Source organism: Streptomyces seoulensis, assembly GCF_022846655.1.
Classification (GTDB): domain Bacteria; phylum Actinomycetota; class Actinomycetes; order Streptomycetales; family Streptomycetaceae; genus Streptomyces.
In genome coordinates this window covers 4,529,051-4,586,562 of record NZ_AP025667.1, presented here as the reverse complement: position 1 = coordinate 4,586,562, position 57,512 = coordinate 4,529,051, and the positions used below count along the sequence as shown (strand labels likewise).

Sequence of the window (57,512 nt, the reverse complement as noted above, 5' to 3'; positions counted from 1 at the left end):
AATGCCGGGGCACACGCACCCCGTCCCTCTCGACCATGTCGAGGACGACAAGCGTGGGAGGTAGGCACGTGAGCACGCTCTTCCGTACGAAGAACGTCGAGCAGTCCATCCGGGACACCGAGGAACCGGAGCATTCGCTCAAGAAGTCCCTCTCCGCCCTCGACCTGACCGTCTTCGGTGTCGGTGTCGTCATCGGCACCGGCATCTTCGTGCTGACCGGCCAGGTGGCCAAGAACACCGCCGGTCCCGCGGTGGCCATCTCCTTCGCCGTCGCCGGTGTGGTCTGCGGTCTCGCCGCACTCTGCTACGCCGAGTTCGCCTCGACGGTCCCGGTGGCCGGATCGGCGTACACCTTCTCCTACGCCTCGCTCGGTGAGCTGCCCGCCTGGACCATCGGGTGGGACCTGGTGCTGGAGTTCGCGCTCGGCACGGCGGTGGTGGCGGTCGGCTGGTCCGGGTACATCCGCTCGCTGTTCGACAGTTGGGGCTGGCACCTGCCGGAGTACCTGTCCGGCCGGGACGGCGCCACCGGGTTCGGCTTCGACATCCTCGCCGCCGCGCTGGTGCTGCTGCTGACCTGTGTGCTGGTGGTCGGCATGAAGCTGTCCGCGCGGATCACGTCGGCCGTGGTCGCCATCAAGGTCGTCGTCGTCCTCATCGTGATCGTGGCGGGCGCCTTCTTCGTGACCGGCGACAACTACAAGCCGTTCGTCCCGCCGGCCCAGCCGCAGGATGCGGGCGGGGACCTCGCGGCGCCGCTCATCCAGCTCATGTTCGGCTGGGCACCGGCCAACTTCGGCGTGATGGGCATCTTCACCGCCGCCTCGGTCGTGTTCTTCGCGTTCATCGGCTTCGACATCGTCGCCACCGCCGCCGAGGAGACCCGCAACCCGCAGCGGGACATGCCGCGCGGCATCCTCGGCTCGCTCCTGATCTGCACGGTGCTCTACGTGGCGGTGTCCCTGGTCGTCACCGGCATGCAGAAGTACACCGAGCTGTCGGTGGAGGCACCGCTGGCGGACGCCTTCAAGTCGCTCGGGCATCCCTGGTACGCGGGCATCATCAGCTTCGGCGCCGCCATCGGCCTGACCACGGTGTGCATGATCCTGCTGCTCGGCCAGACGCGCGTGTTCTTCGCCATGAGCCGCGACGGACTGCTGCCCCGCTTCTTCTCGCGCGTCCACCCGCGCTTCCGCACCCCGCACCGGCCGACCATCCTGCTCGGCGTGATCATCGCCGTCATCGCGGGCTTCACCAGCCTCAGCGAGCTGGCCGAACTGGTCAACATCGGCACCCTGTTCGCGTTCATCGTGGTCGCGATCAGCGTGATCATCCTGCGCCGCACCCGCCCCGACCTGCCCCGCGCCTTCCGTACCCCGTGGGTCCCGGTGCTGCCGATCCTGTCGGTGTGCGCCTCGCTGTGGCTGATGCTGAATCTGCCCACCGAGACCTGGCTGCGGTTCGCCATCTGGATGGCGATCGGCTTCGTCGTCTACTTCCTCTACGGCCGCACGCACAGCCGGCTCGCCCACAAGGAGCAGCCGTCCGAGGCCCCGAAGGCCCCCTGAGCCGGGCGCCGGTCCGCCGCCGGGCGGCGCCTCAGCCGAGGGCCGTACGCGGACCGGCGACGTCGGCGCCCAGTGCGCCGACCCGGCGCCGCAGTTCGCGGTCGGCGGTCACCACCAGCCGGTCCCGGTCGTCGGACCCGGCGACCAGCTCCACGATCCAGTCGTCCCCGCTGCCCGGCGCGGACTCCACCCGCACCCCCGGCACGGACTCCACCCCGCGCGCCGCACCCTCCACCACCAGCACGATCTCCGTGGGGTCCGTCCGGCCGGGCAGCCCGTCGCTGGCCAGCCGGTCCCGCAGCCGCTCGGCGGCCCCCTTGCGGTCCTTCCACCAGCCGTCCGGGCGCGAGCCCATCACATTGGCGCAGTCCACGATCGCCAGCAGGGGATCGTCCTGATCCGGAACACCGTGTACGTCGTCCATGGGCCCAGGGTCCCACGCCTGTCCCCAGGGGGCGCGGGACAGCTCCCTGACCGGGCCGTTTATGGTGATTCCGTGAACGGCGACTGGCTCATACGCGGCCGCGACGGCCGGCTCGGTGTCTACCGGCTCTCGAAGGACGCCGTCCTGTGCCGGGCGGAACGCGGACCCGGCGGCGTCTGGAGCGCACCGCGCAAGGTGGGCGGCGAACAGCGACTGCATCCCGTCCTGGCCCTCGGCCAGGGCGCCGACGGCTATGCCCATCTCGTCTCCTGGCGCCCCACGGCGCAGGGCGAGGCCGGCCTGGTGCACTCGACCCACTTCCGCGCCCATCTCGCCCCGCTCGACTGGACCCCCATCGGCCACCCGGACAAGAAGGGCCCGCGCACCGGCACCCCCGCCGTCGCCGTGGACCCCCAGGGTCGCGCCCATGTCTTCGTCCGCAACGACAGCGGCGGGGTGAGCATGGCCGTCCAGAAGGAGAAGGGCGGCTGGGAGCCCTGGAAGGACCTCAAGGGCCACGACGTCCAGGACGGTATGGCGGCGGTGACGGGGGAGTCCGGCCGGATCGAGCTGTACGCGGCGGTGCCCGGCGGCATCCTGCACTGGCGCCAGGAGAAGGCGGGCGGCGAACCGGTCCTGAAGGAGGCCCTGGAGACCGCGGTCCGCCCCGGCACCCTGTCCGCGCTGGCCACGTCCCCGCAGTACACGACCCTCTTCTACGCGGACGACTCCGGCACCCTGTGCGCCTGGCGCCCCGGCGCCGAGCCGACGGCGCTGCTGCCCGCCGCCGGTCCCGGGCCGGTGGCCGCCGTCCGCTGCACCCTCGACGGCCACGACTGCACCCTGCTCGCCCAGCGCACCGCGAACTCCCGGGTGGCGTTCGCCGCGTACCCCTCGGAGTCCGAGTCGGCCGGTGCCTGGTGGACCGAGTCGGGCCCGCGGCTGGCCGAAGACGCGGTGGTGTCGCTCGCGACGGACGAGCACGGCCGTACGGTCGCGGCCGCGCTGTCCCCGGCCGACGGGAGACTGCTGCTGACCCGCCGCAAGGACGAGCCGGGTCTCGCGCTGGAAGCCTGGCGCGAGGTCTGAGCGGGCCGGGGCCGTGTGAAGGACCGCGCCTTCACACGGCCCGCCGGGATCAGGGGGTGTCGCCGCCCCGCGCCGGGGACTTCTTGGCCGAGTCGGGAATGGTCCCGTCGGTGCGCAGCGCCTTCCACAGCTCCTTGGCCTGCGGTTCGGCGGCCACGACCCGGTTGGGGTCCTGGGGGTCGTAGCGCACCGGCAGCATGATCGTCTCCATGGTGGCGGGGTCGAGGCCGTTCATGCTGCGGCTGAACTCCGCCAGCTTGGTGAGGGAGTCGAGCCCGGAGTCGGCGGTGAGCGACGCCGTGAGCTTGTCGGCGACCGTGTACGCCTTCGTGGGGCTGCCCAGCAGGTCCTGCTTCTTGATCTCGGAGAGGAGGGAGATCAGGAACTTCTGCTGGAGTCCGATGCGCCCGAGGTCGCTGCCGTCGCCGATGCCGTGCCGGGTGCGGACGAACTGGAGGGCCTGCTCGCCGGTCAGCCGGGTGGTGCCCGCCTTCAGGTCGAGCCCGCTGGAGGAGTCGTGGATGTCGCGGTCCACGGTGACGGGCACGCCGCCCATCGCGTCCACCAGCCCCTGGAAGCCGGCGAAGTCGATCTCCACGAAGTGGTCGAGACGCACGCCCGACATCTGCTCGACCGTCTTGACGACACAGGCCGGACCGGCCACCGAGTAGACCGAGTTGAACATGACGCGCCCGGCGGAGGGCAACTGCTTGCCGCTCCGGCTCGTGCACTCGGGCCGGGTCACGAGGGTGTCGCGCGGGATGCTGATCGCGACGGCCTTCTTCCGGCCCTCGGGTATGTGGATCACCAGCGCGGTGTCGGAGCGGGCTCCGGAGACGCTGCCGGTGTGCAGGGCCGCGTTGGCGCCGGAGCGCGAGTCGGAGCCGAGGACGAGCAGGTTCTGCCCGGAGGTCGGGAGCTTCTCCGGCCGGTCGTCACCGATGGCCCGGTCGAGGTCGACGCCCTTGATGTTGGAGTCGAGGCTGTCGTACATCCAGTAGCCCGTGCCGCCCGCGGCGACCAGGACGACGGCGAGGGCGATGAGGATCTTCCGGCCGGTGCGGCGTTTGCGCTTCGGGGCCTCTTTGGTACCGGGTCCGGCGGGCGTGCCGGGTGCACTGTGCTGGGGCGTCGAGACGTGACTCATCCTGCTTCGAGTTCCTCGTGGGTCATGCCCCGCAGGGCGTGGAAGTGGCGTGGGGACGCGGAAGATTGACTGATCCTGTAGGAAAAGTGAGGCATCTGTAAACATCCGGTGGTCGATGCGCCCACTGTGCTAGCGCCCTTGATCGCAAATGATCAGTACGAGAGGTGATCAATGCGTCGCGCAATGTCGTGCGAGGTGCGAGCGGGTGAGTGCCGTGCCGTGTTCAAAGCTGCCACTCGCGGCATCAACCCCCTTGTCGGACTTGGGTTCTGAGTCCCCGGTGCGCCCGTTCGGCGCCGGGTTACGCAGACATGAGCGCCGAAGTCGGCAGAAGGTTGTACGGAAGGGCTGTGATCAACCTCGCCGTGCATGGAGGGTGATCACGCGTCGAGATTTAGTTGAACGGTTGTTAAAGTTCACCATCTCATGTGGCGGTTCTGTGAAACCGCAGGTACGTACATGGGAAACCCCGTCGCAGCTCTTCGCGCCACGGGAGAACTATGTCCATTCCGGTGCGTATCTGAGGGGTTATGGCCGAGCTGTCGCTGCGGGCGGTACAGAAGCTGACCTGTAAGAAGCGCGATGCCTGGTGGACCGTGTTCCTGGTCGACCCGATGGCCACGCGCCTGCTGATGGTGGTGGCCCGCTTCCGGTTCATCACCCCCGACGGGGTCACCTGGGCCGCCCTCTTCGTCGGACTCGCCTCGGCGGGCTTCTTCCTGAAGGGCGACACCACCTCCCTCGTCATCGGCGCGCTGCTCTACCACTTCAGCTTCGTCCTCGACTGCATCGACGGAAAGCTGGCCCGCCTCAAGGGCAACGGCTCGGTCTTCGGCGGCTGGCTCGACTACGTCTTCGACCGCATCCGCGTGCTGGCCTGCGCCCTCGCGCTGATGGGCGGTCAGTATCTGCGCACCGACGACCCGCGCTTCCTGCTGGCCGCGATCGGCGTCGTCTTCCTCGACATGCTGCGCTACCTGGACGCCCTGCAGATCTACAAGATGCGCCAGTCCATGCGCGCCAAGCTCGAACGGACCGCGGCGGAGCGGGCCGCGGCCGAGCGCGCCGAGCGTGACGCCCGCGGCGAGGGCCGGCTGGTCTTCATGGAGGACCTGCTGCGCGACAACCCGGCCACCTCCGTGGAGACACTCCGCGCGGAGGCCGAGGCCCCGGTCGTCGACCTGCACGAGCAGTTCCGGGACCAGTTCCCCTGGTACACCCGCGTCCGCCGGGCCATGCTGCGCACCCGGATACGTCCGCACCTGTTCAGCGGCATCGAGTTCCAGATGTTCGTGTTCATCGTCGGCCCGCTGCTCGGCCGCATCCTGTGGACCACCGCCGCCTCGGCCGCCTTGCTGCTGGCCTTCGAGCTGTTCATCATGTACAAGTTCTGGCTCTCCACGCGGGACTTCAACCGGGTCGTACGGGACATGGCGACCACGCCGTCCGCCGCCGCCCCGGACCCCGCGGCCGCCTGGACCGGGCCCGCCTCCGTCCCCGCCTGGACCACGCCCGACGTCCCGCTCGCCGCGGGCATCCCCGGCCAGGCGCAGCACGGGGTGGAGGACCGCTTCCCGTCCCGCGAGGAACGCCTCGGCTTCCCGCACCACGAGCAGTACCAGCAGTACGAGTCCTACGAGCAGTACCAGCCGCACCACGAGCACCACGAGCAGTACCAGGACCACACGTCGTACGAGCCGTATCAGCAGCCCTCCGAGCCGGCCCACGCCTCCTGGTTCGAGCCCTACGGCGATCCCCACCCCGACCCGTACGCCCAGCACCCGTCCCCGCAGTACCCCGAGTACCCGACCCGGCCCCACGCCCAGCCTCAGCCCTGGGCGGACGGGGGATTCGCGCGATGAACGAACCGAACGCAGCCACCGCACCCGCCACGCTTCCGGAGCCCCCCGCGCGGGGGGCTCTCGCCACCGTGGACACGCTCACCTACACCGACGCCTCCGCGTACACCGTCACGGTCGTGGTCGCCGCCTACAACGCGAGCGCCACCCTCGACCGGGCCCTGCGGTCCGCGCTGAGCCAGACCCACCGCAACCTGGAGGTGCTGGTCCTGGACGACGCGTCCACCGACGGCACCCTCGCGGTCGCCCACCGGTACGCGGAGAAGGACCCCCGGGTCCAGGTCGTGGTCCGTACCCGCAACAGCGGCGGCGTGGGCTCCCCGCGCAACCACGGCATCGAGATCGCCACCGGCCAGTACCTGATGTTCCTCGACGCCGACGACGAACTGCCGCACCGGGCCTGCGAGACGCTGCTCGCCTCCGCGCTGGCCACCGGCGCCGACATCACCGCCGGACGGGCGATCCGCGTCAACCTCGACAAGGGCGAGAACACCGTCTGGCAGCCGCAGCTCTACGGCGCCGACCGCACCGTGGAGGGCGGCCTCACGGCCATGCCCGAGCTGTTCGAGGACCCCATCGCGGCGGCCAAGCTGTACCGCACGGAGTTCCTGCACGAGCACGGCATCCGCTTCCCGCAGGGCGTCCACTTCGAGGACACCTACTTCTCCACCCTCGCCTCCTACTTCGCCGGTACCATCAGCCTGCTCACCACCCCGGTCTACCGGTGGATCTGGGAGCGCGAGTCGGACACCCCGTCGCTGACCAACCGGCGCGGCGAACTGCGCAGCATCCGCGACCGGGTCCTCGTGCACCAGTGGACCGACGACTTCCTCGCCCGGCAGGGCGCCGACGAGCTGATCGCCCGCAAGGCGGCCAAGTTCCTCTCCCACGACCTCGGGCTGTACATGGGCCCCCTGCGCGCGGGCGACGACGCCTACCGCGAGGGCTTCCTGCGCGCCACGGGGCCCTATCTGCGCACGCTTCCCGACGACTGCTGGGACCTGTGCGGACCGCTGGAGCGGGTGCGTGGCTTCGCGCTCATGCAGGGCCGGCCGGACCTGGCGCTGACCGCCGCCGACTTCACCCAGCGGCGCCCGGTGCTCAGCTCCGACCTGGTGGAGCGCGACGGCAAGGTCTTCTGGTCCGGCTCGCTGCTCGGCCGCCCGGACGCCGAGCGCTTCCTCGACGTCACCGACCTGGACCTGACCGGCGGCCGGCTCTCGGACGCCCGGCTGTTCAACCAGGCCACCCGGCTGGAGATCACCGGCGGCGAACTCCACCTCACGGGCTTCATCCGCAACCAGTTCGGCCGGATCGGCGCCAAGGACAAGCTCGAACTCGTCGCCGTGCTGCGCTGCCGGGGCCCGAAGACCGACCACACCTTCCCGGTCACCGGCATCGAGGTGGACGAGGAGCACATCCGCTACCACGCCACGATCTCCCTGGACACGACCCTCGGCGCCTCCGAGCGCGCGGCGGTGTGGAACCTGCTCGTCCAGGTGCGGCACGCGGGGGAGCGCGCGACCACGGCGGTCTGCGTGCGCGGCGTCGACATCGAGGCGGAGCGCTTCACCGGCGGCGCGGGCACGTACGAGATGTACGAGACCGTCAGCGGCAACCTCGCCCTGCGCCCGGAGACCAGGGAGCAGCAGTCCCGGACCGACCGGCGCGGCACGCCCTGGACCTGGTGGACCGGACAGCGGCTGCCGGAGCCGTTCGCCCGCCGTGAGCGCTTCGGTGCCGCCGTGGTCGTCCACTGCCACAACGACGAGTACAACCTGCCCGAGTTCCTCGGCTCGCTCGACACCCAGCGCGACTTCGCGGGCACCCAGGTGGTGCTGGTGGACGACGGCTCCACCGATGCCACCGCCCACCAGATCGAGGAGTTCGCGGCGCGCTGGCCGAACGTCACGGTCGTCTCCCAGATCGCCATGGGGATGCGCGCCGCGTTCGACCACGGGCTGCGCCACGTGACCGCGCCGTACGTCATGTTCGCCCGCGCCCGCGACATCCTCGGCCAGGACAGCGTGCACCGGCTGCTGCACGCCGCCCGCGCCGCCAAGGCGGACGTGGTGGTGGGCCGCAGCGACAACTTCCCCGAGCCGAGCCGGGCCGACGGCGAGGCGTGGGCGCGCTACTTCGGGCCGACGCCCGCCGAGGTGGAGCGGCTCCGCGACGCGCCGTACCTGGTGTTCTCCACCAGTCTGAGCGCCAAGCTGCTGCGCACCAGCCTGGTCCGCGAGGAGCGGCTGCGCTGCGGGCAGGGCCCCGGCTTCGAGGACGCCTGGCTGGCCGTGCCCGCCCTGCTGCACGCCCGCCGGGTGACCATCGCGCCGGACGTCACCTGTTACGAGCGCGACGGCGAGCAGCACGACTCGCTCTTCGACCTGCCGTGGAACGACCCGGTCAAGACGCAGGAGCTGATCCGGCTGTGCCGGTACGTCCTCAGGCGGGCCGCGGGCCTCGACCCGCGCACCCTGCGTCTGGCCCAGCGGTTCGTGGTGCGCACCTTCCAGCCGTATCTGCGCAACCTGCACCGCATCATGAGCCGCGCCGAACTCGCCACCGTCTTCCCGGCGTTGTGCCAGGTCTACGCGGACATCCCGGACGACCTGGTCCTGCAGTACGCCACGGCGGGGCTCGCGCGCACCCAGCACCACGCGGTGCGCACGGCGAACCTCGACCTGTTCTGCGACCCGTACACCGCGCCCGACTTCCGGCCCCACCTCCATCTGGACGAGCAGGGCCTGTTCCGCAGGCTCGACGTGGACCGGGCGGACACCGCGCTGCTGCGTGTGGACCGGCACCGGTTCGTGCTGGAGACCTGCCACGTCGAGGCGGAGCAGATCGTCTTCGAGGGCCTGATGGTCCTCTCGGGCGTCGACATCTCCCATCTCTTCGACAACCGGCTCGAACTCGTCCTCTCCGACGGCAGCACCGAGAAGGCCGTGCCCGTCGGCCAGGTGTACCGGCGCGACCGCTGGCGCACGCGCAAGGAGCAGGACTGGTACAGCGGCTGGCGTGCCGTCGTGCGGCCCGAGGACTTCGGCTCGCTGGACAACCGCGACCTCACGCTCACCCTGCGCGTGCACGACGGCGACCGGCACCTGGACGCCCCGGTGGACTCGCGTCAGATGCTGCACCGCTTCAAGGGCGTGCACCGCGCGGGCCGGGCCACCGTGATCCTGGACATCGACGCCGACGAACAGATCACGCTGCGCCGGGTCGCCGGTGCGGGCAAGCGGCTCACCCATAAGACGAAACGTTTCTTTACCGCGTTCCGCATGGCCCTGCCCGGCCGCCCCGGCTGGCGCACCCGGATGCTCTACTGGCTCTTCCATCCCTGGCTGCGCGGCAAGGACATCTGGATCATCGGTGAGCGCGAGGACACCGCGCAGGACAACTCGTACCACCTGTTCAAGTGGATCCGGACCAACGAGCGCCGGCGCAGGGTGTACTACGCCATCAACGGCACCGCCGCCGACCGCGCCAAGGTGGCCCCCATGGGCCGGGTGATCGACCGCCTGTCCTGGAGGTACCGGGTCTACCTGCTGCACGCGAGTAGGCTGATCAACGCCTACGACCTGGAGGCCTACCTCGGCTTCCCCGGCCTGTCCAAGCGCGCCTTCCTCACCGGCTACGGCGATCTGCTGCGCTACAAGCGGGTCTTCCTCCAGCACGGCGTGGTCTACAACGACGTGGCACCCTCCATCCATGCCCAGGTCACCAACGTCGACATGGTGCTGACCACCGGACGCAGCGAACGCGCCTACTACGCCGAGCACTGCGGCTACGGCTACGACCGCGTCGCCGCCACCGGCCTGCCGCGCTTCGACGCGCTGGAGCCGGTGCGCGGACCGCGCCGCGTCCTGGTCATGCCCACCTGGCGGCGCGACATCGTGGCGCCCTCGTACAACAAGGCGGCCAAGCCGGAGATCCCGTTCGCGGCCTCCGAGTACTACCGCTTCTTCTCGGCGCTGCTGCGCGACGAGCGGCTGCTCGCGGCGCTCCAACGGCACGACGTGCAGCTTGAGTTCATGCCGCACTACGAGATCCGGCCGTATCTGAAGCACTTCCGTATCGACCATCCGTCGATCACGGTCTCCACCACCGGGCGCGACGTCCAGCTCGCGATGCGCGAGTGCTCGATGCTCGTCACCGACTATTCGTCGGTGTTCTTCGACGTGGCCTACATGGGCAAGCCGATCGTCTACACCAACTTCGACGACGAGAGCTTCTACAGCAAGCACTACAAGCGCGGCTACTTCGACCTGGGCCGGGACGGCTTCGGTCCCGCCTGCGCCACCGTGGACCAGGCGGTCGAGGAGATCATCGGCTCCATCGAGCGCGGCTTCGAGGTCGAGCCGCAGTACCGGCGCCGTGCGGAGGAGTTCTTCGTCCTGCGCGACACCAACAACTGCCGCCGCGCCTATGACGTGATCGCCAGCATGGACGCCGCCATGGCGGGCGACACCGGGCAGCCCTCCGCGCCGCTCGTCATGGGCCGCCCGGAACCACAGCAGGTGGGGAGGTGAGGGGATGACGGCGCCCAGGATCTTCCTCGCGGGCGACTCCGGGACGGCCGCCCGCCGGCGCGACGAGGCCCCGCTGGCGGGCTGGGGGCAGGCACTGCCGCTGTTCCTCACGGGGGCCGAGGTGACCGACGCGGCGCGCCCCGGCGCGAGTTCGCGCACCTTCGTGGAGTCCGGCGCGCTGGCGGCGGTCCTCGACGGGATCGCCCCCGGTGACCTGCTGCTCGTCAGCTTCGGACTCAACGACGTCCACACCGACGACCCGCGCGGCACCGAGCCCTTCGACGACTACCAGCGCTCCCTGCGCGCGCACGTCCACGGTGCCCGCGACCGGGGCGCCCACCCCGTGCTGGTCACCGCCTACGAGCGCCGTCTCTTCGACGACCAGGGCAACCTGCTCCGGCCGCTCGGGATGTACCACGCCGCCGTGCGCGAACTGGGCGCGAGCCTGTGCGTACCCGTGATCGACCTGGGGGAGTGGAGCGCCGTCCAGTGGCGCCGCGCGGGCGACCTGGGCAGCCGCGCCTTCTTCGCCCACCTCGAACCCGGCGAGCACCCGGCCCACCCCGACGGCCTGCGGGACAACACCCACCTCAGGGAGCGGGGGGCCGTCGAGTGCGCCCGCTTCGTGGCGGCCGAGCTGAACCGGCAGGGGCTGCTCGCCCCGGAGCACCTGCGCGGCCTCGACGCCCCGGTGCCGCTGGAGTCGGTGCCCTACAAGGAGAACCCGGCGGCGGACCACCTGGAACTCCGATGAACGACCTCCATCCCCTGGCCCTCGCGCACGTCACCCACCCCGGCGCCCCGGAGTCCCTCGGCACCCTGCGCCTCGTCGCGGACGCGGACCCGGCCCTGCCCGTCACCCCGGGCCAGGAGATCACCCTCTCCCTGACCCTCAGCCCGGCCGAGGGCGCCTACCGCACCTACGGCTACCTCATCGACGACTCCCTCACCCCGGCCGCCGCGATGCTCCGCCACCCCGGCCTGAGCCTGCTGGCGAACGGGCGGTACGCCACCTACGTCAGCGCGGGGGACGAGTCGCGCACCGTGAGCTGCGTGGTCCGCGTCGACCCCGAGGCGCCCGACGGTGCCACGGTGCTGCCCCGGATCGTCGTCGGCGTGATGGCCGCGGAGGGGGACCGGCTGGTCTCCTCGGCCGCGGTCTCGGACACCGGCTTCCGGGTGCGCCGCCACTGGCTGCCCGGCCAGTGCGTCACCCTGCGACCGGGCGGCCGCGCCCTGCTGCCCGCCGGGCACACGCCGGTCCCCGGCCTGCGCCTGATCGCCGTCGGCCGCGCCCGGCACGGCCTTTTGACCTACGCGCCGGACGGCGGCGTCGGCTACCAGGCACACCCCGAACACCTCGGCTACGACCGCTTCGAGCTGGCCTTCGAGGGCGAGGACGGGCACCGGGTGTGGTCCGAGGTGACCGTGCACGTCGGCGACCTGGGCGCCTCGCCGGGCGCGCTGGCCGTCCATGGCTAGCGTCCGCCGCCCGTGGGCCACGGGCGGCGTCGTCGCGCTCGCGCTGACCCTGGCCGGCTGCACGACACCGGCCGCCGTCTCCCCGGCGCGGTCGGCCCCGGCGTCCTCGGCGGCTTCCGGCTCGGAGACCCCCGGCCCTGCCGGACCCGGTCCGGCCCCCTCCGCTCTCCCGGCGGGCTTCGGCTTCCGGCAGCTCACGCGGAGCCTCGGGCCGGGGGCGCCCGTGCGGCTGACCGTGCTCAGCATCGCGCCCGACGCCCACGTGCGCGTCACCGGCGTGCACGGCGCCGACCTGACCCGTGCCGACACCGTGCGCACCCTGGCCGACCGGTCCGGCGCGCTCGCCGCGATCAACGGCACCTATTTCGACATCCGCACCGGTCACCATCACTCCGGCTACGAGGGCGACCCCATCGGGCTGTACGCGGAACACGGCCGCGTGCTCAGCGAGGCGGTCGACGGCCGCCCCGCCCTCCTCCTCGGCCACACCGGCGGGCGCCCCGAAGCCCGCGTGGCCGAGGTGTCCACCAGGGGACGGCTGCGCGCGGCGGACGGCGCGGTCCGGGAACTCGACGGTGTCAACCGGGTACCCGGCCGCATCCTCGGCTGCGGAGGAACCGGCGGGGACCGCCTCGCCACCACGGGGCGCCCGCAGGAGAAGCCGTTCGAGGGGTTGTGCACCGACCCGGACGAGGTGGTCTCCTTCGCCCCCGAGTGGGGCGGCGACACCCCGCCCGGCACCGCGGGCAGCACGGAGGCGCTACTCGCCGCCGACCGGACCGTGCTCCGCCTGCGCACCCCGGCGGGCGGCCCGCTGCCCGAGGGCGGCAGCGCGCTCTACGGCATCGGCACGGGCGCCGCGTGGCTGCGCGCGCACGCGGTGCCGGGCACGCGGATGGCCGTCTCGGAGCGGATCACCGACCCGGCGGGCCTTCCCCTGCCCGGACCCGTGGACACCGCGGTGGGCGGCAGCGCCCGGCTGCTGCGCGCCGGCGCGTTCGACCCGGCTGCCGCCACGCTGCTCGGGCCGCGCCGGGAACCGCGCACCGTGGCGGCCGTCACGGCCGACGGCACGCTGCTGCTGATCGCCGTCGACGGGCGCGCCCGCCACGAGAGCGTGGGCGCGACCCCGGCCGAGACGGCCCGGCTCGCGCTGTCCCTCGGCGCGGTGGACGCGGTCAACCTGGACGGCGGCGGCTCCACCTCGGCGGTGCTCCGGGGCCGGCTGCGCAACAGCCCCCGCGACACCGAGGACGGCCCGGTGCGCGAACGCCCGGTCGCGGACGGACTCGTCGTTCTGCCGGGCGGTCCCGCGGGGTGACGTACCGCCCGGCCGTCCACATGTGACGTGACGTCAGATCGTGATCGACCCGGCCGACGCGGAGAACAGCGCCCCGCCCGTACTCATCGAGATGTACATCTCGTACTCACCGGCCGCCGCCTCCGGCAGTGTGACGCCCTTGTACCCCGAGGTCGCGAAGTAGCCGTAGTCGTAGGTGCCGAAGTCTCCGCGCCGCACGTGCGGGCGGACGGCGGCGGGGCGGTGGGACTTGCCGAGCCGGAAGGAGTGCGTGGACTTCGCCCCGCGCAGCACCAGGTAGTACATGGCGTGCTGGTGGGAGTCAGCCTCCACGCCGTGCACGAAGAACACACCCTCCACGTGCAGCATGCGCTCCTCCAGCCAGCTCTTCTCCAGCGAGAAGACGGCCTCCTGGGAGAAGTGGCCGATCACGGCCCGGCGCATGACCCGCACCCGCTTCTCGTCACCGGTGAGCACGATCTCCAGGCCGCCGTACGGCCGCCGGATGTCGAAGGGGCGCCTGGCCACCAGCGGGGTGCGGCGGTCGATGCCCTCCGAGGGGCTGGTGACGCGCACCGAGAGGTCGTAGACCCCGCTCGGGACGCCCCGCAGCGGGATGCCGGAGGGCGCCTCGGGCTCGAAGCCGCCGTCCGCGTAGTCCCGTGCGAAGCCGTCGAACCAGCGGCTGTAGGTGTACTTCGCCTCGGTGGTCGCCAGCGGGAACTCCCAGTGCCTGCCGTCGTTCTCGAGGACCAGGGTCTTGGTCTCACGGAACTCGCCGTAGGGCGACTGGCCCGGTATGAACGCCTCGCCGCTCAGCAGCAGGTTGCTGCCGCGCACCTCCTGCTTGGTGAGGACGGCGGTCAGGGCGTCGGAGGTGCGCGAGTCGGCCAGATGGCGCCGCCGCTCCTCCTCGTCCACGTGCGCGTCGCCGTTCTCCACGAGTCCCAGGCGCGGTTCGGCGCCCTCGGCCAGCGCGGCCAGGACTCCCAGCAGGAGCTGGAGGTTGTAGGCGGACACCTCGCCGTGCTGGCGGACCAGTCCGGAACGGGTCCTGATCAGGTTGAAGTTGTCGCACGCCCAGAAGTGGTCGAGATGGGGAGCGATCTCCGTCTCGTACTGCTCGTCGGCCTCGGAGGTGAAGAGATAGACGTTGTGCCCCTGGCCGCCGCTCACCCGCAGCAGCCCCGGGATCGCGTCGTCCAGGGTGTCGACGTGCTCCTGCGGCATGTCCTCGCCGAGCATGTACCGTCCGGTCACCGCGCGGTCGCGCACGTAACTGCCCACCAGGAACTGGGGGACGACGGTCACGATGTTGCGATAGCCGTACTTCAGCCCGTAGTAGAGGGCCGCGCTGCCGCCCTTGGAGACGCCCAGCAGGCTGACCTGATCGCGGGTGAGGCCGAGCCGGGCCCTGGTGGACTCGATGAGCCGGTGGACGGAGTCCTCGATGCCGAAGTCCATCGAGCGGCACATGTAGTAGCTGTAGTGCCCGTCGAAATCGTCCTTGATCCACAGGACGTCGGAGCGCAGCGCGTTCAGCGAACGGCCCGCGAAGTGGTAGCCGTTGGGCGCGCCGAGGCCGGAGAAGACCACGACAAGATGGCGGACGTCGGCGTCGGCGGCACGGAAGCGGTACTCGACCGGAACGGCGCCCCAGGTGTCGGTCTCCGTGACGACCTTCCGCCGGTCCACGGTGGCCAGATTCGGCGAAAGTTCCGGAAGTGCCGCGTCCATGAAGTGCCTTGCTCGCTTCTGTGTGAGATGTGCCGACTTCCTTAACGGAAGCTTGCGAGATTCTAACCGGCCGGAACGGCAAGGTGAAAAACCGGTGTTGAAGGTGAGGGATGTGTGAACAGGCTTGAGTTCGCGGGCAACGAGGAGGGCCCCCGCGCCGTGGCGCGGGGGCCCTCCTGTGTACGGCCGGGTTACGCGGGCACGCTCGCGACGCCCTGCGCCAGGAACCGCTTGCCGTTCACCCGCTCGGAGACACCCTCACGGTCCAGGTACGGCGTGATGCCGCCCAGGTGGAAGGGCCAGCCGGCGCCGGTGATCAGGCAGAGGTCGATGTCCTGGGCCTCGGCGACGACGCCCTCGTCCAGCATGAGGCCGATCTCCTGGGCCACCGCGTCCAGGACGCGGGTGCGGACCTGCTCCTCGGTCAGGACGGAGTCGCCCTGCTTGAGCAGCGCGGCGACCTCGGGGTCCAGCTCCGGCTTGCCGCTGTCGTAGACGTAGAAGCCGCGCTTGCCGGCCTCGACGACCGCCTTGAGGTTCGGGGAGACCGTGAAGCGGTCCGGGTAGGCCCGGTTGAGGGTCTCCGAGACGTGCAGACCGATGGCCGGGCCGACCAGCTCCAGCAGCACCAGCGGGGACATCGGCAGGCCGAGCGGCTCGATGGCCTTCTCCGCGACCTCGACCGGGGTGCCCTCGTCGATGACGTTCTGGATCTCGCCCATGAAGCGGGTCAGGATGCGGTTGACGACGAACGCCGGGGCGTCCTTCGTCAGCACCGCGGTCTTCTTCAGCTTCTTGGCCACGCCGAACGCCGTCGCCAGCGAGGCGTCGTCGGTCTGCTCGCCGCGCACGATCTCCAGCAGCGGCAGGATCGCGACGGGGTTGAAGAAGTGGAAGCCGACGACCCGCTCGGGGTGCTTCAGCTTCGACGCCATCTCCGACACCGACAGCGAGGAGGTGTTGGTGGCGAGGATCGCGTGCGCCGGGGCGACCGCCTCGACCTCCGCGAACACCTTCTGCTTGACGCCCATCTCCTCGAAGACGGCCTCGATGATGAAGTCGGCGTCGGCGAAGCCCTCGGCCTTGTCCAGGACACCGGTCACCAGCGCCTTGAGGCGGTTGGCCTTGTCCTGGTTGAGCCGGCCCTTGCCGAGCAGCTTGTCGATCTCGGCGTGGACGTAGCCCACACCCTTGTCGACGCGCTCCTGGTCGATGTCGGTCAGCACGACCGGCACCTCCAGGCGGCGCAGGAAGAGCAGCGCGAGCTGGGAGGCCATCAGACCGGCGCCGACGACGCCGACCTTGGTGACCGGACGCGCCAGCGACTTGTCGGGGGCGCCCGCGGGACGCTTGCCGCGCTTCTGCACCAGGTTGAACGCGTAGATGCCGGAGCGCAGTTCGCCACCCATGATCAGGTCGGCGAGGGCCTGGTCCTCGGCGTCGAAGCCCTTCTGCAGGTCGCCGTCCTTGGCGCCCTCGATGATCTCCAGCGCGCGGTAGGCGGCCGGGGCCGCGCCGTGCACCTTGGAGTCCGCGACGAAGCGGCCCTTGGCGACGGCCTGGTCCCACGCCTCGCCCCGGTCGATCGCCGGACGCTCGATAGCGAGGTCGCCCTTGAGGACCTGCGCGGTCCACAGCAGCGACTGCTCCAGGAAGTCGGCACCCTCGAACAGCGCGTCGGCGATGCCGAGTTCGAAGACCTGCTTGCCCTTGAGCTGGCGGTTCTGGTTGAGGCTGTTCTCGATGATGACCTGGACGGCCTTTTCGGCGCCGATCAGGTTCGGCAGCAGCGCGCAGCCGCCCCAGCCGGGCACCAGGCCGAGGAAGACCTCGGGCAGCGAGAACGCCGGGATCGCCTTGGAGACGGTCCGGTAGGAGCAGTGCAGGCCGACCTCGACGCCGCCGCCCATCGCCGCGCCGTTGTAGTAGGCGAAGGTGGGGACCGCGAGGCCGGAGAGGCGCTTGAAGACCTCGTGGCCGCCCTTGCCGATGGCGAGCGCGTCCTCGTGCCGCTTCAGCAGCTCGACGCCCTTGAGGTCGGCGCCGACCGCGAAGATGAACGGCTTGCCGGTGATGCCGACGCCGACGATGTCACCGTCCGCGGCCTCCTTCTCGACCTGGTCGATGGCGGCGTCCAGGTTCGCCAGCGAGGCCGGGCCGAAGGTGGTCGGCTTGGTGTGGTCGAAGCCGTTGTCCAGCGTGATCAGCGCGAACTTGCCCGTGTTGAAGGGCAGTTCGAAGTGCCGTACGTGAGCCTGGGTGACGACCTCGCCGGGGAACAGCTCGGCGGCACCCTTCAGAAGCTCGGTGGTGTTGCTCACTTGTCCCCCTCGAAGTTCGGGTTCTCCCAGATGACCGTCGCGCCCATGCCGAAGCCGACGCACATGGTGGTCAGGCCGTAGCGGACGTCCGGGTTCTCCTCGAACTGGCGGGCGAGCTGAGTCATCAGCCGCACGCCGGAGGAGGCCAGCGGGTGGCCGAACGCGATGGCGCCGCCGTACTGGTTGACGCGGCTGTCGTCGTCGGCGATGCCGTAGTGCTCCAGGAAGGCGAGGACCTGGACGGCGAACGCCTCGTTGACCTCGAACAGGCCGATGTCGGAGATCGACAGGCCGGCCTGGGCGAGGGCCTTCTCGGTGGCCGGGATCGGGCCGTAGCCCATCACCTCGGGCTCCACGCCGGCGAAGGCGTAGGAGACCAGGCGCATCTTGACCGGCAGGCCGTTCTCGCGGGCGAAGTCCTCGGACGCGATGATCGACGCGGTGGCACCGTCGTTCAGACCGGCCGCGTTGCCCGCGGTGACCCGGCCGTGCACGCGGAACGGCGTCTTGAGACCGCTCAGGTTCTCCAGCGTGGTGCCGGGGCGCATCGGCTCGTCGGCGGTGACCAGGCCCCAGCCCGTCTCACCGGCCGCCTCGTTGGTGCGGCGCACCGAGATCGGCACCAGGTCCTGCTGGATCTTGCCGTCGGCGTACGCCTTGGCGGCCTTCTCCTGCGAGCGGACCGCGTACTCGTCGGCGCGCTGCTTGGTGATGGTCGGGTAGCGGTCGTGCAGGTTCTCGGCGGTCATGCCCATGAACAGCGCCGACTCGTCGACCAGCTTCTCGGAGACGAAGCGCGGGTTGGGGTCCACGCCCTCGCCCATGGGGTGGCGGCCCATGTGCTCGACACCGCCCGCGATGGCCACGTCGTACGCGCCGAAGGCGACCGAGCCGGAGACCGCGGTCACGGCGGTCAGGGCGCCCGCGCACATGCGGTCGATGGAGTAGCCGGGCACCGACTGCGGCAGGCCCGCGAGGATGCCCGCGGTGCGGCCGAGGGTCAGGCCCTGGTCGCCGATCTGCGTGGTCGCGGCGATGGCGACCTCGTCGATCTTCTTCGGGTCCAGACCGGGGTTGCGGCGCAGCAGCTCCCGGATCGCCTTCACGACGAGGTCGTCGGCGCGGGTCTCGTTATAGATGCCCTTCGGGCCCGCCTTGCCGAACGGGGTGCGGACGCCGTCGACGAAGACGACGTCCTTGACGGTACGAGGCACGATGGCTCTCCTCCAGGGTGCGGGACGCTGAGCGCTTGCTTAAGCCCCATGCTACTTATGAGTAACGTAGCTGCACAGTCCCACCCCGGCTAGCGGTGAACGTCACACCGTGACCCGGCCGGACGGATGCCCGCGCGATTCCCGCCGCACCCGCCCGACCCGCCCGGTGTCACTCCGGCTTGGCCGACAGCACCGCGACCAGGACCGGGGTCACCTGCTCCACCTGCCACGCCCGCGCGCCGAACCCGGCGAGCGCGGCGGCCACCGTCCGCTCGTCGGCCGGAGCCGGCGGCTCCCAGCAGATCCGGCGCACGGTGTCGGGGGACACGAGGTTCTCCTGGGGCATCTCGAGCCGCTCGGCCAGCGCCGAGACACCGGCGCGGGCGGCCGACAGCCGGGCCGCGGCCGCCGGGTCCTTGTCGGACCAGGCACGGGGCGGCGGCGGGCCGGTCACCTGCTGTCCCTGCTGCGGCAGCCGCGACTCCGGCAGCGCCTTCGCCCGGTCCACGGCCGCCTGCCACTGTTCGAGCTGACGGCGGCCCACACGATGGCCGAAACCGTTCAGTGCGGCCAGCGCCTGGACGTCGGCCGGCACCGCGAGCGCCGCCTCCACGATCGCCGCGTCGCTGAGCACCTTGCCGGGCGAGACGTCCCGGCGCTGCGCGATCCGGTCCCGCGTCTCCCACAGCTCCTTCACCACGGCGAGCTGCCGGCGGCGGCGCACCTTGTGCATCCCGGAGGTGCGGCGCCACGGGTCCTTGCGGGGCTCGGCGGGCGGCGCGGCCGCGATCGCGGCGAACTCCTCCAGCGCCCACTCCAGCTTGCCCTGCCGCTCGAGCTCCTTCTCCAGGGCGTCGCGCAGGTCGACCAGCAGCTCCACGTCGAGAGCCGCGTACCGCAGCCACGGCTCGGGCAGCGGGCGGGTGGACCAGTCGACGGCGGAGTGGCCCTTCTCCAGCACGAAGCCGAGCACGTTCTCCACCATCGCGCCGAGTCCGACGCGGGGGAATCCGGCGAGCCGCCCGGCCAGCTCGGTGTCGAACAGGCTGGTGGGCACCATGCCTATCTCGCGCAGGCACGGCAGGTCCTGGGTGGCGGCGTGCAGCACCCACTCGACGCCGGACAGCGCCTCGCCGAGACCGGAGAGGTCGGGGCAGGCGACGGGGTCGATCAGCGCGGAGCCGGCGCCCTCGCGGCGCAACTGCACCAGATAGGCCCGCTGGCCGTACCGGTAGCCGGAAGCGCGTTCGGCGTCCACGGCGACGGGGCCGGTGCCGGCGGCGAACGCGGCGACGACCTCGGCGAGCGCGGCGGCGTCCGCGACGACCGGCGGAATCCCCTCGCGGGGTTCGAGCAGGGGGGTCGGCGCCGCCGCCTCAGCAGGTCCCGAGTCCGGGGGTGTGCCCCCGGTGATGCGCCGGGAACTGTCTGCTGCGGTCTCTTGGGCGTCCGTCACATGCCAAGGGTATCCGCATGCCCGCGCCCCTGGCCTGCACGTTCGATCCAGATCCCCGCTGACCGGCCAAAACACGCCGCGCGCGGGCGCACACCGCGTGGCGTACGGCGCACACGCCGGTGCCCGTCGACGGAACGTTCCGCCGACGGGCACCGGGAGGAGGAGGGAGGAGAGGCAGGAGGGGGAGGAGGCCGTGGGTCAGATCGGCGAGGGGGCGGGGGTCAGTGGATGATGCCGGTGCGCAGGGCGACCGCGACCATGCCGGCGCGGTCACCCGTGCCGAGCTTGCGGGCGATACGGGCCAGGTGGCTCTTGACGGTCAGGGCGGACAGGCCCATGGAGACGCCGATCGCCTTGTTCGACTGGCCCTCCGCGACGAGGCGGAGCACCTCGACCTCGCGGCCGGACAGTTCGCGGTAGCCGCCGGGGTGGCTCGGGGCACCCGGCGGACGACGGTGCCCCATACGGGCCGCGGCGGAGCCGATGGGAGCGGCGCCGGGGCGGGTGGGCAGGCCGATGTTGGTTCGGGTACCGGTGACGACGTAGCCCTTCACGCCCCCGGCGAGGGCGTTGCGGACGGCGCCGATGTCATCGGCGGCGGACAGGGCCAGCCCGTTGGGCCAGCCCGCGGCGCGGGTCTCGGACAGCAGGGTGAGCCCGGAGCCGTCGGGCAGGTGGACATCCGCGACGCAGATGTCCCGGGGGTTGCCGATGCGGGGACGAGCCTCCGCGACGGACGAGGCCTCGATCACGTCGCGCACACCGAGCGCCCACAGATGGCGGGTGACGGTGGAACGGACGCGGGGGTCGGCCACGACCACCATGGCGGTCGGCTTGTTCGGGCGGTAGGCGACCAGGCTTGCGGGCTGCTCGAGGAGAACGGACACCAGGCCTCCTGGGTGGGGGGACGGGGCCGGCTTGTGGGGAAGAAGCCGGGAGGAACCGTGCTTTCAAGGTCACAGTCGTCTTCGGCAGCAAACCCGTCCGCCTTTAGAGAATGATCACGATCTAGTGAGTCACAATCCGTGCAATTCGGACACGCGATCGATCATCCGAAGATCGAATCGGCTCCGGGGTGATGCGATTCGAGTACGGGAAGTGGCCGTATCGACAAAGTGATCCTGCGGGAAGTGATCAAAAAGCAGCGCCCCGCCGGATCGGCGGGGCGCTGAACTGACGATGTGACCGCTGGCTACCGCGACTGCGGCCCCCTGCGCTGAGGCAGGGTCACCACGGAGCCGTCGCCCGGCTGGGCCGGGGGCAGCCCGGCGACCTGGGCGAGCAGATCGCACCACGAGGCGAGGTGCGCCGCGGTGTCCGGGACGCCCCCGAGTCCCTCCAGCGGCGTCCAGGAGGCGCGGATCTCGATCTGCGAGGCGGGCGGCCGCTCCGACAGCCCGCCGAAGTAGTGGGAACTGGCGCGGGTGACCGTGCCGCTCGGCTCCCCGTAGGTGAGCCCGCGGGACTGGAGCGCCCCGGTCAGCCAGGACCAGCACACCTCGGGCAGCAGCGGATCGGCGGCCATCTCGGCCTCCAGCTCCGCCCGCACCAGCGTCACCAGCCGGAACGTCCCGCGCCAGGCGTCGTGCCCGGCCGGGTCGTGCAGCAGCACCAGCCGGCCGTCGGCGAGCTCCTGCTCGCCGTCGGCCACCACCGCCTCCAGCGCGTGCGCGTACGGTGCCAGCCGCTGCGGGGCGGGTGTCGGCTCCACCTCCACCTGCGGCCGCAGCCGCGCGTTGCGCAGCGCCTCCACCGCGCTGCTGAAGGCAGGGGGCGCCCCTGGCACCCCGGCCCCCTCTCTGTTCTCCGCCTGCGTGTCCTTCACGTCGTCCATTCCGCCGGCGCCGTTTGACGATCGTCCCTGAGCCGCAGCCATGCGGGGAAGAGTAAGGGGAAGCGGGCCTTCGCGCAGGGCATGACACCCCCCGAGGGCGGCGGCACTTCTCTCCGGCGGGCCGTGCGAGACTTGCCGACGTGAGTGCCAACGCGATCCCCTCGGGCCAGCAGCCCACAGCGACGTACGACAGCGCCTTCCTCAAGGCGTGCAGGCGTGAGCCCGTGCCGCACACCCCGGTGTGGTTCATGCGCCAGGCCGGCCGCTCCCTGCCGGAGTACCGCAAGGTGCGCGAGGGCATCCCGATGCTGGAGTCCTGCACGCGGCCCGAGCTGGTCACCGAGATCACGCTCCAGCCGGTGCGCCGCCACGACGTGGACGCGGCGATCTTCTTCAGCGACATCGTGGTCCCGCTCAAGGCGATCGGCATCGACCTCGACATCAAGCCCGGCGTCGGCCCGGTCGTCGCCGAGCCCGTGCGCACCCGCGCCGACCTCGCCCGGCTGCGCGACCTCACCCCCGAGGACGTGTCCTACGTCACCGAGGCGATCGGCATGCTCACCCGTGAGCTGGGTTCCACCCCGCTGATCGGCTTCGCGGGCGCCCCCTTCACCCTCGCCAGCTACCTGGTCGAGGGCGGCCCCTCGCGCACGTACGAGAACGCCAAGGCGATGATGTACGGCGACCCCGAGCTGTGGGCCGACCTGCTCGACCGCCTCGCGGACATCACGGCCGGCTTCCTGAAGGTGCAGATCGAGGCCGGTGCCTCGGCGGTGCAGCTCTTCGACTCCTGGGCGGGCGCGCTGGCCCCCGCCGACTACCGCGCCTCGGTGATGCCCGCCTCCGCGAAGGTCTTCGAGGCCGTCGCGGGCTACGGCGTCCCGCGCATCCACTTCGGCGTCGGCACCGGCGAACTGCTCAAGCTCATGGGCGACGCGGGTGCGGACGTCGTCGGCGTCGACTGGCGGGTCCCGCTGGACGAGGCCGTGCACCGTGTCGGCCCCGGCAAGGCGCTCCAGGGCAACCTCGACCCCACGGTCCTCTTCACCGACCGGAAGACGATCGAGGCCAAGGCGCAGGAGGTGCTGGACGCGGCCGCCGGTCTGGAGGGCCACGTCTTCAACCTCGGCCACGGCGTCATGCCCAGCACCGACCCGGACGCCCTGACCCACCTGGTCGACTACGTCCACACCAGCAGCACCCGCTGACCGGGGCCGCTCACCACGCCTGACGGTGCCGCGCCCGCCTGCCGAACAGCAGGCGGCCCGGCTCCGGCGGGGGCGGGGTGCCCGGCTTCAGGGGCCAGGCCAGCAGCATCCCGGCCACGAAGCCGACGACGTGCGCCGCGTAGGCCACCGTCCCGGTGCCGGCCTCGACGCCCCGGCCGGAGGAGTACACGGCCTGGAGGCCGAACCAGAAGCCCAGCACCACCCAGGCGGGCAGCCGCAGCGGCAGGAAGACCAGGAACGGGACCAGCACCCACACCCTGGCCTTCGGATACAGCACCAGATAGGCGCCCAACACCCCCGCGATCGCCCCCGAGGCGCCGATCAGCGGATCGCCCGAGCCGGCGTTCAGCAGGGCGAAGCCGTAGCTCGCCGCGTAGCCGCAGACGACGTAGAAGAGCGCGAAGCGGACGTGGCCCATGCGGTCCTCGACGTTGTTGCCGAAGATCAGCAGGAACAGCAGGTTGCCCAGCAGATGCAGCCAGCCGCCGTGCAGGAACATCGACGTGAACACCGACAGCACCGGCGACTTGTCGTAACCCGGCGGCCCCATCACGCACCCCGGCCCGCCCGGCCCCGTCCCCACGTCCCCGGTCGGCACCAGCCGGGGCAGCGAGTCGTGGATCATCTCCTTCGGGATCGCCGCGTACTGATCCATGAAGGCGTGCAGATGGCAGAGCTGCGCCAGATGACTCTCCCCGACCGCGCCGGCCGCGCCGGGCGTGATCAGGAAGGCGAGCACGTTGGCGGCGATGAGCGCGTACGTCACATACGGGGTGCGGCGCGCGGGATTGACGTCATGGACGGGTATGACCACACAGGAACAGTGCCCGCGTTCGCGCCCGCCAGTCCCGCGCTGGGCCGCCGCTACCGGCTCGCGCGCACCTTCGTCACCGCCTTGCGCGCCGCCACCAGGACCGGGTCCCAGACCGGGGAGAACGGCGGGGCGTAGCCGAGGTCCAGGGCGGTCATCTGTTCCACCGTCATGCCGGCCGTCAGGGCCACGGCCGCGATGTCGACCCGCTTGCCCGCGCCCTCGCCGCCCACGATCTGGACGCCGAGGAGCCGGCCGGTGTTGCGTTCGGCGATCATCTTGACCGTCATCGGGGAGGCGCCGGGGTAGTAGCCGGCCCGGCTGGTCGACTCGATGACGACCGACTCGTACTGGAGGCCGGCCCGGCGGGCGTCCTTCTCGCGCAGTCCGGTGCGGGCGATCTCCAGGTCACAGACCTTGCTGACCGCCGTGCCGACGACACCGGGGAAGGTGGCGTAACCGCCGCCCACGTCGGTGCCGATCACCTGGCCGTGCTTGTTGGCGTGGGTGCCGAGCGGGATGTACTGCTCCTGCCCGGAGACCAGGTTCAGCACCTCCACGCAGTCACCGCCCGCCCAGATGTCCTCGTACCCGCGCACCCGCATGGCGAGGTCGGTGAGGAGTCCGCCCCGGGTGCCCAGCGGCAGGCCCGCCGCGCGGGCGAGGCCGGTGACGGGCTCCACGCCGATGCCCATGACGACCACGTCGGCCGGGTACTCCGCGTCCCGCGTGGTCACCGCGCGGACCCGGCCGTCCTCACCGGTCCGCAGGCCGGTCACCTCGGCGTCGCCCACCATGGTGATGCCCATGCCCTCCATGGCCCGGCGCACCAGCCGGCCCATGTCCGGATCGAGCGTCGCCATGGGTTCCGCGCCCCGGTTGACCACCGTCACCTCGAAGCCCCGGCGGATCAGCGCCTCCGCCATCTCCACGCCGATGTACCCCGCGCCGACGACCACCGCGCGCCGGCCCTCCGTGCGGGCCAGCGTGTCGATCAGCGCCTGGCCGTCGTCCAGGGTCTGCACCCCGTGCACCCCCGCCGCGTCCGCCCCCGGCATCTCCGGCCGGATCGGCCGCGCCCCCGTGGCGATGACCAGCTTGTCGTACGAAGTCCAGTACGTGTCGCCCGACTCCACGTCACGGGCCCGCACCCGGCGCCCCGCCACGTCGATCTCCGTCACCTCGGTGCGCAGCCGGAGGTCGATGTCCCGTTCCCGGTGCTCCTCGGGGGTACGCGCGATCAACTGATCGCGGTCGTCGACGTCGCCGCCGACCCAGTAGGGGATCCCGCACGCCGAGTACGAGGTGAAGTGGCCGCGCTCGAACGCCACGATCTCCAGCTCGTCCGGCTTGCGCAGCCGGCGCGCCTGCGACGCCGCGGACATCCCCGCGGCGTCGCCCCCGATCACGACCAGCCGTTCCGTCCCGCCCCGTGCCTCACGCTTGTCCATGCGAACACGCTACGGGGCGCATCACACTGACGCTGCGTCAGCTCTCGTCGCCGGAGACCGGCGCGCCGCTCTCGGACACCGGACGCGCCTGCGGCAGCGAACCGGAGGGCGCCGTCGGTGCCGGGCGCGGGTCGCGCGCGAACCGGGGGCGGACCACCCGGCGCCACAGGAACACCAGCAGCGCGAGCAGCACCGCGAACGGCAGCACCGCGCCCACGGCCAGCGCGATCCAGCGCAGCATCGTCCAGAACGCGTGCCAGCCGCCCGACAGCGCGTCCAGGAGGCCGGGCGTGTCGTCGCCGGCGTCCGCGTGCGCGCCCTTCCCGGACAGCGACAGGGTGATGGTCGCGAGGCCGGTGCGGTCCTTCAGCGACGCCTGCCGGGCCAGCAGCGCCTCCAGGTCGGCCTCGCGGCCGCTCAGCTCGCCCTCCAGCGCGACGACGTCGGTCAGCTTCTCCGCCCGGTCCATCAGCTCCCGGACCCGGGCGACGCTGGCCCGCTGCGACTTGATCCGGCTGTCCACGTCCACCACCTGGTCGGTGACGTCCTGGGCCCGCGCGGTGCGCCGCAGCAGCTTGCCGGTGCCCTGGAGCGAGCCGAGGACCTCCTCGTACCGCTCCGCCGGAACCCGCAGGACGACACGGGTCCGCTCGCCGGAGTCGTCGTCCCGCTCGGTGCTCTCCTCGCCGACGTAACCGCCCGCGTCCTCGGTGACCCGGCGGGCCTTCGCCAGCGCGCCGGGCACGTCCCGCACCTCGACCTCCAGCGAGGCGGTGCGGATGACGCTCGGCGCGAGCCGGGGCGAGCGGCGGGCCGACCCCGCGTCCTCGGCCGCGGAGCCGCCCGCGCCCGGAGCGGCCGTCGGGGCGTCGGCGCTCGACGCCTTGGAATCGCCGCCGCCCGGTGCACCGCACCCGGCGAGCGCGAGCGAGGCGGCGAGCAGGACCCCCGCCAGAACTCGGAACTGACGCGTCGTACGCATGACCGTTACCCCCGATGAGTCGCGATGCCGTCGCTCCTTAGACGCCCCGGCCTGCGGATACGGCCGCGGTTTCCGGTCCCGATGCGGTCACGGTCAGGTGACGTACCGGGCACCGGGACGCCCCGTCCGGTCTGAGAGAGTGGAGGCATGAGCGCAACGGGTACGGGCACGGGCCATGTCGTCGTCATCGGAGCCGGTGTCGCCGGACTGGCCGCCGCCCACCGGGCGCTGGCACGCGGCGCGCGGGTGACGGTGCTGGAGGCCACCGACCGGGTCGGCGGCAAGCTGCTGCCCGGCGAGATCGCGGGCGTCCGGGTCGACCTCGGCGCCGAGTCCATGCTCGCCCGCCGCCCCGAGGCGGTGGGCCTGGCCCGCGAGGTGGGCCTCGGCGACCGCCTCCAGCCCCCGGCCACCGCGACCGCCTCGATCTGGACCCGCGACGCCCTGCGCCCCATGCCCAAGGGCCATGTCATGGGCGTACCCGGCACCGCCGAGGCCCTGTCCGGGCTGCTCACCGCCGAGGGCCTGGCCCGCATCGAGCGGGACGCCGAACTGCCGCCCACCGAGGTAGGCGACGACGTGGCGGTGGGCGAGTACGTCGCCGCCCGCATGGGCCGCGAGGTCGTCGACCGGCTGGTGGAACCCCTGCTCGGCGGGGTGTACGCGGGCGACGCCTACCGCCTCTCGCTGCGCTCGGCCGTCCCCCAGCTCTACCAGGCCGCCCGCACCCACGACACACTCACCGCCGCCGTCCGGGCCCTCCAGGCCAAGGCCGCCGAGGCCGGGCAGACCGGCCCGGTCTTCCTCGGCATCGAGGGGGGCGTCGGCACGCTCCCGCTCGCCGTGGCCGAGTCGGTACGGGCGCGCGGCGGCGAGATCCTCACCGGCACGCCGGTCGGCGAGCTGCGCCGGGACGGCACCGGGTGGCGCGTCACGGCCGGGGACCGCGTGCTGCACGCCGACGCCGTCGTGGTCGCCGTACCCGCGCCCGCCGCGGCCGGTCTGCTGCGCGCCGAGGCCCCGGCGGCCGCCGCCGAGCTGGCCGCCGTGGAGTACGCCTCCATGGCCCTGATCACCCTCGCCTTCCGCCGCGCCGACGCCGCCCTGCCCGAGGGCAGCGGCTTCCTGGTGCCGCCGGTGGACGGCCGCACCATCAAGGCAGCGACCTTCGCCTCGCAGAAGTGGGGCTGGATCGGCGGCGAGGACCCGGACCTCCTGGTGGTGCGCACCTCGGTCGGCCGCCACCACGAGACCGAGATCCTCCAGCGCGACGACGCCGACCTCGTCCAGGTCGCCCGGCACGATCTGCGCGCCGCGACCGGCCTGGACGCCCAGCCCGTCGCCACCCGCGTCACCCGCTGGACCGACGGCCTGCCCCAGTACCCGGTCGGCCACCACGCGCGCGTGGCCCGCGTCCGCGAGCACATCGCCAAGCTCCCCGGACTCGCCGTGTGCGGCGCCCAGTACGACGGCGTGGGCATCCCGGCCTGCATCGCCAGCGCCCACGCGGCCGTCGACCAGCTCGGCGGCGACCTCGCCGGTGTGCGCGAGCTGACGGCCAACCCGGTGCAGAGCCTGCACGGCGGAGCGGGAGAATAGGGGGCATGAGTGACGACGCCCCCACCACCGAGCCCGGCCGCATCCCGAACAAGGGCAAGCTGGCCAAGGACCTCAACGAGGTCATCCGCTACACCCTGTGGTCCGTCTTCAAGCTGAAGGACGTGCTGCCGGAGGACCGCGCGGGCTACGCCGACGAGGTCCAGGAGCTGTTCGACCAGCTCGCCGCGAAGGACGTCACGGTCCGCGGCACCTACGACGTCTCCGGCCTGCGCGCCGACGCCGACGTCATGATCTGGTGGCACGCCGAGACCGCCGACCAGCTCCAGGAGGCGTACAACCTCTTCCGCCGCACCCGGCTCGGGCGCGCGCTGGAGCCGGTGTGGTCGAACATGGCGCTGCACCGCCCGGCCGAGTTCAACCGCTCGCACATCCCGGCGTTCCTCGCCGACGAGACGCCCCGCAACTACGTGAGCGTCTACCCCTTCGTGCGCTCCTACGACTGGTACCTGCTGCCCGACGAGGACCGCCGCCGCATGCTCGCCGACCACGGCAAGATGGCCCGCGGCTACCCGGACGTGCGTGCCAACACGGTCGCCTCCTTCTCGCTGGGCGACTACGAGTGGCTGCTCGCCTTCGAGGCCGACGAGCTGTACCGCATCGTCGACCTCATGCGTCACCTGCGCGCCTCCGAGGCCCGCATGCACGTCCGCGAAGAGGTGCCGTTCTACACCGGCCGCCGCAAGTCGGTGGCCGAACTGGTCGCCGGGCTCGCCTAGGCGCCCTTGCCCTTGAGTGCGTCCCGCTCCGGGGTGCCGCGTCCGGCCGGCTCGGTGGGGCGCGGCTCCGGGCGCGGGGCGCACGCGGCGCGGCGGCCCGGCAGGCGGCCTTCGAGCAGGTAGGCGTCCAGGTGGGCGTTGACGCAGGCGTTGGGGCCGCCGCCGATGCCGTGCGTGCCGGCGTCCCGCTCCGTGACCAGCGTGGAGCCGGCCAGCCGCCGGTTCAGCTCCAGCGCCCCGTCGTACGGGGTGGCGGCGTCCCGCTCGGCGGCGAGGATCAGCACCGGCGGGGTCTCACCGGGACCGGTGCGCACGTCCAGCGGACGCTGCCTGGGCGCGGACCAGTAGGCACACGGCAGGTTCATCCAGGCGTTGTCCCAGGTCTCGAAGGGCGCGGTGCGGGCGAGGCGGGTGTTGTCGCGGTCCCACACCCGGAAGTCGGTCGGCCAGGGGGCGTCGTTGCACTCGACGGCCGCGTACACCGCGCTGCCGTTCTCCGCCTCGGCGGCCGTCTCCGGGCTGGGCGCGGCCAGCCGGACCAAAGGCTTGGCGTCGCCCTTCAGATAGGCGGCGAGGGCGGCGGCCCGGCTCGGCCAGTAGTCGTCGTAGTACCCGGCCATCAGGAACGTGTTCTGGAGCTGGCCCGGACCCACCCTGCCGTCCGCGGGCCGGTCCTCCAGCCTGTCGCTCGCGGTGTCGTAGGAGCGCTGGACGGCGGCCGCCGTGGTGCCGAGGCCGTACGTGTCGTCGTGGCGGGCGACCCAGTCGCGGAAGTCCGCCCAGCGGTACTCGAAGGCCGCCGACTGGTCCAGGTTGGCGCGGTACCAGACCTTCGCCGGGTCCGGGTCCACCGCCGAGTCCAGCACCATCCGCCGCACATGGCCGGGGAAGAGGGTGGCGTACAGGGCGCCGACGTAGGTGCCGTACGAGGCGCCCATGAAGGTCAGCCGGGACTCGCCGAGCGCGGCCCGCAGGACGTCCAGGTCGCGGGCGTTGTTGAGGGAGTTGTAGAACTCCAGCCCGCCGCCCGACCGTTCGGCGCAGCCGCGCGCGTACGCCTTCGCCCGCGCGATCCGCTCCCGCTTGTACGCCTCCGTCGGGTGGACCGGGGCGAGTGAGGGCGCCTTGAAGAACTCCTCCGGCTTCTCGCAGGACAGCGGGCCCGAGGGCGCCACTCCGCGCGGGGCGTACCCGACGAGGTCGTAGGCGGACGCGATCCGCTTCCACTCGGGGACCACGCCGATCACCGGGAAGTTCAGGCTGGAGGCGCCGGGACCGCCGGGGTTGTAGACGAGGGCGCCCTGCCGGGGCACCTTCCGCTTGCTGTTGGCCGGGTCGCGCTGGGTCGCCGGCATCCGGCTGACGGTCAGCTCGATGTGCTTGCCGGAGGGGCGGGCGTAGTCGAGCGGGACGCGTACGGTGGCGCAGCGCATCCCGGCCGGGGTCTCGCCGGGGCAGGCCCCGAAGTCGAGGCCGGCCTCGTGCGCCCGGGCGGCGGCGACGGCGGTGCCGCGCAGCTCGGCCGCGCCCGGTGCGCCGGAGGTGCCGGGGCTGCCGGGGGTGCCCGGGGTGCCGCCCGCCGGGGTCACGGCGAGCCCGGTCAGCAGCAAGGAACCTGCGGCCGAGTACAGGGCGGCAGCTCTCATCGGGTATCCCTTCGGTGCGCGGCGGCGATGGCACGGCTGCCATGGCCCGGCGGCGACAGAAGGGATGTTTCGGAAGGGGAGTCGGGGAAGGCAAGCACCGGCACGCGGGTGTCGGCGTCAGTGCTCCCTGTGCGCCCCCGGCGCATCGCGGTGGGTGAACGCGGCCCGCAGCTCGGGTTCGTTCAGGGCGCGCACGCCGCGCATGGCGAGCCGGGTGAGGAAGGAGCCCTCGTCGCCGTCCCCGGCCGGGCGCCGGGCCAGCTCGCCGAGGAGCCGCTGCCCGGCGGGGGAGGCCCAGCGCGGGTAGGGGTGCACCTCGACGCGGGCGATGGCCAGACAGCTCAGGGTGACGACGAGCGGCAGCGCGAACCACATGGCGATCTGGAAGCGCGGCAGATCCACCGGGACCGGCATGAGCAGCGCCGTCACGCCCAGCGCGAGCACGGCCACGGCGGCTGCGCGCACCTGGCGCACCCCGGCGGCCACGGTCGTGCCGGTGTCGAAGGGGACCGCGAGTCCGGCGCCCACCAGCCGGTCGGCGAGCCGCTGCACGGCCTCCGCACCGGCCGCGGCCGCCCGTACGGGGGCGATCCGGGACTGCCCCTGCGGGCCGATCGCGCCGAGGACGGACCGCTCCATCTCGTCCCGCCCGCGCGGGTCGACCACGGTGGCCCAGCCGGTGTGGGCGAGCAGCAGCCTGCGCTGCCGGGCCATCCGGACCATGGCCAGGTCGGCGACGCGGGAGGGGCCGCCGGACAGGAACGCCGTCTCGTACAGCGTCAGATCACGGACCTGGCCGCTCGCCCGCGCCGAGCCGTCCGCGGCGGCCGCGCGGACGGCGGCCAGGCACAGCCGGGTGCAGGCGATGGCGGCGAAAGCCCAGGCCGGAAGCAGGAGGATGACCCAGAACATGAGGTGTTTCTATGTCAACGGCCCCTGAAAAACCATGGCTTGTTCAGTATCCGGACAGAGCGTTGCCGGTACGTTGCGTTCCGTTTTCACCTCGGGCCGGGGAGCGCGGTCAGCGCCTTCCCGGCAGTACCCGCCTGGCCAGCTGGGCGGCCGGGCCGGGCGTCCGGGGTGCCGGGCCCGCGCGATCGAGCCACCATTCCCGCAGCGCCCTGCGCGCCCGCGCGTCCACGGGGTGGCCCGTCTTGAGCAACTGGGTGACGAACTCCAGCGCGTCCTGCCGGTATCCGCCGCGCATCGGCCGGGTGCGCGCGTAGCCGAGGAACGCCTCCCGGTACCCGGCGCCGAGGATCAGCGGCAGTTCCGGTGCCACCTTGGCCACCACGTCCGCCCGCTTCGCCGCGAGCGCCCGCGCCTGCACCCCCATCCGCCCCCGGTCGAACCCCTCGGGCAGGGGTGTCCGCGCCACCAGCGCCGACAGTACGGCGGTCTGCGCGACGGCCACCCGCTGCCGGGCCCCGGCGGAGGCGTCCGGCGGGGTGGGGGCGGCCGTGCCGGCTGTGGCCCGCCCCGCCCCGCCGCCCTTCTTCACCGCCTCCCCGATGGCCGCCAACTCCCGCTCCAGCTCGGCCGGTCCGGGGAAGTTCTCGTCCCGCTCCAGCAGTACGCCGGGCGGTGCGACGCGGGACGCCAGGTCGGCCAGGATGTCCAGCACCGGTGGCGGTACGGGGTGCGCGTGGCTGTCGTGCCAGACCCCGTCCCGCTCGAAGCCGCCCGCGACGTGCACGTAGGCCAGCGACTCCAGCGGCAGCCGGTTCAGCGCCTCGGCGGGGTCCTCGCCCCGGTTGACGTGGTTGGTGTGCAGGTTGGCCACGTCGATGAGCAGCCGTACCCCGGTCCGCTCGACCAGCTCGGCCAGGAACTCGCCCTCGCTCATCTCCTCGCCGGGCCAGGAGAACAGCGCGGCGATGTTCTCCAGCGCCAGCGGCACCGGCAGCGCCTCCTGCGCGATCCGCACGTTCTCGCACAGCACGTCGAGCGCGTCCCGCGTGCGGGGCACGGGCAGCAGATGGCCGGCCTCCAGCGGCGGTGACGCGGTGAGCGGTCCGCCCGCGCGGACGAACGCGATGTGCTCGGTGACCAGCGGCGCCCCCAGCGCCTCGGCCCGCTCGGCCAGCGCCCGCAGCCGGGCCTCGTCCGGCCGGTCCGCGCCGCCGAGGCCGAGGGAGACGCCGTGCGGGATCACCGTCACCCCGCGCTCACGCAGCCGCAGCAAGGGCTCCGGGAGATGGCCGGGGCAGACGTTCTCCGCGACGACCTCCACCCAGTCGATCCCCGGCATGCCCGCCACGGCCTCCGCGATCTCCGGCCGCCACCCGATCCCCGTCCCCAGTCGCATCCCCGTCCCCCTCCTTCGTTGCCCGGGGTATGGCCCCGGCGGGCGGGCGTGAACCGCGGCGGGACCGGGTTCAGAGCAATATTTGAGGTTCGGGTGTCAGCGCAGCGCCGGGTGGTCGGCGACCACCGTCGCGGAGCCCGGCGCGATCTCCGTGAACCCCGCGTCGCGGACCAACGGCAGCCCGCTGGTGGTGAGTTCGCGCCAGTGGGCGGGGGTGGCGGTGCGCACCGTCAGGGCGTAGCCGGTGGTGCGCCAGGCTTCGCGGGCCGCGTCGGACAGGGCCCACCAGGCGAGCTGGGCGCCGTGGCCGACCTGGGCCATCTCCTTGCCGGCCGACATCTCCAACTCCGGGTTCAGCCACAGCACGGGAGCGGTCAGGGCGGGGTCGGCAGGCGGCTCGGGGTCGTCCAGTTCGGTGCCGGAGACCTGGAGCTTGGCCAGCTCCTTGGGCCAGCCGTCCAGCGGGATCGGCGGGAAGACCCGCACCTCGGCGGCGGCACCCGTCACCGTGATGCCGGGCAGCTCCTCCGCACGGCGCCACTCCGAGCCCCGCGCCCGCCGCACCACCTTGCGGATGCGGGCGTCCTCCCAGTCCCGTACCGCCTCGGCCCACTCACCGTCGCCGCGCGCCCGCTCGTCCCCGAGCAGGACGAGCACGGCGCGTGCGGCGGTCTCCAGCGCGTCGGTACGGGCGGGCGGCGCGCTCTTCTCGATCCGTACGACGAGGGGCAGCACGAACTGCGGGGCCTCGTCACGCGGGGTGGGCTCGGTCTGGAAGGGGCTGTCGCCGGGGGCGGCTGAAACATGGCTCACATCAGCCAACCCTACGAGCAGCCCTGCCCCGCTCAGCGCCGGGTGCCGGACTCCCGGATCAGCTCCGAGACCTTCACGAACCGGTAGCCCTGCCTGCGCAGCTCCGGCACCACCGCGCGGACGACCTTCTCGGTCGTCGGGGCGGCGCTTCGGGTGCAGTGCATGACGACCACCGAACCGGGCTTCACCCCGTCCAGCACCTGGCGTACGACCGCGTCGGCGTCCGTGGCGAAGGCGTCGCCGCTGATCACGTCCCACTGCACGGCGGTGACACCGGCGCCGCTGACCGCGCGCAGCGCGTCCCGGTCGTAGCAGCCGCCGGGGAAGCGGAAGTACGGCATCGGGTGCGGCACGCCCGCCTTGCGCAGGGCTGCGTAGGTGCGCTGGACCTCCCCCAGCTTGGCGTCCGGGGCGACGGTCGGCAGGCCGTAGCAGTCCCCGGTGAACGCGTAGTGGCTGTAGGAGTGGTTGGCCACGTCGAACTGGGCGTCGTGCCCGAGGGCGCGGGCCTGGTCCGGGTACTCCTCGGCCCAGCGGCCGGTCATGAAGACGGTCGCCGGGACCTTCAGCGTGCGCAGGGCGCTGATCAGGCCGGGGTTGTCGAAGCGCTCACCGGCGGCGGCGCGGGGCCCCTCGTCGGCGGTCATGTCGGCGTCGAAGGTCAGCGCGACGGTCTTGCCCCTGTCGCGCGGGCCGTGCTCGAACACGGGGGTGAGGCCGCCCGGACCCGCCGCCATGGTGGGCGTACCGGCCGGGGACGGGGAGACGGAGGCATGCGGCTCGGCGTGGGCCGGCCGCGCGGGCTTGGCGGGGTCCGCGGTACCGCAGGCGGCGAGGGCCGCGCCGAGGACGCAGACGGCGGTGATACGGCGTGCGAGTGCAATCACCGTATGAAAATAAGACTGCCTGACTGGTCATCGGCTCACCGGCCGGGCGACGCGGCGCCATGGTCACCCGCGCGGCGGTCCGCTCCGGACGCCGCTTTTGCCGCTCTTTACGGTCGCGCGGGTCTTCACGGTTGCTCGGGTCTTCACGGTTGCTCGGGCCGCCCCTCCCCGTGGGTGACCCGCTCCTGCGGCTGGTCGAGGACGGCGCCCAGTTCCGGTGGGCCGGTCAGGGCGTCCAGGTAGGGGGATGCGGGCACCTGGGTCGGCGGGATCTGCGGTGCCGGCTCCTCGGGCGGTACGGGCTTCTCCAGCGTCACGGGCTCCTCGGGGGTGGCAGGCTCCTCGGGGGTGACGGGCTCCGCGGGCCTCTCGGGCTCGTGGTCCGTGGGCCGGCCGTCCCGTGCGCCCCGTTCCAGGAAGTGCAGCAGCTCCACCGGGATGGGCAGGACCAGGGTCGAGTTCTTCTCGGCCGACACCGCCATCACGGTCTGGAGCAGGCGAAGTTGGAGTGCCGTCGGGGTGTCCGCCATCTGCTGCGCGGCCTGGGCGAGCTTCTTCGACGCCTGGTACTCGGCGTCCGCGTTGATGATCCGGGCCCGGCGCTCCCGGTCGGCCTCGGCCTGGCGGGCCATCGACCGCTTCATGGTGTCCGGCAGGGAGACGTCCTTGATCTCCACCCGGTCGATCTGCACGCCCCACCCCACGGCCGGGCTGTCGATCATCAGCTCCAGGCCCTCGTTCAGCTTCTCCCGGTTGGACAGCAGGTCGTCAAGATCGCTCTTTCCGATGATCGACCTGAGTGAGGTCTGCGCCATCTGGGAGACGGCGAACCGGTAGTCCTCCACCCGCACCAGCGCGTCCGTCGGCTCGACCACCCGGAAGTACACCACCGCGTCGACCCGCACGGTGACGTTGTCCCGCGTGATGCCCTCCTGCGCGGGGATCGGCAGCGTGACGATCTGCATGTTCATTTTGTGCAGCCGGTCCACGAACGGGATGATCAGCGTCAGTCCGGGCTGCCTCGGTTCCCCCGTGATCCGCCCGAGCCGGAACAGGACTCCCCGTTCGTACTGCTTGACGACGCGCATGGCCGCGGCCAGACAGATGAGCCCGAGTGCGCCGAACACCGCTATCAGCGTGATCACGATTTCCAACATGGTCGCCCCCCTCACCGAGAGGTCTGTTTAATCCCTTACTCAACAGTACGTCCGGTATGTGGGCGGAATCCATGGCCTGTGCTTGCCCGTACGTGAGAACGGGGCCGGGGCCGCGGGATCGCTCCCTTCGCCCCGGCCCCGTCAGCGGCCTCGGTGCGTCAGCCGGCCCGTACGCCGACCTTGTCCGACGAGGTCAGCCGCACCGGCTCCGTACCGTCCGCGCTGTGCCGCTCGGCCCAGTTCTCCAGGGCGGTGCGGCAGGCGTGGTCCAGGTGCAGCAGGCCCGAGAGGTCCAGCCGCACCGGGCGGTCCTTGGGCAGCGCCTCCAGGCTGTCCAGTATTTTCGGCAGCCGAAGGAAGGTCGCGTTGCCCGACAGATGGGCGTCGACCGGCCCCGCGCCCTTGTCCATGACGGTGACCTTGATGTGCGACGCCTCCCATGCGGTCTTCACGATCGCCAGGGCCAGTCCGAGGAGCACGCCCTCGAACATCCCGACCGCCACGATGGACACCGCCGTCACGGCCAGTACCAACGCCTCGCCGCGCTGCTCACGCCACAGCCCCGCGAGCGCCTTGACCGGCACCAGCTTGGCCCCCGAGTAGATCAGGATGCCCGCCAGTGACGGGAGCGGGATGTGGGCGAGGGCGCCCGGCAGCAGGGCCGCGAACAGCAGCAGCCAGACGCTGTGCAGCACACGGGACGCCTTGGTCCGCGCGCCCGCCTGCACATTGGCCGCGCTGCGCACGATCACCGCGGTCAGCGGCAGCGCGCCGAGCAGCCCGCACACCGTGTTGCCGACGCCCTGGGCGGTCAGCTCGCGGTCGTACTCGGTACGCGGCCCGTCGTGCAGCCGGTCCACGGCCGCCGCGCTGAACAGCGACTCGGCGGACGCGATCAGGGTGAACGCGACGATCGTGCCGAGCACCGCGAGGTCGGCGAACTCGGCGAAGGCGCTCAGCGGGGGCGGCTGGACGGAGGCGAAGAGGCCCTGCACCTCCACCATCGCCACCGGCAGGCCGAACACCAGCGCGGCCAGCGTGGCGAGCCCTACCGCGGCCAGCGGTCCGGGCACCGTACGCACCTTCGCCGGAAGGTGCTTCCACACCACCATGACGACGACGGTGCCCGCGCACAGCGCCAGCGAGGCGATCGCCCTGCCGTCACCGAACGCTCCCGCCAGGCCCCGTGGCAGACCGAGCATCTTGTCCAGCCCGGCGTCCGGAGCCTTGGCCGCCATGGCGGGATACAACTGGCCGGCCACCAGGACCAGACCGATTCCGGCCAGCATGCCCTCCACGACCGCCAGCGATATGGCCCGGAAGTACCGCCCGAGCCGCAGCACGCCCATCACGATCTGGAGCAGACCGCTGGCGAGCACGATCGCGCCCAGCACCGGCAGCCCGAACTCCTTGACCGCCTCGAAGACGAGCACGGTCAGCCCGGCCGCGGGACCGGACACCTGGAGGCTGCTGCCGCGCATCACCCCGGTGACGAGACCGCCCACGATGCCGGTGACGAGCCCCAGTTCGGCCGGGACCCCGGAGGCGACGGCCACGCCCACGCACAGCGGGAGCGCGACCAGGAAGACGACGAGGGAGGCGGCGAAGTCCTGCCGCGCGTACGGGAGGCGGGATATGAGACCGCGCCCGGTCGTCGGCGCGTTCACAGGGCTTCGAAGGTGTCGGTGTCGGGACGGTGCGTGCGCACGGCACCGGTGTGCACCTCGTAGTACCAGGCGTGCAGGGCGAGCGTGCCCTCCGCCGTCCGGCGCTCGACACAGGGGTACGAGCGCAGGCGCAGCACCTGGGTCAGCGCGTGGCACTGCACGCCCTCGGCGACCTCCGGGTCCTCGGCGGCCCCGGCCGGGCGCGGGGTGGCGTGCGCCAGCCAGTCGCGCACGGCGGGCACGGCGGTCAGGTCGTCGCCGCGCACCAGCGCGCCGACCGCGCCGCAGTGCGAGTGACCGCAGACGACGATGTCGCGGACGCCGAGCACCTCGACGGCGTACTCGATGGTGGCGGCCTCGCTGGTGGGGTGCTGCGAGCTGTGGGGCGGGACGATGTTTCCCGCGGTGCGCAGCTCGAAGAGCTCGCCGGGGCGGGCGCCCGTGATCAGGGCCGGGACGACCCGTGAGTCGGAGCAGGTGATGAACAGGACCTGCGGAGACTGGCCTTCGGCGAGCTTGGCGAACTCCTCAGGGCGCTGTCCGAACGTACGCGCGTTGTCGATGAGGGGCTGCATGATGTCTGGACTCCTCCTGGCGCGCCTCGATGGCGCGTCGGGCTTGCACGACTGTGGTGGGGGGAGCGAGCCCGCCCCTCAGCAGCGGAAGACCTGAAGGACTGCCGGGGTGTGGGCTCCGGAGGATCTCGTGACGTGGGCGTCCGGGGCACCGGGCCGCCAGAGCGGCGCGGGCTCGGCCGGGCGCCGGGATATCGGCGGGCGCTCCAGCGCCGGTGTCGGCGCGGTGCCGCGCTGGCGGTGCCGGTCGGCATGGGTGGCGACGGGTGGTGCCTTGGGGCCGCGGGGCTCGCGGACGGTGTCCGCTCCCTCGCCCGCCGGCTGGGCGACGAGGACGATCCCCGGCGTGTCGTTGGCCCCCGCCTCACCGAGTGTATGTGCGGTGGCGAAGGATCCGGAGGGTGCGAAGAGCTGGAGGGCGAGCAGCGCGACCGCGAACAGGGCGAGCACCGCACCAGGCGTCCTGCCTCGGGACATGCGCACCCCCCTGCGGAAACCAGCGTCTCTTGTACGCACCAAGCATTGGTCAATGGATGGTCAAGAAACACGTTAACCCGCCGAGATGCTTTGCAGGGTTAACGGCGGGTTACGTGCCGCAGGAAGCGTGAAAAAAGCGGGTCAAGTGACTGAAATCAGCCCTTGACCCGCATAAGTTGATGAGATATTAGAAACAGGGTGGCCGGTCGGTTACTCGGCCACCAGTCCCTTCGCGTCGCGCGCCAGCGCGGTGAGCCGGGAGATCGCGCGGAAGTACTTCTTGCGGTAACCGCCGTTCAGCATCTCCTCGCTGAACAACTGGTCGAAGGGCAGCCCCGAGGCCAGCACCGGGACCTCGCGGTCGTAGAGCCGGTCCGCCAGCACCACCAGCCGCAGCGCCGTCGACTGGTCCGGCACCGGCCGGACATCGGTGAGGCACACCGCCCGCACCTCGTCGGTCAGCGCGCCGTACCGGCTCGGGTGCACCCTCGCCAGGTGCTCCAGGAGCTGCGGGAAGGCGTCCAGCGAGGCGCCCTCGGCGCGGTACGCCGCCTTGGTCACCTGCTCGTCGGAGTACGGCGCCGGAGCCTCGGGCAGACCGCGGTGGCGGTAGTCCTCGCCGTCGATGCGCAGGGCGCGGAAGTGGGCGGACAGGCCCTGGATCTCGCGCAGGAAGTCGGCCGAGGCGAACCGTCCCTCGCCCAGCTTGCCGGGCAGCGTGTTGGAGGTGGCGGCCAGCGCCACACCCGCCTCGACCAGCCTGCCGAGCAGGCTGGAGACCAGCACCGTGTCGCCCGGGTCGTCCAGCTCGAACTCGTCGATGCACAGCAGGGCGTGGCCGGACAGCGTCCGCACCGTCTGCTGGAAGCCGAGGGCGCCCACCAGGTTGGTCAGCTCGACGAAGGTGCCGAACGCCTTGCGGGCGGGCTCGGCGGGGGTGGCGTGCCAGAGCGAGGCGAGCAGGTGGGTCTTGCCGACGCCGTAGCCGCCGTCCAGGTAGACGCCGCGCGGGCCGGCCGGGGCCTTGGCCTTCGCCCGGCCGAAGCCGAACAGGCCCCGCCTGCCGGTGTCGGGCGCCGCGCCGAGTCCTGCCGCGAAGCCCTCCAGCACGCCCACGGCGTCGGTCTGGCTGGGCTGGTTCGGGTCCGGGATGTAGGTGGCGAAGCGCACCGAGTCGAAGCGGGGCGGCGGCACCATCTCGGCGACCAGACGGTCGGCCGGGACATGCGGCTCGCGCGCGCACAGGGACAGCGGACCCGCTTCGGTCAGCGGGCTGGAGCCGGAGGCTGCGGTGGAGGACACGGTTACCCATGCTAATCGCCATGTCACACTGCACGAATGCGACGCCTGTTCCCTGTGACCGACGAAACAGCAGCTCGGGCCCCTGCCGGAGGGCATGAGGAGCCGGACGGGAGCGGTGAGTGGAGTCTCGCCGAACTGGCCGCCGCCTACGCCTATCCCACCGCGGGCGACGGCGGACCCCGCACCTGGCTGCGGGCCAACATGGTCTCGACCCTCGACGGCGCCGCCCAGCACGACGGCCGCTCCCAGCCCATCTCCTGCCCGGCCGACATGCGGATCTTCGGCACGCTGCGGGCCCTCGCGGATGTCGTCCTCGTCGGTGCGGAAACGGTTCGGCAGGAGGGGTACCGGCCCGCTCGCGCCCGGGCCGAGTTCGCGCGGGCGCGGGAGGCGGCCGGGCAGGGGCCGGCCGCGGCCGTCGCCGTCGTCTCCGGCGGACTCGACCTGGACTTCTCGCTTCCGCTGTACACCTCGCCGCTGGTCCCGACCATCGTCCTCACCGGTACGGACGCCCCCGCCGACCGGGTGTCCGCCGCCGAGCGGGCCGGGGTGCGGGTGATCGTCGCGGGGGAGGGGCGCCGGGTCGATCCCGTACGTGCCGTGCGGGCCCTGGCCGGGCTGGGTCACACCCGCCAGCTCACCGAGGGCGGGCCGCGGTTGCTGGGGCAACTGGTCGCCGCCGACGTGCTGGACGAGCTGTGTCTGACGCTGTCGCCCATGCTCACCGCGGGGGACGCGCAGCGCATCGCGGGCGGTCCCGGCGTACCGGTGCCGCGCCGCTTCGCGCTCGCGTCCCTGCTGGAGGAGGACGGATTTCTGTTCGGGCGGTACAGCCGTCCCTGAAAACAGCGGAATCTACCGTTCCGTTTAGCTTCCGGGGGGCACACTTACTCCCGGTACTCCCCGTGCGGTAACGGGGCAGGATGGTTTCCGCAGGGCCTGTTCGGGCCAACGGAGAACAGAGGGTCACGAGGGCCCTCGAGGGAGAAGAGGCGGCTGGTGTTCACAAGCGTTCTGATGATCGAGAAAGCCCTGACGTCGGCCGACGTGGAGTTCGTGACGACCTTGCACGGCGACGAGCCGGTCTTCTTCCACGTGCTGCTCCAGCCGCGCGGTGACCAGGCGGACCGACTGCTGCGGGCCATCGACGACATCGCGCTCGGCGAGCTGGACGAGGCCGTCCACGAGGGCGAGACGCCCGAGGGCACGAACGCCCGGAGCGTGGGGGAGAAGGCCCTGGAGGTGTCCCTGCACGCGCTGCGTGCCGCCGGGAGCCGGGCGGAGGGGAGACTCGTGGAGAACCACCCGCTGGAGGCGCTCAAGGCACTGGTCGGCGAGGTCCACGCCGACGAGGTCATCGTCCTGACCGACCCCCACTACGTGGAGGAGTTCTTCCACCGGGACTGGGCCTCCCGCGCCCGCCACAAGGTCGGCGTACCGGTGCTGAAGCTGTTCTCCCACAGCAAGGCGTGAGCCCGCGGGGCTCCGGGCGGCTCGTCCGGCACCGGGTACGCGATCGGGTACCCGGTGCGGCCGCAGCGCGTGGGAACCGCGTACGACCGGCACCCGCGCGGCGCGCCTCCTGGCCGGGGTGCGGGCGGCGGGGGGCCAGCGCATAGGGTGGGCCTTCTCTGGCTCGCTCGTATCTGGGAGAACATCGCATGGCACCCGGCCTTCCTACCGCCATGGACCGACCGCACTTCATCGGCATCGGCGGCGCCGGGATGTCGGGGATCGCCAAGATCCTCGCCCAGCGCGGCGCCCGGGTGGCGGGCAGTGACGCCAAGGAGTCCGCGACCGCCGAGGCGCTGCGGGCGCACGGTGCCACCGTGCACATCGGGCACGCCGCCGGGCACCTCGCCGACGACGCCACCTGTGTCGTCGTGTCCTCCGCGATCCGGCAGGACAACCCCGAGCTGGCCCGCGCCGCCGAGCTGGGCATCCCGGTGGTGCACCGCTCCGACGCGCTCGCCGCCCTGATGACGGGCCTGCGGCCGATCGCGGTGGCGGGTACGCACGGCAAGACCACCACCACCTCCATGCTCGCCGTCTCCCTGACCGAGCTGGGCGCCCGCCCCTCGTACGCCATCGGCGGCGACCTGGACGCGCCCGGTTCCAACGCCCTGCACGGCGAGGGCGAGATCTTCGTGGCCGAGGCGGACGAAAGCGACCGCAGCTTCCACAAGTACGCCCCCGAGGTCGCCATCGTCCTCAACGTCGAGCTGGACCACCACGCCAACTACGCCTCGATGGACGAGATCTACGAGTCCTTCGAGACCTTCGCGGGCAAGATCGTCCCCGGCGGCACCCTGGTGATCTCCGCCGACCACGAGGGCGCCCGCGAGCTGACCCGCCGGGTGACCGGTGTGAAGACCGTGACCTACGGCGAGGCCGAGGACGCCGACGTCCGGGTCCTGGAGATCGTGCCCCAGGGCCTCAAGAGCCAGGTCACCGTGGTCATGGACGGCCGCGAGCTGACCTTCGCCGTCTCCGTCCCCGGCCGCCACTACGCGCTCAACGCCGTCGCCGCGCTCGCCGCCGGTGCCGCCCTCGGCATCCCCGCCGACGAGCTGGCCCCCGCCCTCGCCGTGTACACCGGCGTCAAGCGGCGCCTCCAGCTCAAGGGCGAGGAGGCGGGCGTCCAGGTGATCGACTCCTACGCCCACCACCCCACCGAGATGACCGCCGACCTGGAGGCCATGCGCGGCGCGGCCGGGGACAGCCGCCGCATCCTCGTCGTCTTCCAGCCGCACCTGTTCTCCCGCACCCAGGAGCTGGGCAAGGAGATGGGCCAGGCCCTCGCCCTCGCCGACGCCTCCGTGGTGCTCGACATCTACCCGGCCCGCGAGGACCCGATCCCCGGCATCACCAGCGCGCTGATCATCGAGGCCGCCCGCGTGGCCGGCGCCGACGTCACCGCCGTGCACGACAAGACGGAGATCCCCGAGGTCGTCGCGGGAATGGCGAAGCCCGGTGATCTCGTTCTCACCATGGGCGCGGGTGACGTCACCGACCTGGGCCCGCTGATCCTGGACCGCCTGTCGCAGAAGTAAGGGGCTGATCTTCATGGCGTACGACGTCGAGAAGCCGGACGAGCAGTGGCGGGCGGAGCTGAGCCCGGCCGAGTACACGGTGCTGCGCCAGGCGGGCACCGAACCGGCCTTCACCGGTGAGTACACGGACACCAAGACCGAGGGTGTCTACTCCTGCCGGGCCTGCGGTGCCGACCTGTTCACCTCCGGCACCAAGTTCGCCTCGCACTGCGGCTGGCCGTCCTTCTTCGACCCGAAGGACTCCGACGCGGTCGAGCTGATCGAGGACCGTTCGCACGGGATGGTCCGCACCGAGGTCCGCTGCTCCCGCTGCGGTTCCCACCTGGGGCACGTCTTCGAGGGCGAGGGCTACCCCACGCCCACCGACCAGCGGTACTGCATCAACAGCGTCTCGCTGCGCCTGACGCCCGAAGAGGGCTGACGCGGTCCCCACGATTCCCACTCGTCGTGTCCGGCGGGTGGGAATCGTCACATGATCGGTGGATTGGGACGGCTGTGGCTGGGTAGCAGCCAGCAGATTCATGGGACCGTCCGGCCGTGGCACGACCACGGGTGCGCGCGCCCGCACCCGGTCCGGTCGCCCTTTCGCGCTCTCCGGGTGGCGTGGCTCGTGCCGTCTAGACTCGGCCGGCACTGGTCCAGGCTCTCCTGCCAACCGAAGGGCGCGCGGCGTTTTGATACGGATAGATTCAGTCACCAAGCGATACCCGGACGGGACGGTCGCGGTCGACCGGTTGTCGCTCGACATACCGGACCGTGCGATCACCGTCCTCGTCGGCCCCTCCGGCTGCGGCAAGACGACCACCCTGCGGATGATCAACCGGATGGTGGACCCCAGCGAGGGCAGCATCCTCCTCGACGGCGCGGACATCCGGCAGCAGCCCGTCAACTCCCTGCGCCGCTCGATGGGTTACGTCATCCAGAACGCGGGGCTCTTCCAGCACCGCACCATCCTGGACAACATCACCACCGTGCCCAGGCTCCTCGGCTGGGGCAAGGGCAAGGCCCGCGAGCGCGCGGCCGAGCTGATGGAGCGGGTCGGGCTCGACAGCTCGCTCGCCAAGCGGTACCCCTACCAGCTCTCCGGCGGCCAGCAGCAGCGCGTCGGCGTGGCACGGGCGCTCGCCGCCGACCCGCCGGTCCTGCTCATGGACGAGCCCTTCTCCGCCGTCGACCCGGTGGTCCGCAAGGGACTCCAGGACGAACTCCTGCGCATCCAGGAGGAGCTGGGCAAGACGATCGTCTTCGTCACCCATGACATCGACGAGGCCGTGAAGCTCGGCACCATGGTCGCCGTGCTGCGCACCGGCGGACGGCTCGCCCAGTTCGCGCCGCCCTCCGAACTGCTCACCGCCCCCGCCGACCCCTTCGTCGAGGACTTCCTCGGCGCCGACCGGGGCATCAGGCGCCTGTCCTTCTTCCCGTCCGACCAACTGGAGCTGGCGACCGAGCCGGTCGTCCCCGTCGACGCCGACGCCACCCGGCTCACCGCGCGCGGCGACGCCCCGTACCTGCTCGTCACCGACGCCGACGGCCTTCCCCTCGGCTGGGGCGAGCCGGCCGAGCTCACCGCGGGCGCCATCGACCCCGCCCGTCTCCTGCCGTTCGGCAGACCGTTCCGGCCGGGCAAGGACTCGCTGCGCACCGCCCTCGACGGGGCCGTGCTCTCGCCGACCGGCTGGGCCGTGGCCGTCGACGGCGAGGGACGCGCGGTCGGCGTGGTCTCGCAGGCGACGATCGGCGAGGCGATACGCGCCGCGCACACCGAGGACCGTCCGGAGGTGACGGCGGGCGGATGAACGGCTTCTTCGACCTCCCGAGCGACCTCCAGCACAGCTACTTCGGCCTCATCGGCCTGCACCTGCGCGAAGCGCTGCTGCCGGTGCTGGCCGGCCTCCTGCTCTCGCTGCCCGTCGCCCAGCTCTGCGCCCGCTTCCGCTGGCTGTACCCGCCGGTCCTCGGTGTCACGACCGTGCTGTACGCCGTCCCGTCGCTGGCGTTCTTCGTGATCCTCATCGACTACACCGGCCAGAGCGAGATGACGGTGATGATCCCGCTCGCCGTGTACAGCCTGGTCGTGCTCGTCCCCGCCATCGTGGACGGCGTCCGCTCGGTACCGCCCGAGACCCTGGCCGCCGCCGAGGCGATGGGGCTCGGAGCCGTACGGCGTTATCTCCAGGTGCAGTTGCCCATCGCCGTCCCCGCCATCATCGCGGGCCTGCGCGTCGCCACGGTGTCCAGCATCTCGCTGGTCAGCGTCGGCATGCTCATCGGCAACCAGGGCGCCCTCGGCAACATGCTGAACGACGCCAACCTGTACCACCGGCCCGAACTCGCGGTGAACTCCGTGGTCACCACGGCCCTGTTGGCGATCCTCGTCGACGCGGCGCTGGTGCTCGCCCGCACCCTGCTGACCCCGTGGATGCCGAAGAAGGGTGCCGCCCGGTGAACGTCCTGGACTTCGCGCACTCCTTCTTCGCCGACGCCGCCCGCTGGCACGGCTACGACGGCATCCCCACCCGCCTGCTGGAGCACGTGGGTTACTCCCTGGAGGCCCTCGCCCTCGCCGCTCTCATCGCGCTGCCCGTCGGGCTGATCGCCGGGCATCTGCGGCGCGGCGGCAACGCCCTGTCGATGGTCGCCACGGCCGGCCGGGCACTGCCCAGCTTCGGTCTGCTGGTGCTGCTGTTCATCTGGTTCGGCTTCGGCACGCTGCCGGTGATGGTGCCGCTCGTCGTGCTCGCCGTACCGCCGATCCTCGTCACCACCTACGAGGCGATCCAGACCGTCGACCCGTCCCCGGTGGACGCGGCGCGCGGGATGGGCATGACCGAGCCGCGCATCCTGTTCCAGGTGGAGCTCCCGGTCGCGCTGCCGGTCATTCTCGGCGGACTGCGTACCGCGGCCGTCCAGATCGTCTCCACGGCGACCATCGCCGCGTACGTCAGCTTCGGCGGACTCGGCCGGTACATCATCGACGGGCTCTACCAGAAGGACTACGAGAAGGTGGTCGGCGGTGCCACCCTGGTCGCCGGACTCGCCCTGGTGACGCTCCTGGTGTTCTGGGCGCTGTCGCGGCTCACCGTCTCGCCGGGAGTGCGGCGCGGTGACTGACGGCTCCACCGGCGGTTTCATACCGCTGACACAAACGGGCGCGTATCGAGGCCAATCGGTGACCTCGACTCCCTTGACTCACAAATCACGAGCTGGCTTGGATCTACAGGTGACTTACGACAACCGCATCAGCAGGTCCATCCGGGGGAACCGAGGGGCGGCGCTGGTCGCCCTCGCGGCGGCGACGACGCTGCTTGCGGGCTGTGGCTCCTCCGACGGCAAGTCCGACAACCCCCTGACCGGAGGCGAGGCGAGCGGCGACACCGTCGTCGTCGGCTCCAACAACTTCGCCGAGAGCATCCTGCTCGCCGACATCTACGGCGAGGCCCTCAAGGCCAAGGGCGTCAAGGTCAAGTACCAGCCCAACATCGGCAGCCGCGAGACCACCTACGGTCTGCTGAAGAACGGCTCCGTGACGCTGCTGCCCGAGTACAACGGCGCGCTGCTGGCCTACCTCGACCAGAAGGCGGCCCCGAAGTCGACCGAGGAGACCACCAAGGCCATCGAGGCCAAGCTGGACTCCAAGCTGACCCTGCTGAAGCCGTCCCCGGCCGAGGACAAGGACTCGGTCACGGTCAACGCGGCCACCGCCAAGAAGTACAACCTGACCGCCACGTCCTCGATCGGCGACCTCAAGGGCATCGCCAAGGACCTGGTCATCGGCGGCTCCCCGGAGTTCCAGACCCGCCACCAGGGCCTGAGCGGCCTGAAGGAGCTGTACGGGCTGGAGTTCAAGTCCTTCAAGTCCCTGGACGCGGGCGGCCCGCTCACCCAGGCCGCGCTGAAGAAGGACTCCGTGCAGGCCGCGGACCTCTTCACCACCGACCCGGTGATCGCCAAGGAGAAGTTCGTCGTCCTGAGCGACCCGAAGAACCTCTTCGGCTTCCAGAACGTCCAGCCCCTCGTGCGCAAGAACGCGGTGCCGCAGAAGGGCGTGGACGCGCTCGACGCGGTCTCCGCCAAGCTGGACACCAAGGCCCTGCTCGACCTGGACACCCAGGTGCAGGTCCAGCACAAGGACCCGCTGGACGTGGCCAAGGCCTGGCTGAAGGCCAACGGCCTCGGCTGACCCAGCCCGCACACCGCCACCCGGACCGCCCGGCCGACGCACCCCGTCGCCGGGCGGTCCGCGTGTCCGGCCACGGCACCTAGACTGGCTGGTCCAGAGCAGACGCGGAACGGGGCCGTACCCGGCCAGGAGGACGACAGTGGCGACAGCGCCCGGCACCGGCCACCAGGACCCCTCCCCGCAGATCCTCACCGAGGCGGCCGCCGCCTTCGGACTGCTCGCCTCCCCGGCCCGGCTCCACCTGGTGTGGGCACTGGCCCAGGGCGAGAGCGACGTCACCGGGCTCGCCGAACGGGTCGGCGGCGCGCTCCCCGCCGTCAGCCAGCACCTCACCAAGCTGAAGCTCGCCGGACTCGTCCGCTCCCGCCGCGAGGGCCGCCGCCAGGTCTACTTCGTCGACGCCGACGAACAGGCCGCGCTGGTGGACGTCGTCCACCTCCTCGTCGGCCGGCTCAGCGAACGGACGGCCCCCACCGCCCCGGTCCGCCGCCTGCGCGGACTGTGACCGAAGTGCCGGACACCTCGCTGCGACTGCTGCGGCGCCTGGACACCGGCCCGCGCGGACTGACCGACACCGAGGCCGCCGCCCGGCTCGCCGAGCACGGGGAGAACACCCCGGCCGCCGTGCCCCCGTCGCCCACCTGGCCGCGCCGCTGCGCGCGGGCCCTGCGCGACCCGTTCACCGCCGTACTCCTCACCCTCGGCCTGGTCTCCGCGTCCGTCGCCTCCTGGGGCACCGCCGCCGTGATCCTCGCCCTGGTCGCCGTCAGTTGCGCACTGCGCGCCACCGGAGAACGCCGCGCCGATCGCTCGCTCGCCGCGCTGCGCGGCCTGGTCACCGGCACCGCCACCGTGCTGCGCCGCACCGGCCGCGCGGACGAGCCGTCGGCCCGCGAGGTCCCGGTGGCCGACCTCGTACCCGGCGACATCGTCCGGCTCGGCCCGGGCGACCTCGTCCCCGCGGACGTACGCCTGCTGCGCGCCCAGGGGCTGACCGTCCGGCAGGACACGCTCACCGGCGAGTCCGCGCCGGTGGCCAAGGAGCCCGTCGACGCGCCGGGGCGGTTCACCGAGTCCCACCTGTGCTTCCAGGGCAGCCACGTCGTCTCGGGCAGCGCCACCGCCGTGGTGGTGGCGACCGGGCCGCGCACCCGGTTCGCCGCCGCCCAGCGGACCCCCTTCCGGCGCGGCCCGAGCGCCTTCGACCGGTCCGTGCACGGCATCTCCTGGGTGCTGGTCCGCTTCATGCTGCTCACCCCGCCGCTCGTCCTCATGGCGGGCGCCGCCCTGCACGGCCGGGGCACGCAGACGCTGCCGTTCGCCGTCGCGGTGGCCGTGGGGCTCACCCCCGAGATGCTCCCGGTGATCGTCACCACCTGCCTCGCGCGCGGCGCGTCCCGGCTGGCCGAGGCCCACCGGGTCGTCGTACGGCGGCTGCCCGCGCTGCACGACCTCGGCGCGGTCGACGTGCTGTGCCTGGACAAGACCGGCACCCTCACCCAGGACCGGCCCGTCCTCGCCGCCGCGCTCGGGCCGGACGGCCGGGACGACCCCGAGGTGCTGCGCTGGGCCGCCGTCGCCGCCTGGTGGGGCCTCACCCTCTCGGAACTCCCCGCCCCGGACGCCCTGGACGAGGCCCTGCTCACCGCCGCCGGACCGGTCGGCGAGGAGTACGACGGGGTCGCCGCGCTCCCCTTCGACGCCGCCCACCGGCTGGCCACCGCCGTGGTCGCCGGTGCCCTCGGCCGGCATGTGCTGATCACCAAGGGTGCCGCCGAGGACGTGCTCGGCCGGTGCGAGCTGCCCGATGCCGAGCGCCACGGCCTGCTGGAGCTCGCCGCGCTGCAGGCGGCGTCCGGGCTGCGCGTCCTGGCCGTCGCCACCGCCGAACTCCCCGCCCGCACCCGGCCCTACCGGCCCGAAGACGCCCGCGGCCTCACCTTCCGGGGGCTGCTCACCTTCCACGACGACCTGGCCCCCGGCGCGGCCGAGGCCCTGCGGACCCTCACCGGACTCGGCATCGAGGTCCGCGTCCTGACCGGCGACCACCCCGCCACCGCCGTACGCGCGTCCCGGGACCTGGGGCTGACGGTGGGGGAGGTGCGCTCGGGCCACTCCCCGGAGACGGCCGGGACACCGGGCGGTGTCACCGTCGTGGCCCGGTGCACGGCCGAGGACAAGGCACGCGTCGTCAGCGACCTGCGGGCGGCCGGGCACACCGTCGGGTTCCTCGGGGACGGGGTCAACGACGTGCCCGCCATGCTCGCCGCGGACGTGGGCGTCGCCCCGCGCGGAGCCGTCGACGTGGCCCGCGAGAGCGCCGACGTGGTGCTCGGCGAGAAGGACCTCGGCGCCCTCGGACACGCCGTCCTCGCCGGGCGGCACAGCAGCGCCAACATCGCCTCCTACCTGCGCGTCACCCTCTCCTCCAACCTCGGCAACGTCCTCGCCATGCTCGCCGCCGGACTGCTGCTGCCGTTCCTGCCGATGCTCCCCGCCCAGGTCCTCGCGCAGAACCTCTGCTTCGACGCCTCCCAGCTCGCCTTCGCCGACGACCGCCCCGACCCGGAGGCACTGCGCCGCCCGACCCGGCTGCGGCCGCCCGCCTTCCTGCGCTTCCTCACCGGCTTCGGCCTGCTCAACGCGGTCGCGGACCTCGCCACCTTCGCCGTGCTCACGCTCGCCCCGCACGGCGGTGCCGCCCTGGACGACCGGGCGCTGTTCCACTCCGCCTGGTTCACCGAGAACCTGCTCACCCAGGCGCTGGCGATGCTGCTGCTGCGCTCGGGCCGCCGCTTCGCCGGCCACCGGCCCGGTCCGGTCGGCCGGGCCTCGGCCGCGCTGGCCGGTGCCGGACTGCTGCTGCCCGCCACCCCGCTCGGCGCGGCCCTCGGCCTGACCGCGCTGCCCGTCGGCCGCTACCTGCTCCTGGCCGCCGTCCTCGTGCCGTACGCGCTCGCGCTGACCGTGGCGCGGGTGCGCCACGACCGGCGTCAGCCGTAGGTGAGGTTCGCGCAGGGGTTGTCGTCCGCCGAACGCGCCCCGTTGGCCACCTCGCTGGGCACCGAGGCCGAGGTCGAGGGCGTCGGGTCCGTGGCGTACGCCTGGCCCAGGACCACGTTGATCCGGGCGGCGCCGATCTGCTCCAACTGGGCGCCGGGGAACACCTTGGCCACGGTCCGCGCGCGGTCCGCCATGCCGGGGCCGTACTGCACGACCGTCGCCAGGTGGTTCTGGGAGAGCGCGGTGGCCGTGCCGGTGACGGTGAAGCCGGACGCGGTGAGCGCGGCCGAGCCCTTCGCGGCGAGCCCGGTCACCGTGGTGCCGTTGTAGACCGCCACGGAGATGCCCTCGCCGGAGACCGGGGCGGGGGACTGGGCGGCCGGGCCGGGCTTCTTCCTCGCGTGCCCCTTCCCGCCGCTGGCGTCGGCGCCGTCGATCGTCCGGTCCGCCCTCAGCGCCGCCCACAGCTCACCGGCGTCCGGCTCCACGACCGCCACCCGCGAACCCGCGTACCGCCAGGGCACGGTGACGAACTTGGTGTTGTGCAGATCGACGTCCTTCAGCGACATGGCGAACGACAGCAGCTTGTCGGCGCTGCCGAGTCCAGGGTCGACGGTCATCGAGTCGGTCGCCGCGTCGGCCAGCGGCAGCAGCTTGGTCGGTGTGAACCCCTTGTCCTTGACCTCCTTCAGCAGGCTGCCCACGAACGCCTGCTGCCGCTTGATCCGCCCTATGTCGGAGCCGTCGCCGATGCCGTGCCTCAGGCGGACGTAGTCCAGCGCCCGCCGGCCGGAGACGTTCTGCTCGCCCTGCCGGAACAGCAGCGTGCCCTGGGTGGCCCGGTTGGGGTTGAGGTCCTTCTGGTAGATGTCGTTGGGCAGGCACACCTTCACGCCGCCGACGACCTCGGTGAGCGCGGCGAAGCCCTTGAAGTCCACGACCACCGTGTGGTCCACCCGCAGCCCCGTGAGCCGCTCCACCGTGTTCTGGGTGCAGGCCGGGTTGCCCTTGTCGGTCTCGCCGACGGAGAAGGCCGCGTTGAACATGGTGTTCGGCCGGGCCTGGGTCCAGCCGCCGGTGGGCAGCTTGCAAGGCGGGATCGTCACCAGGGTGTCGCGCGGTATCGAGACGGCCAGGGCGTGCTTGTGGTCGGCGTATATGTGCAGCAGGAGCGTCGTGTCGGAGCGGCCGATGCCGTCCTTGTCGCCGCCGCCCAGCGCCGCGTTGCCGTCGGTGCGCGCGTCCGAACCGATCACCAGGACGTTCTCGCCCTTGGACGAGCCCGCCGGGCGGTTGTCGGAGAGGCCGCCGGAGTCGAAGGTCTGGATGTTGCCGTTGAGCTTCAGATACACCCAGCCCACACCGGCACCGCCGAGGACCACCAGCGACAGACAGACGAGGAGCGCCACCCGCGCTCTGCGCCCACGGCGGCGCCGCCGGTCCCGCGCGGTGGACCGGTTCCCACGGTCCCCGTCGCCCGGACCGCCCTCGCCCTCCGGGGTGCCCCGGCCGCCGCCGCGTCGCCGTGACGGTGCCGTTCCCCGGCTGCTCGTGATGCTCATCGGCCGCCCTCTTGTGCCTCTCCCTGGGTTGTACAGTTGCGCAATGTAGCAATCATCGCTGAGTGGACCCGAGGCGCGGGAGCCTCTGGCCGTCAGGAAACGCGTGAGAAAAGGGAGGGCCGCCATGCTCCGCAACGGACTGGAACCCTGGCATCTGCTGGTCGTGGCGATCGTCTTCATCGTGCTGTTCGGCTCCAAGAAGCTGCCGGACACCGCCCGTTCGCTGGGCAGGTCCCTGCGCATCCTCAAGAGCGAGGCGAAAGCGATGAAGGACGAGAGCGCCACTCCCGCAGACGCGCGCGTCTCCCCCTGACTTCGATCCTCCCTCCGCCCGCCCTCTCACCGAGGGAACGCGGGCGCTCCCTCGGTGCCCGTTGTCCGGTGAACACGGCACGCCGGGAGGGAAGTTCCCGTATCACCTGAAAGAGGGAGAACCCGGCGGCAAGGTGCCGCCGGGTGCGGGTGCGGGTGCGGGTGCGGGCGGGGTTCAGGCTGGGGTTCCCGCGTTCTCGCCGGCCTTCGCGCCGCGAGCCCGCTCCCGGCGCCGCTGCCGCCGGGACACGCGAGCCTCCTGGTCGGGGAGCCAGCCGAAGGCGAGGCAACTGCCGACGACGCCGAGGAGCAGGCCGATGAAGAAGCCGCCCAGGTTGGACGTGAGCCAGGTGCCCAGGGAGGTCAGGACGCCGGTGAGCGAGTAGAACAGCCGCTGGGCCGGGTTGAAGAGGACGAGCAGTCCGAGCAGCACCATCAGGGTCGGCAGCAGATAGCCCGCGAGCCCCTGCATCCCGATGTGCATCACGACCTTCAGCGACGCCTTCTCGGTGAGCAGGATCTCGGCCCCGCCCAGCGCGAGCAGCAGCCCGCCCCAGAACGGCCGCCGCCCCCGCCAGTCGCGGAAGGCCGCCCGCGCCCCTTCGCGCACACGCTCGGGCACCGGCTCAGCAGCCCGAGTCGCTGAAGCCCAGCTTCAGACCGGGAAGCTTGAACACGGCAGCCGTGGTCGCGTAGTTGGTCTGGCGCAGGTTGGCGATGTGCACGGTGTCGGCCTGCTGGGAGAAGACGCCGATCGGGCCCTTGGCGTTGGCCTTGTCCAGGGTGCTGGCGTCGTTGCCGATCTCGATGTTGTCGAACGCCGCGTCACCCGACAGCTCGGTGGAGTCGGTGGTCAGATCGGTGGCGGTCACCTTCTTCTCGCCCTGGCCCGCCTTGATCAGCAGGTTGGTGCCGCCCAGGTCGACGCTCTGGCACAGCTTGGTGAGTGTGGCGCTCTTGATCGCGGAGGTGACGACGAGTACCTGGCCGCCGGTGTCGCCCGCGTTCGGGCTGCCGTCCGCCATGTTGTCCAGCCCGCCGAACTGCTCGAATCCGGTGCCGGTCAGGTCGGTCGCGGTGACCGTGAACGGCATGCCGGAGATGGCGAACTGCACGCCCAGCGCGCCCTCGGCGGTCAGGATCGCCAGACCTGCGGCGACCAGGGTGGCGGGCACCGCGAGCACGGCGGCCCGGCGGTAGCGGACCCGTCCGCGCCGTTCGCCGCCGGCCGGGTCGGGCACGGGGTCGTGGTCGGTGGACGAGAGGTCCGGGGACGAGGCCATGTCTGCTCCCATGGGGCGTAGATCCATGCGGGTTTCAGGTGGCGCGTTGTCCTGGCGCGGACAAGGGCGGCCGCGCGGGCCCCCTCGCGGCTCCCTGGGGGAAGCGAGGGACCGGCCGGTTACGCGACGGTAGCCTGCTGGGAAGTTACCGCCGGTTACATTGAAGGGTCAAGAGAGTTGTGAAAAGTAGGTGTCGGCCCTGCGCAGACGGTTGCCGCTGACCCACAACTCCCTTGCGCCATATTGACGTTGGCGTCAAATCGGGTCTACAACTCTGCCTGATCTCCTCGGGACCGTGGCGCCGGGCCCGACGAACGGCACGTGCCGATTCCCGGCTCCTCCGGGCGGCCGTCCCGATACGAAGAACCCGCATCGCATCCCGGCGCACCCTGCTCTCCCCCCACCTCGGAAGAGAGGCACCCGCATGCGCACCTTCCTCGCCCTTGCCGGAACCGTCACCGCGCTCACCGTGGCCGTGGCCGTCCCCGCCGCCGCCGACGGCGGCGCCGTACTGACCACGGGCGGTGTCGGCGGCACCGCCGTCGCCGTCGGCGACACCCTCACCGCACCGCTCGCCGCCGGCACCTCCGCCACCCTGTACTCCAGCGCGACCGGCACCAGCGGAGTCAAGTGCACGGCGTCCCAGTTCACGGCCCAGGTCACCGGCAACCCGGCCTCCCCGGGCGCCGCCACCGAGTCGGTCACCGGCCACACCTTCGACAGCGCGAGCTGCACCAGCAACGTCACCGGCGTCCTCGGCGTCAGCGGCATCACCGTCGACCATCTGCCCTACACCGCGTCGGTCGCCTCCGACGGCACCCTCTCCGTCGCCCCGGCGAGCGGCTCGACCATCCAGACCACGGTCAAGCTCCGCACCCTGCTCGGCTCGATCAACTGCGTCTACCAGGCACCGAGTCTGACCGGAAAGGCGGACAACGCCGACAACAGCATCACCTTCACCAACCAGCAGTTCACCAAGGTGTCCGGCTCGTCGCTCTGCTTCGCCAGCGGCTACTTCACCGCCAAGTACGCCCCGGTCACCGACGCGGGCTCCCCGGTCTTCGTCAACTGACTGTTTCCCAAGTCTCGTTCAGCGCCGGCGCAGGCGCGGGACGAGGGCGGCGGCCGCGGTGACCACCAGCACCGCGGCCGCACCGCCCGCCAGCAACGGAGCCGAGGGGCCCGACTTCGCGCGGGTCGCCTCGGCCACCGGCCTGCCGTCGTCCGGCACGGCGGCGTACGAGGAATCCTTGCGGGGTTCGGGAGTCGCGCTCGCGGCCGAGGGGTGCGCGGACGCCTGGTGCGAGGAGTGCGCCGAGGGCGACGCGGTCGGTTTCCTCGCGGTCGGCTTCTTCGTGGGCTCGGGCCGCGCGCCGCTTCCGCCGCCCGCCGAGGTCGCGCTCTTGCTCGTGAGGACCACGTCGGAGCAGGAGTAGTACGTGTCCGGCGTGCTGGTGTTCTGCCAGATCGTGTACAGCATCTGACGGCCCGTCCGGTCCGAGGGCAGCGTCGCCCCGAGGTGGTAGGCCCCGTTGCTCAGCGGCGGGTTCTTGATCTCGGCGAAGGGGCGGTCGGGCAGGTCGGACCACTTCAGCGGCTTCGCCGGGTCGTAGCCGGGCTTGGTCAGGTACAGCCGGAACGTGCCCTCGTGGGCGATCGTCGAGGCGTACGTCAGCGTCATCCGGCTGCCCGGGGTCAGCCGCGTGGACGGCCAGTCGGCGCGGGCCAGGTCGAGGCCGCGGTAGGCGGACAGGTTCCCGCTGCACAGCTTGCCGTCCGGGATCACCTGCCGGTCGCGGCCGTTGACGCCGGGCACCCGCAGGTTGTCCCACGCGGTGAAGGGGGCGCCGTTCGCCGAGATCGCGGCCCGGCAGGCGGCCGTTCCGTCGGCGCTGCCGCCCTGGGGGGAGCAGGCGTAGACCCGGCTGACCGGATCGGTCGGGGCGCCGTGCGCCTGGGCGGGTCCCGCCGTCCACGGCAGCAGCAGGAGCGGGGTCGCGGCTGCGGCCGCCAGAGTGCTCAGGCGGGCGGTCATCCGAGTCATCCGGGACGTCTCCTCGGCGGGGCGGGTGTGGCGTGAAGAGGTCTGCGAACCCCCATACGGACTCCGGCGCCGGGGTGTTCACCTCCTCGACGGGACGGTGGAGCCGATTCACCGACCGCATCGGCTGTTTCTGACCCGTCCCTCGCCGCCCGGGAATCTTCGCGTAAGCGACGCAGCGCCCCCGGAACCCTCGGAAGCGGATAAAAGCGGAAGGCCCACTTCACCCCGAAAGGGCAGGGGAGGGCGTGTGGAACAGGCGTGAATCTTGGTGCATCCCACATGACTCCCGTTGCCATGCGGTGAGTTATCGTATGCGAGGGGTCAAAACAAACCGCGTGTCCCGTTCGTGTAGGAGAGGGGTCGGCCGATGGCGAGGCAGTTGCGCGCTGAACAGACCCGGACGACGATCATCACGGCCGCGGCCGACCTGTTCGACCGGCAGGGATATGAATCCACCAGCCTGAGCGACATCGTCGGACACGCGAACGTCACCAAGGGCGCCCTGTACTTCCACTTCGCCGCCAAGGAGGACCTGGCCCACGCCATCCTCGAACTCCAGTCGGCGGCAGCCCGGCAGGTGGTCGCCGAGGTCGAGAGCCGGGGCTGCTCCTCGCTGGAGGCGCTGATGCGCGCCACGTTCGCCCTCGCCCGCCTCGCCGTGCACGACCCGGTGCCCCGCGCCGGACTCCGCCTGGTCACCACCAACCTGTCGGTACGGCCACCGCTCAGGCATCCCTTCACCGAGTGGCTGGAGTTCGCCTCGCGCAAGCTCAACGGCGCGGTCCGGGACTGCGATGTGCACGCCGACCTGGACGCCGGGATCGTCGCCCACTCCCTGGTCTGCTTCTTCGTCGGCACCCGTGTCGCCGGACGCACCCTGGAACCGCCCGCCCGGCTGCCCCGCAGGGTCGCCGAGATGTGGCACCTCATGCTCCGCAGCCTGGTCCCGGTGCACCGCCGTCCCCGCTATCTGGCCCTCGCGGCACAACTGGAGCGGGAGAGCAGGATCGGCTGACCTGCGGGGTACGGTGACCGCATGTCCGACGCCGCCCCCACCGCGCCCGTCATCCGTGCCGACGACCCGGGCTCCTTCCCGCACAGCACGCTTGCCGAACGGCACCCCGCGATCATCCGCCAGGTCCGCGACGGCCTCCCTTACGAACCCGCACAGCGGCGCGCGCTGGACGCCCTGCTGGAGAACTGCACCGAGGGCGCCGTCGAGCCCCTCCCGGCCGACGCGCCCGACCGGGAGCGCTGGCGGGCCTGGGGTCTGGACACCTACGTGGGGCAGTCCTGGTTCGACGTGCCGTGGCTGTGGTCCGAGAGCTACTTCTACCGCCGACTGCTCGGCGCCGTCGGCTACTTCGGCCCCGGCGCCTGGCGGGGCATCGACCCGTTCCGCCCGTCCAAGGCCGGCGAGCTCCACTCCGCCGCGACCGACGGCGAACTGTCCGCGCTCGACGAGCTGAAGAACCGCCCCGCCGAGGACCGCGACCGGGCGCTGCTGAGCGGCTCGCTCTGGGGCAACCGCGCCGACCTCAGCTTCCGGCTCTCCTCGGAAGGCGGCCAGGACCGCGAACCGGCCCCCGGACTGGTCGCCGACGACAGTGACCTCCTCTGGTCGCTGCTCCCGCCCACCGGCACCGGCACCCTGTGCCTGGTCGCGGACAACGCCGGCCGTGAACTCGTCCCCGACCTGCTGCTCATCGCGGCGCTCCTCACCGGGCGCCGTGTCGGCCGGGTGGTGCTGCACGTCAAGCCGGACCCGTACTACGTCTCCGACGCCACCACCGCCGACGTGATCGACGCGCTGAACCGGCTGCGCTCGGCCACGGGCCTGGCGGGGGAGTACGGCGACACGCTCTGGTCGGCCATGGGCGACGGCCGCCTGACCGTCCGGGCCCACCCCTTCTCCTGCTCCCCGCTGCCCTACGCCGACATGTCGGACGACCTGCGCGCCGACTTCGCGGCGGCCACCCTCACCGTGTTCAAGGGCGACCTCAACTACCGCCGTCTGGTGGGCGACCGCTACTGGCCGCCCACCACGCCCTTCGACGAGGTGACCGCCTACTTCCCCGGCCCGGTGGCCACGCTGCGCATCCTCAAGTCCGAGGTCGTCACCGGTCTCTCCCCGTCCACCGAGGCCGCGCTGGTCGGGGCGGAGGGGCAGAAGTGGCGCACCGACGGCACGCACGCCCTGATCCAGGTCAACCCGTCACACGGCCCGGACGGGCAGTGACGCGATCCCGTTGGTGACGCCGGAGCGGGACGGCACCACCGGCCCGGCGAGCCGCAGGGCGGGCAGTGCGCGCAGGACCTCTTCGTAGAGGACGCGCAGTTGCAGCCGGGCGAAGTCGGCGCCCAGGCACAGGTGCGGGCCCGCGCCGAGGGACAGGTGCGGGTTGGGCGTGCGGGCCGGGTCCAGCAGGTGGGGGGCGGTGAAGACCCGCTCGTCGTGGTTGACG

At 72.2% G+C, this 57,512-nt stretch carries 50 protein-coding genes (1 of these 50 cut by a window edge); 24 read left to right on the top strand and 26 right to left on the bottom strand.

Translation table 11 applies throughout. The features are described 5' to 3' along the window. The first annotated feature begins 68 nt into the window (after window positions 1-68). Window positions 69-1,568, top strand: a complete 1,500-nt coding sequence (locus tag HEK131_RS21130; RefSeq protein WP_244336569.1) for an amino acid permease — start codon at window positions 69-71, stop codon at window positions 1,566-1,568. A 31-nt stretch (window positions 1,569-1,599) separates the two neighbouring features. On the opposite strand, the gene HEK131_RS21125 is transcribed toward HEK131_RS21130, so the two are convergent. After that, window positions 1,600-1,992 (bottom strand): NTP pyrophosphohydrolase, encoded by a 393-nt coding sequence (locus HEK131_RS21125; protein ID WP_217463307.1) that lies wholly within the window; start codon window positions 1,990-1,992, stop codon window positions 1,600-1,602. Window positions 1,993-2,064: 72 nt separating this feature from the next. Between HEK131_RS21125 and HEK131_RS21120 the strand changes: the two genes are divergently transcribed. Then, complete coding sequence (locus HEK131_RS21120; protein WP_244336568.1) at window positions 2,065-3,081, top strand: hypothetical protein; 1,017 nt, start codon at window positions 2,065-2,067, stop codon at window positions 3,079-3,081. Window positions 3,082-3,130: 49 nt separating this feature from the next. Here HEK131_RS21120 and HEK131_RS21115 read toward each other — a convergent pair whose 3' ends face one another. Next, window positions 3,131-4,228: an LCP family protein gene (locus tag HEK131_RS21115; protein WP_244336567.1), complete on the bottom strand. Its 1,098-nt coding sequence runs from the start codon at window positions 4,226-4,228 to the stop codon at window positions 3,131-3,133. Between the two features lie 530 nt (window positions 4,229-4,758). On the opposite strand from HEK131_RS21115, the gene HEK131_RS21110 reads away from it, so the two are divergent. From HEK131_RS21110 to HEK131_RS21090, 5 genes are read left to right on the top strand one after another with little or no spacing between them, the layout of a single operon-like run. Beyond that, window positions 4,759-6,090: a CDP-alcohol phosphatidyltransferase family protein gene (locus tag HEK131_RS21110; RefSeq protein WP_244336566.1), complete on the top strand. Its 1,332-nt coding sequence runs from the start codon at window positions 4,759-4,761 to the stop codon at window positions 6,088-6,090. Continuing rightward, window positions 6,087-10,622, top strand: coding sequence for a glycosyltransferase (locus HEK131_RS21105; protein WP_244336565.1), 4,536 nt, complete (start codon window positions 6,087-6,089; stop codon window positions 10,620-10,622). The genes HEK131_RS21110 and HEK131_RS21105 overlap by 4 nt, the downstream gene beginning before the upstream one ends. A 4-nt stretch (window positions 10,623-10,626) precedes the next feature. Continuing rightward, the gene (locus tag HEK131_RS21100; protein WP_244336564.1) at window positions 10,627-11,376 is read left to right on the top strand and encodes a rhamnogalacturonan acetylesterase; all 750 of its coding nucleotides are present in this window, start codon (window positions 10,627-10,629) and stop codon (window positions 11,374-11,376) included. After that, entirely contained in the window at window positions 11,373-12,104 is a 732-nt protein-coding gene (locus HEK131_RS21095; RefSeq protein WP_244336563.1) for a hypothetical protein, read from the top strand. The genes HEK131_RS21100 and HEK131_RS21095 overlap by 4 nt, the downstream gene beginning before the upstream one ends. Beyond that, the gene (locus HEK131_RS21090; protein ID WP_244336562.1) at window positions 12,097-13,425 is read left to right on the top strand and encodes a phosphodiester glycosidase family protein; all 1,329 of its coding nucleotides are present in this window, start codon (window positions 12,097-12,099) and stop codon (window positions 13,423-13,425) included. Before HEK131_RS21095 ends, HEK131_RS21090 begins: the two co-directional genes overlap by 8 nt. Window positions 13,426-13,458: 33 nt before the next feature. Here HEK131_RS21090 and HEK131_RS21085 read toward each other — a convergent pair whose 3' ends face one another. From HEK131_RS21085 to HEK131_RS21060, 6 genes are all read right to left on the bottom strand, one after another. Continuing rightward, window positions 13,459-15,141 carry a hypothetical protein gene (locus HEK131_RS21085; RefSeq protein ID WP_244336561.1) on the bottom strand — a complete coding sequence of 561 codons (1,683 nt, stop codon included), beginning with the start codon at window positions 15,139-15,141 and terminating at the stop codon, window positions 13,459-13,461. 191 nt (window positions 15,142-15,332) lie between these two features. Continuing rightward, entirely contained in the window at window positions 15,333-17,462 is a 2,130-nt protein-coding gene (locus HEK131_RS21080) for a 3-hydroxyacyl-CoA dehydrogenase NAD-binding domain-containing protein (protein ID WP_244336560.1), read from the bottom strand. After that, a complete protein-coding gene (locus HEK131_RS21075) occupies window positions 17,459-18,676 on the bottom strand; it encodes a thiolase family protein (RefSeq protein WP_244336559.1) in 1,218 nt (405 codons plus the stop codon). The genes HEK131_RS21080 and HEK131_RS21075 overlap by 4 nt, the downstream gene beginning before the upstream one ends. Before the next feature lie 169 nt (window positions 18,677-18,845). Then, entirely contained in the window at window positions 18,846-20,132 is a 1,287-nt protein-coding gene (locus HEK131_RS21070) for an HRDC domain-containing protein (protein ID WP_217463299.1), read from the bottom strand. A 221-nt stretch (window positions 20,133-20,353) separates the two neighbouring features. Then, the gene (locus tag HEK131_RS21065; protein WP_031181634.1) at window positions 20,354-21,019 is read right to left on the bottom strand and encodes a response regulator transcription factor; all 666 of its coding nucleotides are present in this window, start codon (window positions 21,017-21,019) and stop codon (window positions 20,354-20,356) included. A gap of 305 nt (window positions 21,020-21,324) precedes the next feature. Then, window positions 21,325-21,966, bottom strand: coding sequence for a DUF3000 domain-containing protein (locus tag HEK131_RS21060; protein WP_374201481.1), 642 nt, complete (start codon window positions 21,964-21,966; stop codon window positions 21,325-21,327). A 140-nt stretch (window positions 21,967-22,106) separates the two neighbouring features. Here HEK131_RS21060 and hemE point away from each other — a divergent pair, with 140 nt between their 5' ends. Continuing rightward, window positions 22,107-23,174, top strand: coding sequence for a uroporphyrinogen decarboxylase (gene hemE / locus HEK131_RS21055; RefSeq protein ID WP_244336558.1), 1,068 nt, complete (start codon window positions 22,107-22,109; stop codon window positions 23,172-23,174). Between the two features lie 10 nt (window positions 23,175-23,184). On the opposite strand, the gene HEK131_RS21050 is transcribed toward hemE, so the two are convergent. Genes HEK131_RS21050 through HEK131_RS21040 form a run of 3 tightly spaced genes read right to left on the bottom strand, consistent with a single transcriptional unit; the run spans window position 23,185 to window position 26,439 of the window. Continuing rightward, a complete protein-coding gene (locus HEK131_RS21050; protein WP_217463296.1) occupies window positions 23,185-24,009 on the bottom strand; it encodes a rhomboid family intramembrane serine protease in 825 nt (274 codons plus the stop codon). A gap of 50 nt (window positions 24,010-24,059) precedes the next feature. Continuing rightward, window positions 24,060-25,457 (bottom strand): FAD-dependent oxidoreductase, encoded by a 1,398-nt coding sequence (locus HEK131_RS21045; protein WP_244336557.1) that lies wholly within the window; start codon window positions 25,455-25,457, stop codon window positions 24,060-24,062. A 37-nt stretch (window positions 25,458-25,494) separates the two neighbouring features. Further along, a complete protein-coding gene (locus HEK131_RS21040; RefSeq protein ID WP_244336556.1) occupies window positions 25,495-26,439 on the bottom strand; it encodes a DUF4349 domain-containing protein in 945 nt (314 codons plus the stop codon). 147 nt (window positions 26,440-26,586) lie between these two features. Between HEK131_RS21040 and hemG the strand changes: the two genes are divergently transcribed. Both hemG and hemQ read left to right on the top strand, forming a co-directional pair. After that, entirely contained in the window at window positions 26,587-28,038 is a 1,452-nt protein-coding gene (gene hemG / locus HEK131_RS21035) for a protoporphyrinogen oxidase (protein WP_244336555.1), read from the top strand. Between the two features lie 5 nt (window positions 28,039-28,043). Then, window positions 28,044-28,775 carry a hydrogen peroxide-dependent heme synthase gene (gene hemQ, locus HEK131_RS21030; protein WP_161150795.1) on the top strand — a complete coding sequence of 244 codons (732 nt, stop codon included), beginning with the start codon at window positions 28,044-28,046 and terminating at the stop codon, window positions 28,773-28,775. Here hemQ and HEK131_RS21025 read toward each other — a convergent pair. From HEK131_RS21025 to zapE, 10 genes are all read right to left on the bottom strand, one after another. Next, window positions 28,772-30,421 carry an alpha/beta hydrolase gene (locus tag HEK131_RS21025; RefSeq protein WP_244336554.1) on the bottom strand — a complete coding sequence of 550 codons (1,650 nt, stop codon included), beginning with the start codon at window positions 30,419-30,421 and terminating at the stop codon, window positions 28,772-28,774. The two genes, hemQ and HEK131_RS21025, sit on opposite strands and share 4 nt — an antisense overlap. A 117-nt stretch (window positions 30,422-30,538) precedes the next feature. Next, window positions 30,539-31,333 (bottom strand): TIGR04222 domain-containing membrane protein, encoded by a 795-nt coding sequence (locus tag HEK131_RS21020; protein WP_244336553.1) that lies wholly within the window; start codon window positions 31,331-31,333, stop codon window positions 30,539-30,541. 109 nt (window positions 31,334-31,442) lie between these two features. Beyond that, window positions 31,443-32,729, bottom strand: a complete 1,287-nt coding sequence (locus HEK131_RS21015) for a DUF692 domain-containing protein (protein ID WP_244336552.1) — start codon at window positions 32,727-32,729, stop codon at window positions 31,443-31,445. A 96-nt stretch (window positions 32,730-32,825) separates the two neighbouring features. Further along, window positions 32,826-33,542, bottom strand: a complete 717-nt coding sequence (locus HEK131_RS21010; RefSeq protein ID WP_244336551.1) for a peptidyl-tRNA hydrolase — start codon at window positions 33,540-33,542, stop codon at window positions 32,826-32,828. A gap of 32 nt (window positions 33,543-33,574) precedes the next feature. Next, window positions 33,575-34,429: a polysaccharide deacetylase family protein gene (locus HEK131_RS21005; RefSeq protein WP_217463288.1), complete on the bottom strand. Its 855-nt coding sequence runs from the start codon at window positions 34,427-34,429 to the stop codon at window positions 33,575-33,577. A 143-nt stretch (window positions 34,430-34,572) separates the two neighbouring features. Then, on the bottom strand, window positions 34,573-35,586 hold the full coding sequence (locus HEK131_RS21000; RefSeq protein ID WP_244336550.1) for a slipin family protein: 1,014 nt from the start codon (window positions 35,584-35,586) through the stop codon (window positions 34,573-34,575). 158 nt (window positions 35,587-35,744) lie between these two features. Continuing rightward, entirely contained in the window at window positions 35,745-37,253 is a 1,509-nt protein-coding gene (locus HEK131_RS20995) for a SulP family inorganic anion transporter (protein ID WP_217463286.1), read from the bottom strand. Then, the gene (locus HEK131_RS20990; protein ID WP_244336549.1) at window positions 37,250-37,828 is read right to left on the bottom strand and encodes a carbonic anhydrase; all 579 of its coding nucleotides are present in this window, start codon (window positions 37,826-37,828) and stop codon (window positions 37,250-37,252) included. The genes HEK131_RS20995 and HEK131_RS20990 overlap by 4 nt, the downstream gene beginning before the upstream one ends. A 78-nt stretch (window positions 37,829-37,906) precedes the next feature. After that, window positions 37,907-38,305: a hypothetical protein gene (locus tag HEK131_RS20985; RefSeq protein WP_244336548.1), complete on the bottom strand. Its 399-nt coding sequence runs from the start codon at window positions 38,303-38,305 to the stop codon at window positions 37,907-37,909. Window positions 38,306-38,515: 210 nt separating this feature from the next. After that, the gene (gene zapE / locus HEK131_RS20980) at window positions 38,516-39,574 is read right to left on the bottom strand and encodes a cell division protein ZapE (protein WP_244452091.1); all 1,059 of its coding nucleotides are present in this window, start codon (window positions 39,572-39,574) and stop codon (window positions 38,516-38,518) included. Between the two features lie 69 nt (window positions 39,575-39,643). On the opposite strand from zapE, the gene HEK131_RS20975 reads away from it, so the two are divergent. The 10 genes from HEK131_RS20975 to HEK131_RS20930 all read left to right on the top strand — a co-directional run bounded on the left by HEK131_RS20975 (window position 39,644) and on the right by HEK131_RS20930 (window position 49,846). Beyond that, entirely contained in the window at window positions 39,644-40,450 is an 807-nt protein-coding gene (locus HEK131_RS20975) for a pyrimidine reductase family protein (RefSeq protein WP_217463283.1), read from the top strand. Window positions 40,451-40,624: 174 nt separating this feature from the next. Next, window positions 40,625-41,080, top strand: coding sequence for an indole-3-glycerol phosphate synthase (locus HEK131_RS20970; protein WP_244336547.1), 456 nt, complete (start codon window positions 40,625-40,627; stop codon window positions 41,078-41,080). A 188-nt stretch (window positions 41,081-41,268) separates the two neighbouring features. Beyond that, window positions 41,269-42,660 carry a UDP-N-acetylmuramate--L-alanine ligase gene (murC, locus tag HEK131_RS20965; protein ID WP_244336546.1) on the top strand — a complete coding sequence of 464 codons (1,392 nt, stop codon included), beginning with the start codon at window positions 41,269-41,271 and terminating at the stop codon, window positions 42,658-42,660. Window positions 42,661-42,673: 13 nt separating this feature from the next. Further along, window positions 42,674-43,081, top strand: a complete 408-nt coding sequence (msrB, locus tag HEK131_RS20960) for a peptide-methionine (R)-S-oxide reductase MsrB (RefSeq protein WP_217463280.1) — start codon at window positions 42,674-42,676, stop codon at window positions 43,079-43,081. Between the two features lie 253 nt (window positions 43,082-43,334). Next, a complete protein-coding gene (locus HEK131_RS20955) occupies window positions 43,335-44,459 on the top strand; it encodes an ABC transporter ATP-binding protein (RefSeq protein WP_244336545.1) in 1,125 nt (374 codons plus the stop codon). Next, entirely contained in the window at window positions 44,456-45,109 is a 654-nt protein-coding gene (locus HEK131_RS20950) for an ABC transporter permease (protein WP_217463278.1), read from the top strand. The genes HEK131_RS20955 and HEK131_RS20950 overlap by 4 nt, the downstream gene beginning before the upstream one ends. Then, window positions 45,106-45,774, top strand: a complete 669-nt coding sequence (locus HEK131_RS20945) for an ABC transporter permease (RefSeq protein ID WP_244336544.1) — start codon at window positions 45,106-45,108, stop codon at window positions 45,772-45,774. The genes HEK131_RS20950 and HEK131_RS20945 overlap by 4 nt, the downstream gene beginning before the upstream one ends. A 109-nt stretch (window positions 45,775-45,883) precedes the next feature. Further along, window positions 45,884-46,843, top strand: a complete 960-nt coding sequence (locus tag HEK131_RS20940) for an ABC transporter substrate-binding protein (RefSeq protein WP_217463276.1) — start codon at window positions 45,884-45,886, stop codon at window positions 46,841-46,843. A gap of 139 nt (window positions 46,844-46,982) precedes the next feature. Next, on the top strand, window positions 46,983-47,348 hold the full coding sequence (locus HEK131_RS20935; RefSeq protein WP_217463275.1) for an ArsR/SmtB family transcription factor: 366 nt from the start codon (window positions 46,983-46,985) through the stop codon (window positions 47,346-47,348). A gap of 5 nt (window positions 47,349-47,353) precedes the next feature. Beyond that, complete coding sequence (locus HEK131_RS20930; RefSeq protein WP_244336543.1) at window positions 47,354-49,846, top strand: HAD-IC family P-type ATPase; 2,493 nt, start codon at window positions 47,354-47,356, stop codon at window positions 49,844-49,846. Here the strand turns inward: HEK131_RS20930 and HEK131_RS20925 are convergent. Next, the gene (locus HEK131_RS20925; protein WP_244336542.1) at window positions 49,837-51,408 is read right to left on the bottom strand and encodes an LCP family protein; all 1,572 of its coding nucleotides are present in this window, start codon (window positions 51,406-51,408) and stop codon (window positions 49,837-49,839) included. The genes HEK131_RS20930 and HEK131_RS20925 overlap by 10 nt on opposite strands. A gap of 124 nt (window positions 51,409-51,532) precedes the next feature. On the opposite strand from HEK131_RS20925, the gene tatA reads away from it, so the two are divergent. Next, a complete protein-coding gene (gene tatA, locus HEK131_RS20920; RefSeq protein WP_161146683.1) occupies window positions 51,533-51,721 on the top strand; it encodes a Sec-independent protein translocase subunit TatA in 189 nt (62 codons plus the stop codon). 174 nt (window positions 51,722-51,895) lie between these two features. Here tatA and HEK131_RS20915 read toward each other — a convergent pair whose 3' ends face one another. Beyond that, entirely contained in the window at window positions 51,896-52,342 is a 447-nt protein-coding gene (locus HEK131_RS20915; protein WP_244336541.1) for a DUF6114 domain-containing protein, read from the bottom strand. Window positions 52,343-52,346: 4 nt separating this feature from the next. Beyond that, entirely contained in the window at window positions 52,347-53,003 is a 657-nt protein-coding gene (locus tag HEK131_RS20910; protein WP_217463331.1) for a DUF6230 family protein, read from the bottom strand. A 424-nt stretch (window positions 53,004-53,427) separates the two neighbouring features. Here HEK131_RS20910 and HEK131_RS20905 point away from each other — a divergent pair, with 424 nt between their 5' ends. Next, the gene (locus HEK131_RS20905) at window positions 53,428-54,075 is read left to right on the top strand and encodes a Tat pathway signal sequence domain protein (protein ID WP_244336540.1); all 648 of its coding nucleotides are present in this window, start codon (window positions 53,428-53,430) and stop codon (window positions 54,073-54,075) included. Between the two features lie 18 nt (window positions 54,076-54,093). Here HEK131_RS20905 and HEK131_RS20900 read toward each other — a convergent pair whose 3' ends face one another. Further along, complete coding sequence (locus tag HEK131_RS20900) at window positions 54,094-55,047, bottom strand: lytic polysaccharide monooxygenase auxiliary activity family 9 protein (RefSeq protein WP_244336539.1); 954 nt, start codon at window positions 55,045-55,047, stop codon at window positions 54,094-54,096. 367 nt (window positions 55,048-55,414) lie between these two features. On the opposite strand from HEK131_RS20900, the gene HEK131_RS20895 reads away from it, so the two are divergent. Further along, window positions 55,415-56,062: a ScbR family autoregulator-binding transcription factor gene (locus HEK131_RS20895; RefSeq protein WP_217463270.1), complete on the top strand. Its 648-nt coding sequence runs from the start codon at window positions 55,415-55,417 to the stop codon at window positions 56,060-56,062. Between the two features lie 21 nt (window positions 56,063-56,083). Further along, complete coding sequence (locus HEK131_RS20890; protein ID WP_244336538.1) at window positions 56,084-57,286, top strand: damage-control phosphatase ARMT1 family protein; 1,203 nt, start codon at window positions 56,084-56,086, stop codon at window positions 57,284-57,286. On the opposite strand, the gene HEK131_RS20885 is transcribed toward HEK131_RS20890, so the two are convergent. Beyond that, a protein-coding gene (locus HEK131_RS20885) for a cytochrome P450 (RefSeq protein ID WP_244336537.1) crosses the window boundary here: on the bottom strand, window positions 57,263-57,512 show its 3' portion. It continues 851 nt past the right edge of the window; only the last 250 of its 1,101 coding nucleotides appear in the window; its start codon lies beyond the right edge, outside the window; it ends in the stop codon at window positions 57,263-57,265. The genes HEK131_RS20890 and HEK131_RS20885 overlap by 24 nt on opposite strands.

Bases quoted from the DNA above. Each gene is read 5' to 3' on its own strand.
- HEK131_RS21125 (WP_217463307.1), bottom strand. From the start codon at position 1,992: ATGGACGACGTACACGGTGTTCCGGATCAGGACGATCCCCTGCTGGCG.
- HEK131_RS21115 (WP_244336567.1), bottom strand. From the start codon at position 4,228: ATGAGTCACGTCTCGACGCCCCAGCACAGTGCACCCGGCACGCCCGCC.
- HEK131_RS21110 (WP_244336566.1), top strand. From the start codon at position 4,759: ATGGCCGAGCTGTCGCTGCGGGCGGTACAGAAGCTGACCTGTAAGAAG.
- HEK131_RS21105 (WP_244336565.1), top strand. From the start codon at position 6,087: ATGAACGAACCGAACGCAGCCACCGCACCCGCCACGCTTCCGGAGCCC.
- HEK131_RS21100 (WP_244336564.1), top strand. From the start codon at position 10,627: ATGACGGCGCCCAGGATCTTCCTCGCGGGCGACTCCGGGACGGCCGCC.
- HEK131_RS21095 (WP_244336563.1), top strand. From the start codon at position 11,373: ATGAACGACCTCCATCCCCTGGCCCTCGCGCACGTCACCCACCCCGGC.
- HEK131_RS21090 (WP_244336562.1), top strand. From the start codon at position 12,097: ATGGCTAGCGTCCGCCGCCCGTGGGCCACGGGCGGCGTCGTCGCGCTC.
- HEK131_RS21085 (WP_244336561.1), bottom strand. From the start codon at position 15,141: ATGGACGCGGCACTTCCGGAACTTTCGCCGAATCTGGCCACCGTGGAC.
- HEK131_RS21060 (WP_374201481.1), bottom strand. From the start codon at position 21,966: ATGGACGACGTGAAGGACACGCAGGCGGAGAACAGAGAGGGGGCCGGG.
- HEK131_RS21045 (WP_244336557.1), bottom strand. From the start codon at position 25,457: ATGGACAAGCGTGAGGCACGGGGCGGGACGGAACGGCTGGTCGTGATC.
- HEK131_RS21040 (WP_244336556.1), bottom strand. From the start codon at position 26,439: ATGCGTACGACGCGTCAGTTCCGAGTTCTGGCGGGGGTCCTGCTCGCC.
- hemG (WP_244336555.1), top strand. From the start codon at position 26,587: ATGAGCGCAACGGGTACGGGCACGGGCCATGTCGTCGTCATCGGAGCC.
- hemQ (WP_161150795.1), top strand. From the start codon at position 28,044: ATGAGTGACGACGCCCCCACCACCGAGCCCGGCCGCATCCCGAACAAG.
- HEK131_RS21025 (WP_244336554.1), bottom strand. From the start codon at position 30,421: ATGAGAGCTGCCGCCCTGTACTCGGCCGCAGGTTCCTTGCTGCTGACC.
- HEK131_RS21020 (WP_244336553.1), bottom strand. From the start codon at position 31,333: ATGTTCTGGGTCATCCTCCTGCTTCCGGCCTGGGCTTTCGCCGCCATC.
- HEK131_RS21015 (WP_244336552.1), bottom strand. From the start codon at position 32,729: ATGCGACTGGGGACGGGGATCGGGTGGCGGCCGGAGATCGCGGAGGCC.
- HEK131_RS21000 (WP_244336550.1), bottom strand. From the start codon at position 35,586: ATGTTGGAAATCGTGATCACGCTGATAGCGGTGTTCGGCGCACTCGGG.
- HEK131_RS20990 (WP_244336549.1), bottom strand. From the start codon at position 37,828: ATGCAGCCCCTCATCGACAACGCGCGTACGTTCGGACAGCGCCCTGAG.
- HEK131_RS20985 (WP_244336548.1), bottom strand. From the start codon at position 38,305: ATGTCCCGAGGCAGGACGCCTGGTGCGGTGCTCGCCCTGTTCGCGGTC.
- HEK131_RS20975 (WP_217463283.1), top strand. From the start codon at position 39,644: ATGCGACGCCTGTTCCCTGTGACCGACGAAACAGCAGCTCGGGCCCCT.
- HEK131_RS20970 (WP_244336547.1), top strand. From the start codon at position 40,625: ATGATCGAGAAAGCCCTGACGTCGGCCGACGTGGAGTTCGTGACGACC.
- murC (WP_244336546.1), top strand. From the start codon at position 41,269: ATGGCACCCGGCCTTCCTACCGCCATGGACCGACCGCACTTCATCGGC.
- msrB (WP_217463280.1), top strand. From the start codon at position 42,674: ATGGCGTACGACGTCGAGAAGCCGGACGAGCAGTGGCGGGCGGAGCTG.
- HEK131_RS20950 (WP_217463278.1), top strand. From the start codon at position 44,456: ATGAACGGCTTCTTCGACCTCCCGAGCGACCTCCAGCACAGCTACTTC.
- HEK131_RS20925 (WP_244336542.1), bottom strand. From the start codon at position 51,408: ATGAGCATCACGAGCAGCCGGGGAACGGCACCGTCACGGCGACGCGGC.
- tatA (WP_161146683.1), top strand. From the start codon at position 51,533: ATGCTCCGCAACGGACTGGAACCCTGGCATCTGCTGGTCGTGGCGATC.
- HEK131_RS20910 (WP_217463331.1), bottom strand. From the start codon at position 53,003: ATGGCCTCGTCCCCGGACCTCTCGTCCACCGACCACGACCCCGTGCCC.
- HEK131_RS20905 (WP_244336540.1), top strand. From the start codon at position 53,428: ATGCGCACCTTCCTCGCCCTTGCCGGAACCGTCACCGCGCTCACCGTG.
- HEK131_RS20900 (WP_244336539.1), bottom strand. From the start codon at position 55,047: ATGACTCGGATGACCGCCCGCCTGAGCACTCTGGCGGCCGCAGCCGCG.
- HEK131_RS20895 (WP_217463270.1), top strand. From the start codon at position 55,415: ATGGCGAGGCAGTTGCGCGCTGAACAGACCCGGACGACGATCATCACG.
- HEK131_RS20890 (WP_244336538.1), top strand. From the start codon at position 56,084: ATGTCCGACGCCGCCCCCACCGCGCCCGTCATCCGTGCCGACGACCCG.